The sequence below is a fragment of the Streptomyces sp. SA15 genome (assembly GCF_002291145.1).
Taxonomy (GTDB): Bacteria; Actinomycetota; Actinomycetes; order Streptomycetales; family Streptomycetaceae; genus Streptomyces.
This window is the reverse complement of sequence record NZ_NTGE01000142.1, coordinates 1-57,292: the sequence shown is the minus strand read 5'-3', so window position 1 is coordinate 57,292 and position 57,292 is coordinate 1. Positions and strand designations below refer to the sequence as shown.

Below are 57,292 nucleotides of genomic sequence, written 5' to 3'. Positions count from 1 at the left end.
TGGAAGTTCCTCCGAGCCGCATCGAAGAACCCCGACCTGATCGACCTGCCGGCGAACTCGGTCCAGCCGTCCGGCACGTTGAAGGCGGCCGGTGCGCAGACCGCGGCCGTCGCGATGCAGGGGCCGCGGGAGAACCCCGCGATCCCCAAGGGCGGCGACATGGTGCTGTCCGACATGAAGGGCGAGCTGAAGCTGACGGCACCGGGGCAGGTGACGCTGACGCCGGACGCGTACGACATCAACGTCATGTCGACGGACACGAAGTGTGCGCCCACGGGGGCCGTGCAGCCAGGGGCGACTATCACCGTGACGGCGGGGGACGGGACGGCCACACCGACACCGACACCCACACCCACGTCCACGTCCTCGCCGAGCGAGTCCCCTGATCCGACGGGTACGCCCGGCACGCCAAGCGCGTCGGCGAGTGAGAGCGGGGGAAGCGGGGGCAGCGGAGGCTCGGACACGGGCGGTACCGGAGGCGGGGGTGGGCAGACCGACTTCACCGGCAAGGAGGTCCAGGTGCCGTACGCCTGCAAGACGCCCATCGGGGACAAGAGCGCCACCTCGCCGGTGCAGATCGACGCCAAGAAGAACGGCGGGAGTTTCGATCTCACGGTGCGGTTCGGGGCGTCGGTGATGGACAGCCCGGCCGACATTCCCAAGGGCTCGGTGAAGCCGTCGATGGAGGTCGTCCTGGGCGGCGCCGACAAGGGCACGGTGCATGTGGAGGGCCCGGTGAACGACGAGGACATCAAGTCCGGGCAACCGATCGAGATCCCGGACCTGACGGGTACGTACAAGCCGGGCGCGAGCGGCAAGTCGACGTTGTCGCCGGGCGTCCTGACGGTCAAGGCCCTCGGCACGACCACGACCTGCACTCCGACCAAGTCGGAGGCGTCCCTCACCCTGGATACGACGGAACAGGCGGGCGGAGCGTCCGGCGGCTCGGGCGGCTCGGGCGGCTCGGGCACATCGGGCGGATCGGGAGGCTCATCGACGTCCGGCGGCCTGGCGGCGACCGGCGCCGAGGACGACGGCACCCTGAAGGCCCTGGGCCTGGTGGCCGGGACGGCGGTCCTGCTGGGCGGGGCGGTGTTCGCGTTCATGCCGGGACGGAGGATGCGCTAGCCCCCCGAGTCGCACCAAAAACACGTCGCACCAAAACCACAGAGAGGCCGCTGGAATCCACGTGGATTGCAGCGGCCCCGTCGGCCCAGGGCCAGCGTGAGATGGCCCAGCATGATCACCGCACCGGCCACGGCGACGGTCTTGCGCGGCCCCAAGACCCGGTCGCCGAACCAGCCGCCCGGCATGGCGAGCAGGTACACCAGCGACACGTACACCGAGTAGATCGCGGTCGCCGTGCCCACGCTCAGGTGCAGGCCGCCCGGAGCGACCAGATACAGCGGGAGGAGAGCCCTCATGCGTAGTAGGAGAAGCGCTCCCACATCTCGGTCATGAAGAGAGTGGCCAGTCCGCGGGGGTGGCCGAAGAAGGAGGTCTCGGAACCGGGGGTGTCCGGGGTGACCGAGTCCTTCGTCAGGCTGGACGCCATGGTCGATCCTTGCTGGTCGGGTGGGGGGCCGGCCCGCACGCAAAAGAGACCTTCAGTGGCGGATCGCCATCAAAGGTCCCTGTGGTGTTACAGGCGTTCTTTCACCATACGGCAGAGTAATACCGGAAATGAAAGTACTTGGGGCCTGAATCGCAGGTGGAGAAGGAACCGCGCCCTGCTTTCAAAGGTCCTTCTTGGGATTCCATCGCATAGACATAGGTTCACGCCCGAGTAAGAAAGCCCGCTCGGTCCGGCATGTCCAAAGGTAAGAATCATGCTTCCGGATCACACTCCAGCTCTTGTCATAGGCGGACTACCATCACCTCATGACCCGTGTACTGCTCGCCGAGGACGATGCGTCCATCTCGGAGCCGCTGGCCCGCGCCCTGCGCCGGGAAGGCTACGAGGTCGAGGTGCGTGAGGACGGACCCACCGCGCTCGACGCCGGAATGCAGGGCGGCGTCGACCTGGTCGTGCTCGACCTGGGTCTGCCCGACATGGACGGCCTGGAGGTGGCCCGTCGGCTGCGCGCCGAAGGCCACACCATCCCGATCCTCATCCTGACCGCGCGCGCCGACGAGGTGGACACCGTCGTCGGCCTGGACGCGGGCGCCGACGACTACGTCACCAAGCCCTTCCGGCTCGCCGAACTGCTCGCCCGCGTCCGGGCCCTGCTGCGGCGCGGCGCCGCGGAGCCGGCGCAGCCGCCGGCCACGCACGGCGTGCGGATCGACGTCGAGTCGCATCGGGCGTGGATGGGCGACGAGGAGCTTCAGCTCACCGCCAAGGAGTTCGATCTGCTGCGCGTTCTCGTGCGGGATGCCGGGCGGGTGGTGACGCGGGACCAGCTGATGCGGGAGGTTTGGGACACGACGTGGTGGTCGTCCACCAAGACGCTGGACATGCACATCTCCTGGCTGCGGAAGAAGCTGGGGGACGATGCGGCTAATCCCAGGTATATCGCCACTGTGCGTGGGGTGGGGTTCCGCTTCGAGAAGAGCTAGGCGGGGGTCGCGTTTGCGGGTACGGGCCGTGGGTGCTGGTCGCGCCCACGCGGCGGAGCCGCACATCGATACGGCCCCGCGCCCCTGAAGGGCGTTGGCCCTCAGCACCGCCATAAAGTCACCGCCCGGAGGGCACCGTGCGTCGCCGTCTCATCCAGTCCACCCTCGCTGTCGTGCTCGTGGTCATCGCTGTCTTCGGTGTCTCCCTCGTCATCGTCGAGACCCGCACCATCAGCAACAGCGCCCAGGAACGCGTGGACCTGGAGGCCGCGCGGCTGGCCAGCATCGTGGACAGCCGGCTTCTGGGGGCGGGGACCGTCAACGCGGAGGTCCTCCAGGAGCAGGTCACGGACGAGCGGTTCGCCGTGATCCGGATTCCGGGGGAGCCGGCCATCGAGGTCGGCTCCAGACCCAGTGGTGACGTCATTCGCGGCGAGGCCGAGGGCGAGGAGGGCGAGACGGTCGTCATCGAGGAGCCGCGCTCCTCGGTGACCCGCGAGGTCGGCCGTACGCTGCTGATCATCGGGCTGGTGGCGCTGCTCGCGGTGATCGCCGCGGTGCTGCTCGCGATCCGCCAGGCCAACCGGCTCGCCTCCCCGCTCACCGACCTCGCGGAGACCGCCGAGCGCCTCGGCTCGGGCGACCCGCGCCCCCGGCACAAGCGCTACGGCGTCCCCGAGCTGGACCGGGTCGCCGACGTCCTCGACTCCTCCGCCGAGCGCATCGCCCGCATGCTCACCGCGGAACGCCGGCTCGCCGCCGACGCCTCCCACCAGCTGCGTACGCCGCTGACCGCCTTGTCCATGCGCCTGGAGGAGATCACCCTCACCGACGACCCGGACACGGTGAAGGAGGAGGCGAACGTCGCGCTCACACAGGTGGAGCGCCTCACGGACGTGGTCGAGCGGCTGCTGACGAACTCCCGCGACCCCCGCACCGGCTCCGCCGTCACCTTCGACCTCGACGAGGTCATCCAGCAGCAGCTCGCCGAGTGGCGCCCCGCCTACCGCAACGTGGGCCGGGCCATCGTGAGCTCCGGCAAACGGCACCTCCAGGCGGTCGGCACGCCGGGGGCGGTCGCGCAGGTGCTGGCCGCGCTGATCGAGAACTCCCTCATGCACGGCGGCGGCACGGTCGCGCTGCGCACCCGCGTCACCGGCAACCAGGCCGTCATCGAGGTCACGGACGAGGGGCCCGGCGTCCCCGCCGACCTCGGGGCACGGATCTTCGAGCGCGCGATCAGCGGCCGCAATTCCACGGGCATCGGCCTGGCGGTGGCCCGTGACCTCGCGGAGGCCGACGGGGGACGGCTGGAGATGCTCCAGGCCCAGCCGCCGGTATTCGGACTGTTCCTGTCGCGCACGCCGGTGAAGAAGTCGTCGGTGGACAGCTCGGAGCCGACGGTTCGCTGACCGATCGCTACGGCACGCGCTGCTTCGGGCGCGGCTTCTTCGCCTGCGCCTCCAGGATCGACTCCGCGCTCGCCACCGCCTCCTTGGCCGGCAGCGCGCGGAACACCCACGTGCGGTAGGACCAGAAGCGGAACAGCGTCGCGACGCCGATGCCGACGAACTTGAAGATGTTGCTCTGCAGCGGGCTGTCCCAGCCGAAGCTGTACGTCGCCGTGTAGAGCACGCCGTTCTCGATCACCAGGCCGACCGCGCTGAACAGCAGGAACAGCGTGAGTTCCTTGGTGCGGCCGCTCTTATCGCGGTCACGGTAGGTGAAGTAGCGGAAGCCGAGGTAGTTGAAGACGATCGCGACGATCGTGGCTATGACACTCGCCCGCACCACCTGGAGGTCGGTCACATGCCGTACCAGGTTGAACACGAGGAGATTGACCAGGACACCCGCTCCGCCCACCGCCCCGAACTTGGCGACCTCGCGCGCCAGCCGGTCGAGTCGCTGCCGCGCCGCGCTGCGGGGTGCTCTGGGCCCCGTACGGAGCCCTTTGGAACCATGTTCCATGCCTGTCCAGGCCCCCGTCCGGTCGGTTTCGTCAACCCAGCCATGCTAACCACCCCCTTTCCGTGATCGCCTGTGGGCGGGCTCAAAGGTCCGGAAAGACGGGCCCGCAGCAGGGGAAATCGGCCACCGTGGCGCGGCCGATACCCTAGGAGCGTGACGTTCCCGGTAGTCGGCATGGTCGGCGGGGGGCAGCTCGCTCGTATGACACACGAGGCGGGCATCCCGCTCGGCATCAGGTTCAAGCTCCTCAGTGACACCCCTCAGGATTCCGCGGCGCAGGTGGTGAGCGATGTCGTCATCGGCGACTATCGCGATCTCGGCACGCTGCGCGAGTTCGCGCGGGGCTGTGACGTGATCACCTTCGATCACGAACACGTACCCACCGAGCACCTTCGGGCGCTGGAGGCGGAGGGCATACCCGTCCGCCCCGGCCCGGACGCGCTGGTGCACGCCCAGGACAAGGGCGTGATGCGCGCGAAGCTGGACGCGATCGGGGTGCCGTGCCCGCGGCACCGGATCGTGAGTGACCCGGCCGACGTGGCCGCCTTCGCGGCGGAAGGCCTTCCCGAAGGCGCCGAGGGCGACGGCTTCCCCGTCGTCCTGAAGACCGTCCGCGGCGGCTACGACGGCAAGGGCGTGTGGGTCGTCGGCAACGTGACGGAAGCCGAGGACCCCTTCCGCGCCGGCGTGCCCGTGCTCGCCGAGGAGAAGGTCGACTTCGCCCGGGAGCTGGCCGCCAACGTCGTACGCTCCCCGCACGGCCAGGCCGTCGCCTACCCGGTCGTCGAGTCCCAGCAGGTGGGCGGCGTCTGCGACACGGTCATCGCGCCCGCCCCGGACCTCGACCAGGGCCTGGCGCTCAGGGCCGAGCAGATGGCCCTGACCATCGCCAAGGAGCTGGACGTCGTCGGCCACCTCGCCGTGGAGCTGTTCCAGACCCGCGACGGCCGCATCCTCGTCAACGAGCTCGCGATGCGCCCGCACAACTCCGGCCACTGGACCCAGGACGGCGCGATCACGTCCCAGTTCGCCAACCACGTCCGGGCCGTCCTCGACCTCCCGCTCGGCGACCCGCGCCCGCGCGCGAAGTGGACGGTCATGGTCAACGTCCTCGGCGGCGACTTCCCGGACATGTACTCGGCGTACCTGCATTGCATGGCCCGCGACCCCCAGCTGAAGATCCACATGTACGGCAAGGACGTGAAGCCCGGCCGCAAGGTGGGTCACGTCAACACCTACGGCGACGACCTGGACGACGTGCTGGAGCGCGCCCGTCACGCAGCCGGCTACCTGAGAGGCACGATCACCGAATGAGCCCTGTTGTTGGCATCGTCATGGGTTCGGACTCCGACTGGCCCGTCATGGAGGCCGCCGCCAAGGCCCTCGACGAGTTCGACATCGACTACGAGGTCGACGTCGTCTCCGCGCACCGCATGCCGCGCGAGATGATCACGTACGGCGAGCAGGCCGACGAGCGCGGCCTGAGGGTGATCATCGCGGGTGCGGGCGGCGCCGCCCACCTGCCCGGCATGCTCGCGTCCGTGACCCCGCTGCCGGTGATCGGCGTGCCCGTGCCGCTGAAGCACCTCGACGGCATGGACTCGCTGCTGTCCATCGTGCAGATGCCGGCCGGCGTCCCCGTGGCCACCGTCTCCGTCGCCGGCGCGCGCAACGCGGGCCTGCTCGCGGCCCGGATCCTGGCGGCGGGCGACGACGAACTCCTCGCCCGGATGCGGGAGTTCCAGCAGGAGCTGAACGACCAGGCCACCGAGAAGGGCAAGCGCCTGCGCGCCAAGGCCGAGGGGTCGGGCAACGGCTTCGGCTTCGGGAAGTGACGGCCATGACCTCCGTGGAGGCGGCCCGGGAACTCCTCGCCGAGTTCCCGGTCGTCGACGGCCACAACGACCTCCCCTGGGCGCTGCGCGAACAGGTCCGCTACGACCTCGACGCCCGGGACATCGCCACCGATCAGAGCGCCCATCTGCACACCGACCTGAGGAGGTTGCGCGCGGGCGGCGTCGGCGCGCAGTACTGGTCGGTGTACGTGCGCGCGGATCTGCCGGACGCGGTGCCGGCCACGCTGGAACAGATCGACTGCGTACGGCAGTTGCTGGCACGCCACCCGCGGGACCTGCGCCCCGCGCTGACGGCGGCCGACATGGAGGCGGCGCGCGCGGAGGGCCGTATCGCCTCCTTGATGGGCGCGGAGGGCGGCCACTCCATCGCCAACTCCCTCGCCACACTACGGGCGCTGTACGCCCTCGGCGTCCGCTACATGACCCTCACCCACAACGACAACGTGGCCTGGGCCGACTCCGCGACCGACAAGCCGTGTGTCGGCGGCCTGTCGGCCTTCGGCCGTGAGGTCGTGCGGGAGATGAACCGGGAGGGCATGCTGGTCGATCTCTCGCACGTGGCGGCGACGACGATGCGGGACGCGCTGGACGCCACCTTCGCCCCGGTGATCTTCTCCCACTCCTCCTCGCGGGCCGTCTGCGACCACCCGCGCAACGTCCCGGACGACGTCCTGGAACGCCTCCCCGCGAACGGCGGCGTGGCGATGGTCACCTTCGTCCCGAAGTTCGTGCTCCAGGCGGCGGTCGACTGGACGGCCGCGGCGGACGACAACATGCGCGCGCACGGCTTCCACCACCTCGCCACCACCCCCGAGGCGATGAAGGTGCACCGCGCCTTCGAGGAACGGCACCCGCGTCCGGTCGCGACGGTCTCGACGGTGGCCGACCACCTGGACCACATGCGCGAGGTGGCCGGCATCGACCACCTCGGCATCGGCGGCGACTACGACGGCACCGCCTTCACCCCGGACGGCCTGAACGACGTCTCCGGCTACCCGAACCTGATCGCGGAACTCCTCGACCGCGGCTGGTCCAAGCCAGACCTGGCCAAGCTGACCTGGCAGAACGCGGTACGGGTCCTGGGCGCGGCGGAGGATGTGGCACGTGATCTTCAGGCGCGGCGGGGGCCGTCCAACGCGACGATCGAGTCACTTGACGGCTGAGCCGTAGCGGTACCGGAATCTGGTACCAGGGTGGTACAATGTTCCGGTACCATTTCGGGGTCGCAGGAAGGGGTGGCCGCGCATGACCATAAGCGCCAGCGAAGCACGACGGGACTTGTTCCCCCTCATCAAGCGTGTCAACGACGACCACACCCCGGTCCGCATCAGCTCCAAGGGCGGCGACGCCGTCCTCATGTCCGCGGACGACTACGAGGCCTGGCAGGAGACCATCTACCTCCTTCGCTCGCCCGCGAATGCCCGGCGTCTGATGGAAGCCGTCGCACGTGACAAGGCAAGTGCGGCCACCGTCACCAAGACCGTGGAAGAGCTGCAGGACCTGGCAGGGGACGAGTGAGAAGCGTCCACTTCGATCCGGACGGCTGGGAGGACTTCCTGTTCTGGCTCGGCGCGGACCGCAAAATGGCCCGCCGGATCACCCGTCTGATCGGTGAGATCCAGCGGGACCCTTTCGTCGGCATCGGGAAGCCCGAACCTCTCAAGGGCGACCTGTCCGGCTACTGGTCCCGCCGGATCGATGACGAGCACCGACTGGTTTACCGGGCGGACGACAAGGAAGTGAAGATCCTCAAGGCCCGTTACCACTACCACGACTGAGAGCAGGACAGTCGCCGGGGTCACTGAACCGGCCGACCCCCGAACGCCCCGCCCACCAGGCAAGCCCTCCCGGCCCCGTGCGACGGTGACCGTACTTCGGATCACGACGTACGGAGCCCCGTCATGGCAGATCTCCAGGACGACCTGCACACCACCGCCGAGGCCGACGAGCTCGACGACCTGCCGGAGCCCCTGCCCGCCGACCTCTTCCCCACAGCGCCGGTCGGCGACCCGGACGCCTCCCCACTGGAACGGGCCCGCGCCATCCTGGCCGCCTACCCCGTCGCCGACGGCTACAGCGGACTGCCCTGGGCTCTGCGACACCTGCGCTGGTTCGACCTGGAGCTCGGTGAGAGCGCCGTCGACACGGACGTACCGCGGCTGCGCGAGGGCCACGTCGGTGCGCTGCTGTCGTCGCTGCACCTGCCCGAGGGGCTCGCCGGCGACCAGGCTGTCGGCGCCACCCTCGAGCAGCTGGACCTGGTGAAGACGGTGGTGCGCACCCACCCGGAGGGACTGCGCCTCGCCTACTCCGCCGGCCAGACCATCGACGCACGCAACTGCGGCCGCGTCGCCGTCCTGCTCGGCCCCGCCGGAGCCGCCGCCGTCGGCGACTCCCTCGGCATCCTGCGCTCCCTGCACGCCCTCGGTCTGCGCGTCCTCACGCTGTCGGGCGTGTCCTGGGCGAGCGAGGCAGGACTGACCCGCTTCGGCGAGGAGGTCCTCAGGGAGATGAACCGGCTCGGCGTCCTCGCCGACCTCTCCGGGACCTCCGAGGAGACGATCCGCCGGACGCTCGCGGTCTCCAAGGCGCCCGTGCTGTGCACCCGCTCAGCCGCCCGCGCCCTGCGCCCCCACCCGGCCAACCTCCCCGACGACCTGCTCGCCGAACTGGGCGCCGCCAAGGGTCTGTGCATGGTGCCGCTGACCGCCGAGCAGACCGGCGCGACCGTCCGGGACGTCGCCGACCACCTCGACCACGTACGCGCGGTCGCGGGCCCGGAGAGCGTGGGCCTGTCCGGCACCTACGACGCCGGCACCGCGCACCCCCAGGAGCTCGGCGACGCCTCCTGCTACCCGAACCTGGTCGCCGAGCTGCTGCACCGCGGCTGGACCGACATCGACGTCGCCCAGCTGACCTGGGTCAACGTCCAGCGCGTCCTGCGCGAGGCCGACTTCACCGCCCGCGCGGCCCAGCAGCGCCGGGAGCCGTCCACGGCGAAGATCGCGGACCTCGACGGGTAGGCAGTCCCGAAGGGTCTAGCCCGAAGGGTTTAGATCGGGTCGATAAGGGTCTAAATCGGATCGATCCGGCAGAGGCAGAACGGATGGCCGGCCGGATCGGCGTACACCTGGAAGTCCTTCTTCTCCCGGTCCTCCAGGTCCAGCGGGCGCGCGCCCAGCGCCAGGACCTTCTCGTGGGCCGCGTCGATCTCCTCCCACGTGGTTCCGGCGTCGAAGTCGATGTGGAACTGCTGCGAGTTCCGGTCGGCGCGCGGCCACTGAGGCGGGGTGAAGCCCGGCGCCCGCTGGAAGGCGAGCCGGGGCCCGCCCGGAATCCGCAGGACGACCCAGTCGTCGTCCTCGGCCTCGGGCGTGCCGCCGCCGACCTGCGCGTAGAAGGCGGCGAGTGCGTGCGGGTCGGGACAGTCGACGACGACGGAACGGAAACGTGCGACGGGTGCCATGGGATCCTCCCGGGTCAGCGGACGGTCAGCGGACGGTCAGCGGGCGATCAGCGGACGGTCAGCAGGCACACAGGCAGAACGGGTGCCCCGCCGGGTCCGCGTAAACCCGGAAGGTCCGCGAGCGGTCCTCCGTCTCCAGCGGCTTCGCGCCCAGCGCGAGCACCCCCTTCTCCGCCGCGTCCAGGTCCTCCACGTCCAGGTCCAGATGGAACTGCTGCGAGTGGTCGGGCGCGGGCCACTTCGGCGGTACGAAACCGGGGGCGGCCTGGAAGGCCAACGCCTGGCCGTCGGGCAGCTTCAGGTCCACCCACTCTCCCTGGTCCTCGACGGTGCCGCCCAGCACCTCGGCGTAGAAGCCGGCAAGGGCGTGAGGGTCGGGACAGTCCAGGACGACGACACCCAGCTTGGCGAGAGCCATGACTTCCTCCTCGAAGTCGAAAGTTACCTGCCTTCGGGGTTACCCATAAAGACGGGTAACCGGTAACCGTTACTGCATGCTCCCGCATTGGCGGTAACGTCGCAAGGTAATTCGAGAGGTGGCGCACAGACATGAGCGAGAGATCGCCCGCCCCGGGAGGCCTCGCCCTGGTCGAGTCCCTGGTGAACACGCTGGACATCGAGTCGGGCGCCGACGCGCTCGACACGGCTGACGGCCGGGCGCCCTTCGGGCTGGCTCAGGACGAGGTCCCGGCCGCCCGTGAGCTGCGCGAGTCGCTGCGCGCGACCCTGCTCGCGCACGCGGGCCACCCGCCGCACCGGGCGGTGACCCCGCTGGGGGAGCTGCTGGCGGCGGCTCCGCTGCTGGTGAGGGTCGACGCGGGCGACGGCTCGGCCTCCCTCACCCCCGCCGACGAGGGCCCTCTGCTCTCCCGCGTCGCCGCCGCCGTCGCCGAGGCACTGGTCGCGGGGACCTGGTCACGCCTGAAGGCCTGCGAGGCCGCCGACTGCTACTGGGCGTACTACGACCGCAGCCCGGCCGGCCGCGGCCGCTGGTGCTCGATGCAGGTCTGCGGCGCCCGCGCGAAGATGCGCCGCTACCGGGCGAAGGACTGACCTACGCCTCCTCCTTCCCGCGGGCATTCCCCTGCGCAGTCCCAGGCGCAGTCCCCGGCGCGTTCCCCGGCGCGTTCCCATACGGCGCCGCCGCCCGGGAGCCGACCAGCAGCAGGCACAGCACCGCGACACCGGCGACGATACCGGCCAGGACGAGAAGCGGATCGAGCGGACGGGCCGTGGAGGCGGTGGTCTGCGTCTGGGGCATCTGTGATGCCTGAGGTGCTTGGGATGCCTGCGGCGCCTGCGGTACGGCCGCCGCGGAAGAGGTCGCGGACGGCGACGAGGACGGCACACGCGTCGCCGGTCGCCTGCTGCTCGCTGTGGTGCGGTTCGTGCTCGGCACGGTCGCGTGGTGTCCCGATGAAGAGCCGCTGCCGTGCTCGTGGGTCTCAGGCGCGGCCGGCGTGGTCGCCGGTGCCGCAGCGCGGACCGTGATCCCGGCTGTCATGTCCGGGTGGACGGTGCAGTAGTAGCCGTACGATCCCGCCGCGGTGAACGTGAAGCTCCAGCTCTGCCCCTTGTCGAGCATGGGCGAGTGGATCGAGACCGGGCCGGACGTGGTCTTCACGTCGTGCGGTGCCGTGTCCTGGTTGGTCCAGGTCACCGTGGACCCGACAGGGACGGTCAGGGACGCGGGCGCGAAGGCGTACCCCTTCATCGCCACCCGGTACGTGGCCGCCGACGCCTGCCCGGCCGGCAGCAGCGGCAGGGCGAGCAGTGCGAGGACGGCGGACGCGGCGGCACCCCGGGCCGCCCGCCGTGGCGCCCTCACGCGAACTCCGCCGCGACGAGCAGCCGCAGCCGGGTGGCCGGACGCCGCCAAGGCAGCCGGAACCCGGTGGCGCGGCGCAGCAGCCGGTACGGCAGCCGGGCGGTCCCCACGACGAGCAGCCGGTCGTCGGCACGGTCGACCACGCGCAGCCGCAGCAGGGCCGGGAAGGCGGTGCCGTTCAGGTGGAGGTCGGCGGTGAGCTGGAGACGGCCGCCGGACTCGTCGATGTCGACGCGCTCGGAGCCGAGCACGGCCTTGAGGGGCCTGCCGTCGAACTCGTAGCGGAAGAAGGGCTCTTCGGCGTCGTCGGGCACCGTGAGCCAGGCCCCGGCGAGGCGGACCCGGCGGCGCAGGGTCGGCAACGGGCCGTACCAGGCGGTGAGTTCGACGAGGGAGCGGCCGGGGGCCACGGAGTACCGGCCGGGCAAAAGCAGTTGACCGAGCAAGTCCTGGGACTCGGGCGGGGGCGGGACGGTGGGCAGGGTGACGGTCGTCATCCCGGTCTCCTTGGAAGGGCGGTTCCCGAAGCGTGGCGATGGTGTGGAGAATGGAGCGGGCGCCGCTCCGGCCGGCTGAGCCCCGGCCGGAGCGGCGTCCACCTCTGTGCGCGGGCCGCGTCAGCAGTTGTCGGTGAGGAAGTCCGTGGTGGGCGTGAGCATCTGCCCGGCCCAGACGGTGTGCATCTTCACGTAGCTGTCGACGTTGAGCAGGTCGGTGACCTGCTGTCCGAGCGATTCCTCCAGGTGCGCCTTGTTGACGTGGTTCAGCAGCACGCTGAGGGTGTCGTCGAGCACCGTGCCGCCGCCTTCGATGGCGGGCTTGAGGATGCTCTCGACCCACACCGTGTGCATCTTGATGTACGAGTCGAGCGCGAGCGCGTCCTGCACCTGCTGGCCCGGGGACCGCTCCAGGTGCGCCACGTAGAGGTGCTGGAGGATCGGCAGCAGCACGTTCTTGACGCTGGTGCACTGCTCGTCGTCACCGGAGCCGCCGCCACCACCGGTGCCGCCCGTGGGGGTCGGTGTGGGAGTCGGTGTCGCCGTGGGACCGGGCGTGGGGCCGGTCGTGGGCTCGGACGTGGGTGTCGGAGTGGGAGTCGGCGTGGGCGTCGATCCGCCGCCGTCGCCCTCGACGACCTTCACCGACGCCACCATGTCCGGGTGCACCGCGCAGTAGTACTCGTACGTCCCGGCCTTGGTGAAGGTGTACGACCACGAGTCGCCCTGCTCCAGCGTCCCGGAGTCGAAGTCCTCCGGGGCCTTGGTGGTGGTCACCGTGTGCGGCGCGCTGTCGTGGTTGGTCCACTGGACCGTCTGGCCGACCTCGACGACGAGCTGCTTCCCGTCGCCGAACTGGTTGCCCATGATGTCGACCTGGTAGTCGGCCTCGGCGGCAGCCGCGGGCTGCGCCTCGGCGGCCGCGGGCGCCTGAGCCGCGCCCGCGACCGGCTCCGAGGAGCCGACCTGGCTGGAGCCCGAGGCCGCGCTCAGCAGCCCGAGACTGAGTACGGCGGCCAGGGCCGCACCGAGCCCGGCGACCAGCAGGCCCCGGTTCCCGGCGGGCGCCTTGCGCCGCCGTTCCCCGGTCGCACCGGTCGCACCGGCCTCATCGTTTCGTTTCACTACGACTCCTTTGCGCTTTGGGTAGTTCAACGGCCGGGATCGGCCGTGACCAGCAGACTCGTCACGGCGAGCACGACGAGGACGAGCCCCGTCTCCACCGCGACCGAGTAACCGAAGGGCCGCACGGTGGCGGCGTCGCCGCGCAGCAGCACGGCGAGATCGAGGCGGGTGCGCACCCACTGGCGGCTCGCGTACGCGGCCGGCAGGACGCCCCCGAGGACGGCCGTCTTGATCAGCAGCAGCTGTCCGTACGAGGTGTGCAGCAGGGCGTCGTACGACCCCACCACCTGCCAGGCGAGCACCAGCCCGGCGCCGACGATGCCCGCGACGCTCACCGCCGCGAGCCGCGAGTAGCCCTGCACCACCGCGGCCAGCTCCCCGGCCCGGCGGCGCGGCAGCACGGCCATCGTGAGCATGGCCAGCCCGCCGATCCACAGCGAGACGCCCAGGAGATGCACGAAGTCGGCGACGGCACCCCAAGTCGGCTCGCTGCCCTCGGAGTTGTGGCCCGTCATACCGGTCGTACGCAGCAGCCCGAACGTCACCGCCAGCGCGCCCACCCGCCAGCCGGGGGAGCGGGAGGTGCCCTCCCCGCCCTGCAGCAGCGCGCCCAGCACCACGGCCGCCAGCACCCACAGCAGACCGCGCGAGGCGATCACCACGCCGGGTTCGGTGGCCAGGACGTCGGCGTACGTCGCCGGGCGCAGCGCGTCCCGCAGGCCGCCGAGGGCGGTGTACGCGCCCTGGAGGCCGAGACTCGCGACCGTGGCCAGCAGTCCGACCACCCAGGCGAGCGCGAGCAGCGCCCGGGCCCGCGGCTCGTGCGCGCCGCGCGGCCACAGCAGCGCGACGAAGGCGAGCCCGCCGACGAACACGGCCAGCGCGAGATAGCCGGCCCAGCGGGCGGCTACGAGACCCTTGCGCACCGAGGGGGAGGGTGCGGGAGCGGGGGTCGCGGCCTCGTCGCCGCCGTTCTTGGTGACCGCGGCCGGTGCCGTGTCCCCTTCACCGATGGTGTAGGCGATCCGGCCGGAGGAGGCGTGCCCGTCCTCCTCGTCGACGACCGACCAGACGACGGCCAACTCACCGTGCCCCGGGGCGGCGAGGGCGACGCGCACGGCGTCGGCGCCGCCACCCGGCGCGCGGGAGACGGGGAGCCGGTCGCCGGCGACCGTCAGCACGCGGACGTCCGCGAGGTCGACGGGTTCGTCGAAGGTGAGGGTGAGGTGGTCGGGGGCCCGCTCGAGGTCCGCGCCGTCCTTGGGGGAGGAGGCGACCAGTTCGGTGTGGGCGGAGGCGGCCTGCGGCGCGCCGATCAGGCCGTAGAGGAGCGGGGTGAGGACGAGCAGGAGGAGCGTGCGGCGGACGGTCTGCGTCACGGCGTCGCCTCCGGCTGCGGGGAGGCGGTGCCGCCGAGGAGGCTGCCGACGGGGGCGAGGCCCACGCAGGGGGAGGGCTGCGGTTCGGGTTGCGGGGTGGCATCCGTGCCGTCGGTCCCGGTCGGGTTGAGGAGACCGAACACGGGCTGGGTGAGTGCGGTGAGGAGCGGCCGTACGAGGGTGACCTCGCCGTCCTCGCAGGTGTCGGGGTCGGTCGGCGAAGGGGTGGGGGTGGGGGTGGGCGTCGGGGATGCGGTCCCGCCGGGGGGCGGGGTCTCGTGGCCGGAGTGGCCGCCGGGGCCGGTATCGCCGCCGTGGCCTGTGTGGCCGCCCTGGCCGCCGGTGCCGTACCCGGTGTCCCCGCCGATACCGCCGTACGGCGGCAACCCCCCGCCGGTCACCGGGAATTGCCCCGTCCCCGCTCCCGGATCCCGCGCACCGGCGTCTCCCGGAGCGGCCGGGCTCGCCGGTGCCGTGGCCGCGGGCGGTGCCGTCGGGGGAACGGCGGCCTCGGTGGTGCGGGAGGGGGCGCCGATGCCCGAGGCGTACCCCAGCACGATCACCACGGCGCCGACGAGCGCGCCCGCCACCACTTCGTCGCGGTGGTCCCGCGGCCACTCCGCCCTACGGAACAAGGGCATGATCACTCCTGGCATGGTCAGGTCAACCAAATGGGAAGGTGTGGCGAATGACGACCAGTGGAGTGGAGGGCGGATTCCGCGTGACTACGCGTCGGTTAAACAGCCGTTGCCTACCTCTCTTTCGCAGGGGGGTGGACTGTGAGAACGGTCAATTCCCCATACCGCTCGAATTGAATTCGAACGCGTGTTGATGATTTCAGGGAGGGTAGGCATATGTAGGCGTGCTGGTCCTGGTGCCGCACGCCCATACGCAGCCGGTGAGACCGGCCGTGGCCGTGCAGCCGTACAGGAAATCTCCGTATTCTCGCCTGTTTCTTCACCAAACCGCGCGAGAATTCCCGGAGTTATGCCGAACCCGTCGTTAATTCACGGAAACCCGACCGAATTCCCGGAACTGGCCGCTCTCAGGCGGTCGGCCGCCCCATCGCCCGGTACGTCCATCCGGCCTTCCGCCACAACGCGGGGTCGAGGGCGTTGCGCCCGTCCAGGATCAACCGGGTCGCCGCGACCTCGCCGAGCGCCGCCGGGTCCAGCTCGCGGAACTCCCGCCACTCCGTCAGATGCAGTACGGCGTCCGCGCCCCGCACGGCCTCGACGGCGGTGTCGGCGTACCCGAGCGTCGGGAAGATACGGCGGGCGTTGTCCATGCCCTTCGGGTCGTACACCGTGACCTGGCCGCCCTGGAGATGGATCTGCCCGGCGACATTGAGCGCGGGCGAGTCCCGGACGTCGTCCGAGTCCGGCTTGAAGGTCGCGCCGAGCACGGCGATCCGCTTGCCCAGGAAGGGCCCGCCGCCCAGCGCCTGCCGCGCCAGCTCCACCATCTGCCCGCGCTGGCGCATGTTGATCGAGTCGATCTCGCGCAGAAAGGTCAGCGCTTGGTCGGCACCCAGCTCACCGGCGCGCGCCATGAAGGCGCGGATGTCCTTGGGCAGACAGCCACCCCCGAACCCGATCCCGGCCCGCAGGAACTTCTTCCCGATCCGGTCGTCGTACCCGATGGCCTCGGCCAGCTTGGCGACATCGCCACCGGACGCTTCACACATCTCCGCCATGGCGTTGATGAAGGAAATCTTGGTGGCGAGAAACGAGTTCGCGGAGGTCTTCACCAGCTCGGCGGTCGGAAAGTCGGTGACCACGAACGGAGACCCCTCCGCGATCGGCGTGGCGTACACCTCCCGCAGCAGCTCCTCCGCCCGCTCACTGCGCACCCCCACCACGATCCGGTCCGGATGCAGCGTGTCGTCCACGGCGAAGCCTTCACGCAGGAACTCCGGGTTCCAGGCCAGCTCGGCGCCCTCGCCGGCGGGGGAGTTCTCGACGAGGTAGCGGGCCAGCCGGTCGGCGGAGCCCACCGGGACGGTCGACTTGCCCACGACGAGCGTGGGACCGGTCAGGTGCGGTGCGAGAGAGGCGAGGGCGGAGTCGACGTACGACATGTCGCAGGCGTACTCGCCGTGGCGTTGCGGGGTGGTCACGCACACGAAGTGGATGTCACCGAAGGCGGCGACCTCGGCCCAGTCCATGGTGAACCTCAGGCGCCCGCTGGACCCCTCGATGCCGGCGACGTGCTTGCGCAGCAGATCGTCGAGGCCGGGCTCGTACATGGGAGCCTCGCCGCGCTCCAGCTTCGCGATCTTCTCGGGCACAACATCCAGCCCCAGCACCTCGAACCCGAGCTCGGCCATGGCCGCGGCGTGCGTGGCGCCGAGGTAGCCGGTACCGATCACGGTGATCTTCAGGCTCATGGGGTGCTCCAGGGGACGGCGTGGTGCGGGGTGGTACGCGTGGGGGCGCGCGGGAAGAGCATAGTCGGGGCATGGGAAAGCCCCTTGGCGGGCAACTTTCCCGCTGTCGCCAAGCTCACGTATCACTCCGGTGGGCGGGCCCCTAAAATTTGAGTTACTTAACGGTAATTAGCGCCAGCATCGCAGCGTCTTTGGAGCGTGAGAGACCTTGGCCGGATCGGCTGACTTCGACCTGTACCGCCCGTCCGAGGAGCACGACATGCTCCGCGACGCCATCCGCTCGCTGGCCGAGGCGAAGATCGCGCCGTACGCCGCGGCGGTGGACGAGGAGGCCCGCTTCCCGCAGGAGGCGCTGAACGCCTTGGTGGCGGGCGACCTGCACGCCGTCCACGTCCCCGAGGAGTACGGCGGCGCGGGCGCGGACGCGCTGGCCACGGTGATAGTCATCGAGGAGGTGGCGCGAGTCTGCGCGTCCTCCTCCCTCATCCCCGCGGTGAACAAGCTGGGTTCGTTGCCCGTGATCCTCTCCGGCTCGCAGGACCTGAAGAAGAAGTACATGACCCCGCTCGCCAAGGGCGACGCGATGTTCTCGTACTGCCTCTCCGAGCCGGACGCGGGCTCGGACGCCGCCGGCATGAAGACCAAGGCGGTCCGCGACGGCGACCACTACGTCCTCAACGGCGTGAAGCGCTGGATCACGAACGCGGGCGAGTCGGAGTACTACACGGTGATGGCCGTGACCGACCCCACGAAGCGCTCGAAGGGCATCTCGGCGTTCGTGGTCGAGAAGTCGGACGAGGGTGTCTCCTTCGGCGCCCCGGAGAAGAAGCTGGGCATCAAGGGCTCCCCGACCCGCGAGGTCTACCTGGACAACGTCCGCATCCCCGCGGACCGCATGATCGGCGAGGAGGGCACCGGCTTCGCCACGGCGATGAAGACCCTGGACCACACCCGCATCACGATCGCCGCGCAGGCACTGGGCATCGCGCAGGGCGCCCTGGACTACGCCAAGGGCTACGTCCAGGAGCGCAAGCAGTTCGGCAAGCCGATCGCCGACTTCCAGGGCATCCAGTTCATGCTCGCCGACATGGCCATGAAGATAGAGGCGGCCCGCCAGCTGACGTACGCGGCGGCGGCGAAGTCCGAGCGGGGTGATTCCGACCTCACGTTCCAGGGGGCGGCGGCGAAGTGCTTCGCGTCGGATGTGGCGATGGAGGTGACGGTGGACGCGGTTCAGTTGCTGGGTGGGTACGGGTATACGCGGGATTATCCGGTGGAGCGGATGATGCGGGATGCGAAAATCACACAAATCTACGAGGGTACGAACCAGGTCCAGCGGATCGTGATGGCGCGGAACTTGCCGTAAGCTGCGCCGACTGTTTTCGTCGCCCTCCGCCTGGTCATTGGGCGGAGGGCGACGTGCGTATGCCTCGGGTTGCTGTCACTGGTGCAGCTCGAACCAGGTGACTTTCCCGGCTCCGCTTGGGACGGGACGACTGCCCCAGGCCTGCGCGCACCGACTTACGAGTAAGAGACCACGGCCGCCGTCGAGTTCGATGCCCCCACTGGTCGGACTTGGCAGTACGTCGCTCTCGTCCCGCACGCTGACGTGGAGGGTGCCGTCGTCCCAGTGGACGTGCACGGTCGCGGGACCGGCGGCGTGACGGTACGCGTTGCCGCACAGCTCGGTGGTGAGCAGCTCTGCGCCTGAGAGGGGGAGTCCGTAGTCACCTTGTGTGACATCCAGGATGCGGATGTCTTCCGCGGCTTTGATGTTTCCGGGGATTCCCCAGGCGAACTGGTATCTCTGATAGTCCGTCAACGGCCGCCGCACGACTCGTACGCGCCCGATGGAGCGCCCTGACGTCACATATCCCCGTACCCGCTCATGCCAGCGTGAATTGTGGTCCGCGGGCTTCGGCTCCCCCCCGAAGGAAGCGGGCGACGTTCTCGGCCTCCCTCGGCATCGTGTAGGTGGGCTGGGCCTCGAACCGCCATGCGTCACGTTCGTACGTGTCGAACGTCCGCCGCCACTCGTCACCATCCAAGAGCATGTACGGCCTCCCTGAGTACTGCTTCCGGGATCTCCACCAAGGCCTCGCCTTCCGGTGCTACGAAGGCGTGGGACACGTTCCCTTGAACCACGAGGGAGCCGTTTGCCGTGCGGTAGACGTTCGGGCAGTCGTCGTCATCGCAGTTGGGCCCGTCGAGCTTGCCGGTGAGTCGCGTGAGTCCCTCGCGTGCCATGGCGCCTCCTCTTCTCGGGCCCCGTTCGGCGCCCCCGCAACGACGCTACGGAGGGACATCGCTGCACGTCCATGCGGACTCTGGACTATTCCCGATCTGGAATAAACGATCTAAGAGCTGTCCCGAAAGTCGCCGTTCACGGTTTGCCTGGTCTGGTTGCTTGGAGTCCTCGGGTCAGGCGCGCGAGCGTCTCAGGGACCCTGCGCACGGTCATGCTCTGTTGCAGGAGTTCGAGGTCGGCGCCGCGAGCGCCGAGGTGGGCCAGTAGCGGCTGGTACCGGTCGGAGCGATCGCGTAGGAACTCGGTGGCCAGCCGGAGCTCCAGCCGCACGCATTCGATGCGGTGCCCGCCGCAGTCCACGGTGACGTAGTGCCGCCAGGGGCCGGGTCCCTGGCACTCCCATCCATCCTCGTCGCACGGTACTTCCACTGTGCTGACGCTGAATCCAACGCCGTCCAGGCTGTAGCAGGCGAAGTACTGCCGGGCCGATGCGAGCCATTGCGGAGCGGTCACACACGGAAAGTCCGCCAGCGCTTCGGCAACGGCATCGACGGCGTGGCGTCGGTCGACGAGGATGTCGACATCACCCACGGGCAGGTCGACGCCCTGCAGGCAAGCCGCTGCCGTGCCGACGAGCCGGTAGCGCAGCCCCGGAGCGACAGCCCCGATCAGGTCAAAGCCGGTGCGCAGCACCGCGTCCAGTTCGTGGCGGTCACGCAGCGGCTGAGTTTCGATCCCATCCATGGTCGACAGGGTGCCCGATGGGTCTGACATTGCTCGCTCCCGACGACGGGTCAGGCAGCCCTTGGTCTCCCGGAACGTTCTCAGGTTGAGCTGACGGCCGGGCGCCAGGCCGGGTTTTGGGCGGCAGATCGCGGCAATGCCGGAGGCGTCGGGGTCGGTCAGATGGTGCCGGCGAGGTTGTGGACGCGTCCGCTGCGGAGCTCGCGTCCCTATCCGTTGCAGCCGGCCCGGACGGCGACCGGTTCGCCTGCGCGGATGATCGAGCCGAGCATGGCGTGGGCGGCTTGGAGCTGTTCGATGGAGCGGCTCAGGCGCTCGCGTTCGTGCTTGAGGTCCTGGGCCATTTCCTCGCAGGTTGGCGCCAGGATGGCTCCCTCGTCGGCCATGCAGGGCAGCACCTCCCGGATCAGGTCGGTATTCAGCCCGGCCGCGAGCAGGATCCGGACCCGGCGCACGGTGGCCACATCGGACTCGTCGAACTCGCGGTAGCCGCTGGCTCGCCGCTGCGGTCGCAGCAACCCTTGCTGCTCGTAGTACCGCAGGCTCCTGGTGCTGACGCCGGTGCGCCTCGACAGCTCGCCGATGAACATGTGACTCCCGGCACAGGCGTTTGACTCTGACATTGACGTCAAGGTTTAGCTTAGCCGCCATGGCAACGAACCACAGCACCCAGCAATCTCCAACCATCGATCCGAAGGCCCTGGCGGGTAAGAAGGCCGTGGTCACCGGAGGCACCATCGGCATGGGCCGGGCCATCGTCCAGGCCTTAACCGACCGCGGCGCCGAAGTGATCTACACCGGACGCAGCGACCAGCGACTCGCCGAGGCCCAGGCGGCGCTCGACACCCCACTGGCCCACGCGGTGCGCTCCGACGCCACTGACGCCATCGCCATCGCCACCCTCGGCGATCAGGTCGCCGACCGCCTCGGCCGCATCGACTACCTGTTCGTCAACCAGGGCATCGCCGAGTTCCAGACGCTCGAAGAGGCAACCGAGGAATCGTGGGACCGCATCTTCAACGTCAACGCCAAGGGCGCCTTCTTCACCGTCCAGCGGCTGGCGCCGCTGATGTCCGAGGGCGGCTCGATCGTGTTCACCACCGTCTCCAACGACCAAATCTTCCCAGGTCTCAGCGCCTACTCCGGGGCGAAGGAGGCCGTCGCCGCCTTCGCCAAGGTGCTCGCCGCCGAGCTGCTCCCCCGCAAGGTCCGCGTCAACGCGATCGCCCCCGGGTTCATCCTCACTCCCACCATGGGCGTCGCCGAACTGACCGACGAGCAGCGCGCCGAGTTCATAGAACAGGGCAACGCCTCTACGCCGATGGGCCGGGGAGGCACCGTGGAGGAGATCGCCGCCGCCGCGCTGTACCTGGCCGTCGAGGCCACCTTTACCACCGGCGTGGAACTGCCCGTGGACGGCGGGTTCGGCCAGGGCATCGGCGAATGACAGCCCCCACCCGGTAGGCGGCCCCGGATCGACTCCGCTGCGCCGAAGCGAACGTACGCAGACCGCAACCTGTCCTCCTGCGATCCACTCAGCCGGTCGCAGGAGGACATGAATGCTGCCTGCTCCCGCTGGCGCCCCGAGGCGGCGGAGGAGGAGATCGTGGACGTCACACACTTCGGCGGCGTGGGCAGGAAGCCGTAGGTCGGCCGGCGCACACGAAGCGGATTCCTCCGGTCCGCCCCGTAGCGGGCACGGGCGGACGGGGGTACTACGGAAGGGTGAGGGCCACCCCCCCCGGGCCCTCCCTCTCCAAGGAGGAACCATGCAGCAGCCCGCCGGCACCACACCCATGAGCAAGGAGATGCAGGACTGCGTCGAGGCGTGCATGTCCTGTCACAGCGCGTGCGAGGAGACGATGAGCTCCTGTATGCAGATGGGCGGCCAGGCCCAGATGCAGATCATGCGCGCGCTCATCGACTGTTCCGAGACGACCCGTATGTGTGCGGACATGATGATGCGCCGCTCACCGATGTCGGCCGACATGTGCGCCCTGTGCGCCAAGGCCTGTGACACGTGCGCCGAGGCGTGTATGTCCCTGCCCGACGACCCCCAGATGATGGCCTGCGCCGATGCCTGCCGCCGCTGCGCGCAGACCTGCCGCACGATGGCGGGGGCCACGATGTGACCCTGCCTGCCGAACTTCAAGGGCACCCCTGGGGTGCCCTTGATCGTTTGATCGTTCAGGAGAACAGCGGCTCCAACGCCCGCTCCAGATCCGCCGGTTCGCGGAAGTGGAGCGGGCGCATGCCCAGGGCTGCCGCCGCCTCCACGTTCTCCGCGGTGTCGTCGACGAAGAGGCAGCGGTCGGCCGGTACGCCGGCCCGTTTCGCCGCCAGTTCGTAGATGCGGGGGTCCGGTTTGGCCAGGCCGACGCGGGCGCTGCTCACCACGTCGTCCGCGAGGTCGGCCAGGCCCAGCGAGGCGAGGTCGGCCTCGAGCCTGAGGAACGCGTTCGTGACGAGGACCAGTGGGACGCGAGTGCGGGCGCGGCGCAGCGCGGCCACGACCCGCTCGTCGGCGTGGAAGGGCGAGTCCACGAGCGCCCGGCCGAGTGCGTCGGCCGTCGCCCCCGGCACCTGGCCGGTCAGGGCCCTGGCGATCGATTCCGCCCACTCCTGCGCGGTGATCCGGCCCAGGATCAGCGGCTCGACGCGCTCCGGCGCGAAGGCGACCTTCATGGTGGTGCCCTCGGCCAGTCCCGCCGAGCGTTCCAACGCGGTCAGCGGGGAGTTGTCGTAGTACCGGATCACGTTGTCCACGTCGCAGAGCACCGCGTCGAACGGTGCTCTGCCGACGGGATCACTCACTCGACACCGTGACCTTCTCGTCGTTGTTCAGCTGCTCCACCAGCGTCTTCAGCTTGGTCTTGTCCCAGACGAGGTTGCCGTTGCTGGAGCCGGAGATCGGCATGTTCATCGACTTGCCGTCGCCGCCGTTGACGCTCTTCATCGCCCAGAACATGGAGCCCAGGTCCCACAGACCCATGTCCTTGTCGACGATCAGCGAGTCCAGGCCCGCGCCCATGGTCGGGTAGAGCTTGAAGGGGTTGAGGACCGTGCTCGGGGTGGCGACCTGGTTGGCGAGGGCGTTGAGGAACTTCTGCTGGTTCTTCGTACGGTCCAGGTCGGAGCCCGCCAGCGCGTACCGGGTACGGACGAAGGCCAGGGCCTCGTCGCCGTTCAGGGTCTGCTTGCCCTTCTTGAAGTCCGCGCCGGACTTGGTGTCCTTGATGTCCTGCGGGATGTCCATCTCCACGCCGCCGACCGCGTCCACGATGTTCGCGAAACCGGCGAAGCCGATCTCGACGTAGTGGTCGATGTGCAGGCCGGTGTTGAACTCGACGGTACGGACGAGCAGTTCCGGCCCGTCCTCGGCGTAGGCGGCGTTCAGCTTCACGTGCCGGCCCGTGCCCTGGTAGGTCTTGCCGGAGTCGGAGCCCTTGTACGTAGGGATCTCCACGTCGGAGTCACGGGGCAGGGAGATCAGCGTGTCGCCGTTGCTGCCGACGTGCAGCAGCATCATCGAGTCGGTGCGCTTGCCCTCGGCGGAGCCGGTGTGCAGTTCCTTCTTCTGCTCGTCGGACAGCCCGGCACGGCTGTCGGAGCCGACGATCAGGTAGTTCGTGCCCTCGCCCGCCTCCGGCCGGTCGATGACCTTGGACAGGTCGACCTCGCGGTTGAGCTTGGAGTCGGCCCAGAAGTACGTGCCGACGGTGGTGACGATCAGCACGGTCACCACGGTGATCGTGGTCCACTTGATGCGCCGGCGCCAGTTCGGCGCGGGGCGCGGCGCGCGGTCACCTCTGGGACCGCCGGGGCCACCGCCGCCGTAGACCTGGCCGGTGTTGTAGCCGCTGTCGTATCCGTTGTCGTAGGCGGTGCCACCGCCGCCGTCGACGTACGACGGCTGCTGCGGGACCCCGCCGTACTGCGGGGCCGCGGGGCCGGGACCCCCGTACCCGCCCTGCCCGGGCGGCGCCGCCGGGCCGCGGCGGACCTGCCGCATCACGCGCGCGCCCTCGGGCTGTGCGCTCGCGCTGCCGCGTCCGTACCGGCTGCCGCGGTTGTCGTCGGACCATGCCTCGGGCCAATCGTTCATGCGCCCCAGTGTGCAGGGCAGAGCCGTATGGCTTACAAGGTTCGTCGGAAAATAAGGGCGGTCCTGTTGCGAAGCTGACACAAATTCCCCGGATGTCACCTCAACATAAGGTGGAGGCCATGACAGACCAGGCCCCAGCTGCGGAATCGGGAACTCCGGATATCCCGGGCAAGCCGACCTCGGTCTCCCGGACCACGCTCAGCCACATCATGACCCACGCCGACACGAACCTGTTGGGCACGGTGCACGGCGGCGTGATCATGAAGCTCGTACCTCGTCTTCGCCGCCGTCGACGGTAAACCGCGCCGGTGCCGCCGGTGCTTCCGGAGACCGAACGCGACAAGCGGCGGTATCAGGAGGCGCAGATCCGTCGGACGCATCGGCTGGCTCGGCGGCGGGAGATCATGGAGTTGCGGGAGCGGAGGGTGGTGGAGGGGCTCGAGGACTGAAGGGCGACTCGGGCTCCGCTTTTCCGTGTTCACCCGTCGCTCGCCCAACTTGCCCAATATCCAACGCTGTTCGCGGGCATCCGCCCCTGTCGGACCCGGGTACAGCCGTGCGAACGTCGTGCGCACCCACCGGTGCAAGGAGCCGGTGTCGAGAACGGAAAAGCACATGCACGGCGACACGCACGACAGTTCAGCTCCCGACCACCGCCGGAAGGCGCCGGGCAGGCGACGGTTCCTCGGGCTGGCCGCGGCCGGGACGGCAGCGGTCGGCGCTGCGGGGTTCGGCTGGGCGGCCTTGGCGGACACGAGCCCGCCGCCCCGGACGTTCCGCTCGCAGCGGCGCATCGACCGCCGCAAGCAGGCCATCGCGACGATCCTGAACGCCGCCGACCCGACGGCCCTCGCGGCCTGGATCACCGGCACCGGGTCCGCCCCCGACGCGATCAAGACGGAGATGGACACCCAGGTCAACGGACTGGCCGATGCCGCGGCGGCCGGCACGGACACGGCCCGCGACAAGGTCGTCGTCTCCTGGGTGCGCACCGCGGAGACTCAGCGCTCGATATGGGACCGCAAGTACGAGTTTCTGCGTACCGGTTCGGGTGGCGCCGGGACCTTCGGGATCATCACCGACGAGGTGCGCGCCAAGTACCCCACCCAGCTGGGCTCGGACCCGCAGTGGGACCCGGACAAGGACTCCCACCGCGAGGTGTGGACGTCCCTGACCTCCGACGAACGCCAGAGCGAGATACTCCGCACGTCGACGGTGCCCGGCGTCTCGCGCCACCACCTGGGCTCCGACGCGGACTTCTTCAACACCACGCCACAGGACTGGACGGACAACGGCCCGGAGGCCCCCCACTACACGTGGCTGCGCGCGAACGCGGCCCACTACGGCTTCCTCCAGACGTACACGGCGGAGTCGGCCAAGAACGACCCCGCGATCAGCCAGGAGCGCTGGCACTGGTCGTACGCGCCGGTCTCCGAGGCGGTCCTGGACTACGTCCGCGCCAACCAGGACGTGATCGCCGACGCACTGGACGAGCTGTGGAGCTACGACCCGACGCGCTTCACCTACATCAAGGCGCACTGGCGCGACTACATGTTCTACGTGAACGAGAAGGCGTACTTCGGCTGAGCCGAGAGTGTCCCGCACACGAGTCCTACGAGCACCCCACCTCATCCCCCCGCACCACCCCAGCCTCCCCCCGAGCCGGATCCTCCGCCTTCACCTCCCGTACCTCACGGAAGTCCGCCCCCGCGATCACCTTCAGCGTCGGCCCCATCCCCTTCACCGGCCGCAGCTCGCTCCCGGGAAGTGCCGCCGCCAGGGACTTCGCCGAGCGGTCCCAGCGGGGGTCGTAGGCGACGACCGTGCGTCGTACGGGGCGAGGCGCGTCGACCGGGAGGCGGGTCGTGCGGAAGCCCTTCGCGGCCAGGGCCGTGTCGACGCGCTTGCCGAGGCCGACCGTGGACGTGCCGTTCTCCACCTGGACGTGGATCTGTCGCGGGGCGACCTCCACGGGGACGGCCCTGCTCTTGGGCTGGTGCACGGCGAGGGGTTGGTCGTCGCGGAGGGAGCGGAAGAGGCGTTCGGACTTCGCGGCGTCCCACTTCACCGTGGAACCCACGCCCTTGACGACGTGTCCCAGCTGTTCGATCGGCACGGTCGTGAACTCCGAGGAGGAGGGGGAGAAGTTGCGCATCGCCCGGCCGAGGGCCAGCAACTCGCCGGTGCCGAAGCCCTTGTCGGCCCGGACCGAGCCCAGTACGGCCCGGGTCACGTCCCGGAACTTCATGGGATTCAGGAGGATCCCGGAGGAGGTCGCCCGCTCGATCAGGGCCGCCAGGAAGCGCTGCTGGCGTTGCATGCGGCCCAGGTCGGAGGCGGTGTCGACGTGCCGGGCGCGGACGTACTGGAGGGCCTGGCCGCCCCGCAGCGTGTGTGTGCCGGGTGGCAGGTCCAGGGCGGTGTACTTGTCCTTCAGCGGCTCGGTGGTGCAGATCTTGACGCCGCCGAGCACGTCCACCGTCTTCATGAAGCTGGTGAAGTCGACTTCCAGGTAGTGGTCGATCTTCACGCGGGTCATGTTCTCGACCGTGCGGACGATCAGGTTCGGCCCGCCCTCCGCGTACGCCGCGTTGATCTTGACGGGATGTCCCTCGTGCCGTTGCCCCGTGGTCTGGTCGATGTGCGCGGGTGTCATGGCGTACGAGTCGCGCGGCAGGCTCACCACGCTCGCCCGCTCCCGGTCCTCCGAGATGTGCACGATCATGATCGTGTCCGTGCAGTGGCAGGGCGCCCCGCCCAGGCGGTACTTGCGCCGCTCCCGCTCGGTGACCTTGTCGCGGGAGTCCGTGCCGACCAGGAGGACGTTCATGCCCGTGCCCGCCCTCGGGCGGTTCTTCATGTCCTTGAAGGGGTCGACCCGTGCGATGTCCGCGTCGAGGCTCGTGATCACCGCGTGGCCGATCCCGGCGGAGGCGAGGACCACCACCGACAGGGTGGTCACCGCCCGCATGACCCAGCGGGGTCTCTTCCGCCGTGCGGGCGGTCGCGGCGCGCGGTACTGCTGGGGGCGGCGCTGCGGCCGGGCGGGGGAGCGGGGCGGCGTGGGCAAGGGAGGACACCTCCGCGAGGACGGCCGTACGTGGGATCCGTGAGCACGGTAGGGCCATACGATCTGCTGCCCGGGGCAGCGACCCCGGCGGCGCGCACTGGTGTCCCCCATTCGCGGTAACGTGAGCCCCCTATGAACGCCAAGCCCGACGTGCAGCTCCCCGCCGTATCTGTGATCATGCCCGTCCTCAACGAGGAGCGGCATCTGCGCGGAGCCGTCCAAGCGATCCTCGCGCAGGAGTACGCCGGCGAGATGGAGGTCGTGATCGCCCTCGGTCCGTCCACGGACCGCACGGACGAGATCGCCGCCGAGCTCGTGGCAGAAGACCCTCGCGTCCACACAGTCCCCAATCCCACCGGCCGTACGCCCGCCGCTCTCAACGCCGCGATCAAGGCCTCCCGCCATCCGATCGTCGTGCGCGTCGACGGGCACGGCATGCTCTCGCCGAACTACATCGCGACCGCCGTACGGCTCCTGGAGGAGACCGGCGCGCAGAACGTCGGCGGGATCATGCACGCCGAGGGCGAGAACGACTGGGAGCGCGCGGTCGCCGCCGCCATGACCTCGAAGATCGGCGTGGGCAACGCCGTCTTCCACACCGGTGGCGCGGCCGGTGCCGCCGAGACCGTGTACCTCGGGGTGTTCCGGCGCGAGGCGCTGGAGCAGCAGGGCGGCTACAACGAGGAGTTCATCCGCGCCCAGGACTGGGAGCTCAACTTCCGGATCCGGGAGGCCGGCGGGCTGATCTGGTTCTCGCCGGAGCTGAAGGTGTCGTATCGGCCCCGGCCGAGCGTGCGCGCCCTCGCCAAGCAGTACAAGGACTACGGCCGTTGGCGGCACGTCGTCGCCCGCTACCACGAGGGCTCCATCAACCTGCGCTACCTCGCCCCGCCGGCCGCGGTGTGCGCGATCGCGGCCGGGATCGTGGTGGGCGCGGCCCTGACGCCCTGGGGCTTCGTGATACCCGGCGGGTATCTCGCGGCGATCGTCCTCGGCTCCCTGCCCGCGGGCAGGGGGCTGCCGTTGAAGGCACGGCTGCAGATTCCCGTCGCCCTCGCCACCATGCACATGTCGTGGGGGTGGGGCTTCCTGACCAGTCCGCGCTCGCTGGCGCGCAAGGTGATCGCGAGCCGGCGGCCCGCGGTGCACGCGGACGCGCACTGACCCTCACGACCAGGTGAACGCCGGGTTCACATGCATGCAGGCCTCCTCGTCGGCGCCGTTGAGCGCCTCGGCGGACTCCGGCGTCCTGTCGTCCTCCTGGGGCGCCTCGTACGTCGTGCCCTCGCGCCAGTCCGCTCCCACGACGAGCGTGACTCCGGAGACGTCCGTCGTCCGCTGCACCGAACTCGCCGGAATGCCCAGGGACTTGGCGATGCGCCGGGCGTCGCCCTCCAGTTCGGCGCTCGGGTAGCGGACGACCGTACGGTCCTCGCTCAGGGCCGAGGTGGTGTCCGCCGACGCCTTGGTGAAGCCCTTGTCCTCGAGCAGCCCGGTCACCGTGCTCGCGCGGCCGCTCGCGGCGCGGAGGGTGTCGGTGCGGGTGCCGTTCTGGACGAGGATGCCGATCTCGTCGTCCTCGGCGGCCGGGTCGGACGGTGACTTCTCGGGCTCGGGGGTCTTCTTCGCGTCCCTGCCGTCCAGCGCGATGTCCTCCCGCACCAGGCGGAAGAGCTTCTCGGCGTCCTGCGTCGGTTCCACGCGCGCGCCCACGTACCGGTTGGGCATCGTGGTCATGGTGATGCGTTTCGGCTCCACCTTGCGCAGCTCGTTGCTGAGGTCGTAGAGCTTCTTCACGGTGTCGAGGCCCGGGTCGACCGTGAGGGCCCGGGTGGCCTTCTCGGCGAGCCCGCGCAGCTTCATCGGGCTGCTCAGGGTGGCGTTCTCGCGCAGGGTGCGGACCAGCGAGTTCATGTACATGTGCTGGGCCTTGGCCCGGGCGAGGTCGCTGCCGTCCTCGAAGCCGTACCGGGTGCGCAGCCACTGCAGGGCCTGCTCGCCCTGCACCGGGTGCGTGCCCTTCTCCAGCTTCAGGCCGGAGCCGTGGCCCTGGCTGTCGCGGGAGTGGATGTTGGCGTCCACGCAGACCGGGACCCCGCCGACGGCGTCCGCCATGGACACCACGCCCGCGAAGTCGACCATCATGAAGTGGTCGATGTGGATGCCGGTGAGCTCCTGCCAGGTGGCCACCGTGCAGCCGGGGCCGCCGTGGCCGAGGCTCTGGTTGGTCATCGTCCGCCCGTCGCTCGCCGGGTACACCTTGTCGTCGTCCGGGTCGGTGCACTTCGGGATCTTCACGAGGGTGTCGCGCGGCATGCTGATGACCGACATGTTGGAGCGGTCGGCGGACAGGTGCACCAGCATCTGCACGTCCGCCAGCGGGGTGGAGCCGAACGTCTCGCGGGCGCCGCCGAGCTCCTGGTTCTCCTCGGTGTCCCGGGCGTCGGAGCCGATGAGCAGGATGTTCAGCGGGGTCTGGCCCGCGGCGTTCGGCGTGGGCTCGGCGACCTTGTTGTCGCCCAGGTTGAGCTCGTCCTTCTTGATGTTGCCGTTCAGGTGCCGGTAGTAGAGGTAGCCGGCGGTGGCCGTGCCGAGTATCAGGACGGCGAGGGTCGCCGCGGACCAGCGCAGCAGCCCGCGCCCCCGCGGTGACCGGCGCCCGCTGTGCCGACCGGCGCCGACCCCTTCGGTGGCCGGTTCGGCCTCCCGCACACTGCTCCGCGTCACCTTCGAGTCCTCCCCGACCTTCCGCCCTCGCGCCATGGCGCAAGCCCGCCGTATGTCCTGGAGACATACGACGGGCCCGTCAGGTTGCTCTAATACGTCAACTGGTCAACTGGCCGACTGGTCAAACTCGTCAGTCAAACTCGTCAACTGGCGCACTGGACCTTGTCGGCTGTGGACTTGTCCACGTTCGGCGTGGCCGCCGAGGCGGCGTTGAGCTTCACGCCCGCGCCCTTGAAGTCCTTGCCCAGGGTCAGGGTCATCGTGGGCAGGCCCTGCGCGTTGGTCACGCTCTCGCCCGGCTTCATCGCCGCTCCGGACAGGCCCATGAGGTCGGCCAGTCGGCGCGCCTGGTCGGCCTGGTCGGGCGCGTACTCGAGCGTCGTCCTCGCCACGTCGGCGTCCGCGTTGCCCGCGTTCTCGGACTTGGTGACGCCCGCGCTGTTCTGCAGCCAGTCCAGTTGATTCTGTGCGCTGCCGGCCGGCGCGCCGCCGTTCAGGACCTGCACCCGCACTTCCGAGGCGTCGGCCTTGGCGCCCTTGAGGCGGGCGGCCACGGCGGCCGCCTCCTTCTTCTTCTGCGTCTTGACCTCGGTGAACGAGATGTCGTTCTTGATCATGTCGAAGACCTGGGGCCCCGTCGCCTCGTCGACGACCACCGTCGCCCTGACCGTCTCGGCGGGGTTGTCCCGCACCGGCACCGTGGTGAAGGTGATGTTCTTCGGCGGCACCTTCTTCAGCTCCAGGGCGATGTCCTTGAGGGTGCCGACCTTGCCGATGGCCTTGTCCACGGTCAGCGCCTTGGTCGCGGCCTCCGCCAGCTTCAGCAGCTTCGTGGGACTGGTGAGGGTGTCGCCGGAGGACATCTTGCGCATGAGCGAGCCCAGGAACTGCTGCTGCACCTTGATGCGGTCGAGGTCGCCGCTGTTGCCGAAGCTCTTGCGGGTGCGGAGGAAGGCGAGGGCCTGCTCGCCCTCGACCGTCGACTCGCCCGCGGGCAGCTTGAGCTTCGACTGCTTGTCGTCGACGGCGTTCTCCACGCAGACCTTGACGCCGTCCACCGCCGTGGTCAGCGTCTTGACCGCGTTGAAGTCGGCCATCATGAAATGGTCCATCGGGATGCCGGTGAACTCCTCCACCGTGCGCATGGTGCAGCCCGGGTCCCGGCCGCTCTCGCCGAGGCTCCGGTTGAAGCGGACGTCCTGCTGGGCCGGGACAGTCACTTCAGTGCCGTCGTCCTTCGTGGCCGTGCACTCGGGGATGTCGACGATCAGGTCGCGGGGGATGCTGAGCGCGGTCGCGTTGGTGCGGTCCTTGGCCACGTGCAGCAGGATCGTGGTGTCGGCGTGGCCTACGCTGCCGGCGTCGCCGTAGCTCTCGTTGCCCTCGCCGGTGCGTTTGTCGGTGCCGAGGACGAGGATGTTGAAGGCCTCGTCCTTCTTGAAGCTGCTCGCGCCCGCGTCGCCGATGTCCTTCGTCTTGACGTTGCCTTCGAGGTGCTTGAGGTAGAAGTAGCCGGCGCCCGCGGCGGCGACCATGACGAACGCCATCGTGCCGCCCGTCCACAGCAGCGCCTTCTTCGCCTTCGACTTCTTCTTCTCCGGCCGCCGCCCGCGCCGACCCGGCACGGGTTCGTCGGCCGCGGGGCGGCGCCTGCGCTGGGGCGGGACCTCGCGGCCGGGGGCCGCGGGGGACGTCGTACGGCCGCGGGCCGCATCCGGTCGGTCAGCGGTGGATCTGCGCGGTCCGGGAACGGACGACCGCGGTGGCGACTGCGGTGCGGAAGGGCTCAGTCGCAGTTCGTATTCGCCGGTGTTCGGATTGAGTACCCACTGGTCTGCGGGGTCGACGTTCTCCACCCGCCCACGGCCTTGTGCGTCCAAGGTTGTCCGAATCCTCCGTCAGGGCCCATGCGGCACCACCCCACTGGATCGCTCACACTATCCGCACAGTTGGGCATCGAGTGAACTTTCCTCGGGTTTTGTTTGAAAAGCAGTTCGAGGAAAGGCAGTTGGCCCAGATGGAGGTCTACCAGCGATACGGTTCGTACACGTTCATGCACTGCCCGGTATCGGATCCGTTGATGGCATCGGACGTGCTCGGCAGGTCCCCGGCCTTCGGTGCCGACTGCTTCTGATACGCCGTCCCCGTACGCCAGTCGGCGCCCACGACGACGGTGACGCCGGATACGTCGGTGGACCTCTGGACCGAACTCACGGGAATCCCCAGGGACTTGGCGACCGCCTGCGCGTCGCCCTCCAGTTCGGCGCTCGGATAGCGCACGAGCGTCCTCTCCTCGGAAAGCGCCGCCGAGGTGTCCGGGGCCGCCTTGGTGAAGCCCTCGCCCACGAGTGCCTGAGTGATCGCGCCCGCGCGGCCGCTGACGGGGCCGAGGGTGGAGGACCCGGTGGCGTTCTGCACGAGGACGCCGATCTCGTCGTTCTCCGCGGCGGGGTCCTCGCTGGTCTTCTCGGAACTCGCCGGCCGCTTCGCCTCCGTCTTCGAGCCGTTGGCGTCGAACGGCACGTCGTCGCGGACCATCGCCCACATCTTCTCGGCGTCCGCCCCGTCCGGCAGCAGGTGGTTGGCGTCCTGGGCGTCCTCGACGGTCGGCATCGTCGTCATGGTGATGCGGTCCGTGGGCACGGTCTTGAGCTGCATGCCCAGGTCGTACAGCTTCTTGACCGTGCCGATCTCCTCGGAGACCTTCAGCGACCTGGTGGCCGCCTCGGCCAGGTCCATCAGCCGGCCGCCGCTGGTGAAGACGTTCTGGTCCTTCAGCGTGCGGATCATCGAGTTCATGTACATGTGCTGGGCCCGGGCCCGCAGCGGGTCACTGCCCCAGGCGTGCCGGGTGCGCAGCCACTGCAGGGCCTGCTTGCCCTGGACCTTCTTCTTGCCCGCGGTCATCTTCAGACCGGAACCGCCCGGCACGCCCGGCAACGGACGGTCCCACACGTTCTGGTTGACGCAGACCTCCACCCCGCCGATCGCGTCCGCCATCTTCACCACGCCCGCGAAGTCGATCGTCATCCAGTGGTCGATGTAGACCCCGGTGAGGTTCTCCCAGGTGGCCAGGGTGCAGCCGGGCCCGCCGCGGGCCAGCGAGGTGTTGATGATCTTGTTCGTCGCCGGGTACGTGTCACCGGTCTCCGGGTCCTCGCACGCGGGGATGTCGACACGGGTGTCACGCGGAATGCTCACCACCGCCGCGCTCTTACGGTCGGCGGAGAGGTGGATGAGCATCTGCACATCGCCCAGCGGCGGGTTGCCGCGGCTGTCCCTGCTGCCGCCCAGCGCCACGTTCTCGTCGGAGTTACGGCTGTCGGAGCCGATCAGCAGGATGTTCATCGGCGTCTGCCCGGCGGCGTTCGGCTCCGCCTTACGCGCCTTGGAGTCGCCGCTGCTGCGCTCGCCCTTCTGGATGTTGCCGTTGAGGTGCTGGTAGTAGAGGTAGCCGACGCCGGCCGTGCCGAGTATGAGGACGGCGAGGGTGTTCGCGGACCATCGGAGTGCGCGGTGCTTGCGCCTCGGCTGCCGCCGCCCGCCGTGCCCGCCCCCTGAGCCGCCTCTGCCGGAGCCGTCGCCGCCGTCCTCATGAGCGCGCCGGACACCCCGCCGCGTTCCCTCCCCGTGCGCACCGCTGTGCGTCATCCCCGTCTCCCCACCCTCGCGCCGCCCTCACTCCGCCGAAATGGGCCTGCCGTACGCCCGGTAAGACGTACGGCAGGCCCCTCAGGTCACTTGGCGCACTCGACCTTGTCGGCCGTGGACTGCTGAACCCCCTCCGGCGCCTTCCTCGGAGCGCCGAGCGACGCGCCCGGCCCCTCGAAGTCCTTGCCCAGGGTCAGGGTCATCGCGGGCAGGCCCTGTGAGTTGGTCACGCTCTCGCCCGGCTTCATCGCCGCGCCGGACAGGCCCATGATGTCGGCGAGCCGGCGTGCCTGATCGGCCTGGTCGGGAGCGTACTCGAGGGTGCTCTTGCTCAACTCCTGGTCGGCGTTGCCGCCGTTCTCGGACTTCAGCACGCCCTCGTCGTTCTGCAGCCAGGTGAGGGTCTCCTGCGCGCTGCCGGCCGGGGCACCGCCGTTGAGGACGCGCACCCGCACTTCCGAGGCGTCGGCCTTGGTGCCCTTCAGGCGGGCGGCCACGGCGGCCGCCTCCTTGCTGGCCTTCTCCTTCTTCTGTGCCTCGACCTCGGTGAACGACACATCGTTCTTGATCATGTCGAAGACCTGAGGCGCCGTCGACTCGTTGAGAACCACGGTCGCCTTGACCTTCTCCGCCGGGTTGTCGATCACCGGGACCGTGGTGAACGTCAGGTTCTTGGTGTTGAGCTTGCCCAACTCCAGCCCGAGGTCCTTCAGCTTGGTGATGCTGTCCAGCTGGGAGTCGACGGTCAGCGCCTTCGTGCCCGCCTCGGCCAGCTTGATCATCTTCGACGGGTTGGTCAGTGTGTCGTTCGACTTCAGCTTGCGCATCAACGCGCTGAGGAACTGCTGCTGCAACGTGATCCGGCTCAGGTCACCGCCGAAGCCGACGGCATGCCGGGTGCGGACGAACGCGAGCGCCGTCTCGCCCGAGATGTGCTGCGTCCCCGCCTTCAGGTCGAGATGTGAGTCCGGGTCCTTGATGTCCTTCGCCAGACAGACGTCGACCCCGCCGACCGCCGAGGTCAGCGTCTTGACCGCGTTGAAGTCGGCCACCATGAAGTTGTCGGCCTGGACCCCGGTCAGCTCGGTGACGGTCCGCACGGTGCAGCTGGGCGTACGGCCGTCCTGGCCGAGGCTCGTGTTGAAGCGGACGTCGGTCGTGCCCGGGATGACCTTCTGAGTGCCGTCCTCCTGCGTGGTCGGGCAGTCCGGGACGTCGACGATCAGGTCGCGCGGGATGCTCAGCGCGGTCGCGTTCGAGCGGTCCTTGGAGACGTGCAGCAGGATCGTGGTGTCGGCGTGGCCTACGCTGCCGGCGTCGCCGTAGCCCTCGTTGCCCGCGCCGGTGCGCTTGTCGGTGCCGATCAACAGGATGTTGATCGCCTTGTCCTTCTGGAAACCGCCGGTGCTCGCACCGTCGTCGGCGACGGAGGTGATGTTGCCGTTCAGGTGCTCGATGTAGAGGTACGCGGCCCCCGCCGCGGCCACCAGCACCAACGCCATCGCGCCGCCGGTCCACAGCAGGGCCTTCTTCGCCTTCGACTTCTTCTTCACCGGCCGACGCCCGCGCCGCCCCGGCAACGGCTCCTCCGGCGCACCGCGGCGCCTGCGCTGGGGCGGGACCTCGCGGCCGGGAGCCGCGGGGGACGCCGTACGGCTGCGGGGCGCACGAGGGGTCCCGGGTGCGCCCACCCTGGCGTCGGTGGCTCTGCGGGGTCCCGGAACGGGCGACTGCGGTGCGGAAGGGCTCAGTCGCAGTTCGTATTCGCCGGTGTTCGGATTGAGTACCCACTGGTCTGCGGGGTCGATGTTGTCCGCCCGCCCACGGCTTTGCGCGTCCACGGTTGTCCGAATACCTCCGTCGGGGCCACGGGGCGCCTTCCCCCCTACAAGGCGCTCGGGTCTCGGTCACACAGTGCACGACCCCAGGTCAGACCTCGTGGCCGGGTGCACCGGATCGCTCACACTATCCGCCCTGTTCGGCGTCAAGCGACGCCGGTGACAAATTCCACTTCCCTACAACTGGGCAATCCGCCCATTTGCTCGGACAGTGACTCCCGTGGTTGGTGAACGCTTTACTCGCAGGTGTCCTCGGCGGCCGTGTTCCCGCGGAACGTGGGTGGGGGTGAAACGGTGGTCGCGGGTTGGCGGTTGGAGTCCTGGTGGGGGTACTCGCTGTAGTCATTCGACTGCTCCTCCGTACCGTTGCCTCCTTCCCCATACGGATTTTCGGCGTCTTCGTCTCGCCTCTCCGGCGAATTGCGGCTTTTCTTCGCAGAATCGCGAGGGGTGTTGTGTGTCACTTCCACCGGTGCGTCTGTGCGCAGTTGTTCGAAGAGTCGTTGCGCCTCGGGTTCCACAAGTTGGTCGCGATTGGCGTTGTAGACATACGACTCCCTCGGCACCGTCAGGAATTGCACACGTTCGGTGGGGATGTCGCGCAGCCCGCGAACGAGTTCGTACAAACCACGCAAGCTGGCCAGTTCCGGGTCGGTCGTCAGGGAGGAAGTGGCCGCGTCCAGCACGGGATAGAGCTTGGCCGGATTCAGCAGTACGTCGTTGCTCCGGACCTTGTTGACGAGCGCCCCGAGGAACCGTTGCTGGCGGTGCATGCGGTCGGTGTCGCTGCCGTTGCCGAGGGACTTGCGGGCGCGGACGTATCCGAGGGCCTGCTCGCCGTCGAGTCTCACCCGGCCCGCGGGCAGGGCGAGTTCGGCGGCCTTGTCGCGGATCGGCTCCTTCAGGCACACCTCGACGCCGTCGACCGCGTCGACCATGTCCTTGAAGCCGTGGAAGTCGACGACCACGTGGTGATCCACACGGATGTTCGTGAGCCGCTCCACGGTCCGGATCGTGCAGGCCGAACCGCCCATCTGAAAGGCGTAGTTGAGCATCACGAACGTGGGCTCGGTGCGGGTGCCGTCGGGGCGTGCGCAGCTCGGTACGTCCACCATCAGGTCGCGGGGCAGGGACACGGCGGTGGCGCTGCGCCGTCCTGCGGCCAGGTGCAGCAGGATCGTCGTGTCGGAACGCTCGGTCCCGGGGTCCCGCCCGTAGCGCCGGTTGTCGTCCCCGGAACGCGTGTCCGAACCCATCACCAGGATGTTCCGCGCCCCGCGGACGAGTGCGGTGGGCCGCTCCTTCTCGTACCGGGAGAGTTCGGCGGCGGCCGCCTCGTCGGAGGTGATGTTGCCGTCCAGCTTCGCGTAGACGCCCCAGCCGACCCCCGCCGCCGCGAGCACGACGAGACCGACGGCCAGACCGCCACTGCGCACCCACCGCCGCCGACGCCGCCGTATCAGCCCTCCTCCGGTGGCCGAGGCCCCCAGCCCCGGCCCGAGACCGGCACCGGCACCGGTCCGTCCGGGGGGCACGTGAGGCCCACCTGCGGTGTCGGTCACGGCTGACTCCACCCCTCATGCGTACGAGCGTGTCGTGCGTGCTGCTCTTACGACGATGGCGTGGATGGGGGGTGGGGGGTGGGCGGAGGTGGGCCGAATGGGGGAGGAGCGCAGGGGTGACGCAGCCTGAGGGCAGTCGTGCCGCTGGGGCGGCACTGGGCGCAGGCGGCACCCCGTGGCACCGGGCTGCGCGACCCACCCCCGCCCAGCACCCACGCGGGTCACTGGAAACGCGGGTACCTACCTCGCCGTAGCACTGACCCGCTCACTCTCGATCCGTTTCGCCAAACTCTCTTCGTCCAGGCGCGAAAGATTCCGGCACAACACCACGGACCCCCCGGTCGCCAACGGCCCGTACAACCCGGCGTTGAGCCCCTCCCACGTGTCGTACGGCAACCCGGACAAGAGCCTGGACCCCGGACCCGTGAGCCCCAGCCCCGTGGCCTCCGCCCGAGCCCGCTCGACAACCTCCGCCGCGCTGAACTCCCGCCCGGCCACGATCAACGCCGGATCCTCGGGGTCGACCGGAGCGAACGGCACGAACCGGTCCCCCTGACTCGGCACTTCGACGGCGTAGTCGACGAAGCCCGCCGGCGTCTGCGGAAAGCGCCCACCCAGCGGACGCAGCGCCAACGCGACCCGCTCCCCGGAGCAAGCGCGAGCCGCCTCCAGCGTGTCCGGCCCGCTCACCACGACATCGGCCGCCGCCGGATCACCGTCGACGTCCGCGATCACCCCCACCGACGAACACGCCAGCAACCACACCGCCGTCTGCCAGTGCGCGGGCAGCAACAGCGCGACCCGGTCACCCGGCCCCGCGGCGAGGTCGCCCTGAAGGAGGTTCGAGGTCTTGGCCACCCAATTGGCGAAGGTGGCCACGGACAATTCGACGCGTTCGCCCGTGGCGTCGTCGTAGAAGGTCACCAGCGGGCGTCCGGGATCCGCGGCAAGCGCGGAACGCAGCAGGTCGGCAGGGGTGCGATCGGTGGCGTTCACCCGCAAAAGCGTACGCGGGCGCACGGCCGCGCACCGGTCGGTCGGGCCGTCGGATCGCCACCGGTTCGGCGGAACGATGCCCGACGGCCCGTCAACTCCCCAATGGACAGATATGTATGATTATGTCCAAGATCGGGGGCATGCGTAGATTCCTTGTTTCCTCGATCGGTGTCACTTGCACGGCGGCCCTCGCCCTCCCCCTGCTCGCGCCGACGGCCTCGGCGAGCGTTCCGGCCACGACGGCCGCTAAACCGTGGTCGTCCGCGGAAGCCCCCGGCAGCACCCAGTCGCTGCCCCTCGCCCCCCTGAGCCGTGACCGCGTCGGCGGCGCCCCCGCCGAACAGGGCCTGCCCCGCCGGGACGTACGACGCTTCTCACTCGTCGGTGTCGTCTGGGACAGCCCCGAGACGGAACTCCACGGCCGCGTCCAGGTCCGTACGCGCGCCGCCGGCTCGGACACCTGGTCCGGCTGGCAGGACATCGAGACGCACAACGCCGACCACGCGGCCGACCCGGAGACGCCCGAGCGCACCTCCGGCCGGGTACGCGGCGCCACCGCCCCGCTGTGGGTGGGCGACTCGGACGGCGTGGAGGTACGCGTCAAGGCGGACGCCGAGCACAGGCTCGAGGAGACCGCCGAAGGCACCCGCACCACCACGGTCGTCTCCCCCCTTCCCTCCGGCCTCCGCCTCGAACTGATCGACCCGGGCGAGGAACCGCCACCGGCGCAGCAGGCCCCGGCCGCCTCTCCCCATGGCGAACCGGCCGAGGACCCGGCCGTCGAGGACCCAGGCGCCGAGGACCCAGGCGCCGAGGACCCGGCCGTCGAGGACCCAGGTGCCGAGGAACCCGCGGTCGAGGATCCCGTAGCGGAGGACCCCGTCGCCGAGGATCCCGTAGCGGAGGACCCCGTCGCCGAGGACGCCTCCGTCGAGGACGCCTCCGTCGCCAACACCGACCTCGTCCCCCTCGGTGCCACCGAGATCCCGGAGTTGAGCCGGCACGAGACGGAGCAGGAGCTGTTCACCCTGAAGTACGGCGAGCTGACGCAGGAGCAGCTGGCGAAGCCGTACATCGGTCCGCGTCCGCGCATCGTCACCCGGCGCGGCTGGGGGGCGGACGAGAAGCTGCGGGAGAGGCAGTTCATCTACACGAAGAAGATCAAGGCTGCCTTCGTGCACCACACGGCGTCCGGCAACGCGTACACCTGCGCGCAGGCGCCCTCCGTCATTCGCGGTATCTACCGCTACCACGTCAAGAGCATGGGCTGGCGCGACATCGGCTACAACTTCCTCGTCGACAAGTGCGGAAACATCTACGAGGGGCGTGCCGGGGGCGTGGCGAAGCCGGTCATGGGCGCACACACGCTCGGGTTCAACAGCAACAGCATGGGCGTCGCCGTCCTCGGCAGCTACGGCTCCACCAAGCCGTCCGCCGACGCGGTGAACGGCATCGCCCGGCTCACCGCGTGGAAGCTGGGCCTGCACGGCGCCAATCCGCGCGGAAAGACATACCTGAAGTCCGCGGGTGGCAATCTCTACCCAAAGGGAAAGAACGTGCGATTGAATGTGATCTCCGGACACCGGGACGGCTTCGCAACGTCCTGCCCTGGTGGGCAGCTCTACCGCAAGCTGGGCACGGCACGCGCGGACTCGGCCCGCTACCAAGGACGTTAGGACGCGGGTCCGGGCCATCAGGACCCGGATCGGGGCCCAGGGGGGTCTGGGAACCGTCCGGGTGGCCCGGGAACCACCCGGGCCACCAGGCAGTCTGTCCGGTTGTCCAGTCTGTCCGGTCGTCCGCCGGTCCGGAGGACACATTCACCGCCGTCGGGGGGCAAGAGCGGAATGCCGCACGACCGTCGAAGGCGCCGCACAACGGTCTGCATACACTGGCCGGCCGAAAGACAGTTCGGCCGGTCCCGGCAGGAAGCAGAGACGACAGGTGACAGAAGCGATCCTCCTGGTCGGCGGCAAGGGAACACGGCTGCGCCCGCTCACGGTGCACACGCCCAAGCCCATGGTCCGCGCGGCCGGGGTCCCCTTCCTCACGCATCAGCTGGCGAGAGCGAGAGCGGCGGGCGTCGACCACATCGTGCTCGCCACCTCCTACCTGGCCGAGGTCTTCGAACCGTACTTCGGCGACGGCTCCTCGCTGGGTCTGCACATCGAGTACGTGACGGAGGAGGAGCCCCTGGGCACGGGCGGCGCGATCCGCAACGTGGCATCCCGTCTGCACTCGGGCCCCGACGACCCGGTCCTGATCTTCAACGGTGACATCCTCACGGGCCTGGACATCAAGGCGCTCGTGCGCACGCACGAGACGACGGGCGCGGACGTGTCGCTGCACCTCACGAAGGTGACGGACCCGCGCGCCTACGGCCTCGTCCCCACGGACGACACGGGCAAGGTCCTGGCCTTCCTGGAGAAACCGCAGACCCCCGAGGAGATCGTCACCGACCAGATCAACGCGGGGGCGTACGTCTTTCGCCGCTCGGTCATCGACACGATCCCGCAGGGCCGCCCGGTCTCCGTCGAGCGCGAGACCTTCCCGGACCTCCTGTCCGCCGGAGCCCACCTCCAGGGCATGGTCGACTCCACGTACTGGCTGGACCTCGGCACCCCGGCGGCCTTCGTCCGCGGCTCCGCCGACCTCGTCCTGGGCCGCGCCCCGTCCCCCGCGGTTCCCGGCCGCTGCGGTGACCGCCTGATCCTGCCGACGGCAAGGGTGGCCCCCGACGCCAAGCTGACGGGCGGCACGGTGGTGGGAGAGGGCGCGTTCGTGGCGGAAGGCGCCCGGGTGTTCGGCAGCACGATCCTCCCCGGCGCCGTCATCGAGCCCGGCGCGGTCATCACCGACTCCCTGATCGGCACCCGAGCCCGAGTGGGCGAACGCTCGATCCTCACCGGCACCGTCATAGGCGACGGCGCGGTCATAGGCCGCGACAACGAACTCCGCGACGGCATGCGCGTGTGGTGCGACGCGCAAATCCCGCCGGGAGCGGTCCGCTTCTCATCGGACCAGTAGCCACCAAGGACGCCGGCCGGGCATCTCGGCCCGTCCGGCGTTTGCGGGGGAGGGGGCGCTGTCTTGAATGGTGAGTGTGTGTCAGCGCCGGTCAGCTGCATCCAGCCCGTCCGGCGTTCGAGGACGAGGAGTTGCCGTCCCGATCCCCCACCCACCCGTGCGGGCGAAGCCATGTCAGCGCCGGTCAGCTGTATCCAGCCCGTCCGGCGTTTGAGGACGAGGCCCGTTCAGGGCCGACAGCGGGGGTCTGGGGGCGGCAGCCCCCAGGGACGGGAAGGGTAGGGGCGGCGGGGGCGAAAACACCCCGACATCAACCACAACGCCGCGCACCTCACAACAGCCCGATATCCCCCCGAGGCATCCGCGGCGCCCGCCGAGCCGGCCCCCTCCCACTCAACAAAATCAACCGAGCCGCCCGATGCCGCTGCCCCGCATACGGCTCCAACAACTCCAACATCACCGCGTCATCGGCATACCGATCCCCCGCCAACGCCCACCCCACGATCCCCGGCAGATGCAGATCCCCCACGGTCACCGCATCCGGCGCCCCATGACTACGCTGCACCACCTCCGCCGACGTCCACGGCCCCACCCCCGGCACCACCTCCAACCGAGCCCGCGCCACCGCCGGAGGCATCCGCACCGCCTCCTCCAACCGCGCAGCAACCCGCACAGCCCGAAGAATCGTCGACGCCCGCTTGTTGTCGACCCCCGCCCGATGCCACTCCCACGACGGAATCAACGCCCACGTCCGAGGCGCAGGCATCACATACATCCGCCCCGGCGCGGGCCCAGGCGCCGGCTCCCCGAACTTCCGTACCAGCGACCGCCACGCCCGATACGCCTCATCCGTCGTGACCTTCTGCTCCAGAATCGACGGAATCAACGACTCCAGCACCAGCCCGGTCCGCGTCAGCCGCAGCCCCGGCCGCCGATGCCGCGCCACCGCCACCACCCGATGCCGAGGCGCGAACACGGACGGATCGTCGGTGGCCCCCAGCAGCTCCGGCAACTGCTCCAACAGCCACTCGGCCCCGGGCCCCCACGCCTCCCCGCGCACCTCACCGCCGTACACAGCCACCCGCAGCGTCCCGGGCCCGGCAGGCGTAAGCGTGGCCCGCCACACGGACCCGTCCGGCATCGCCCGGAACGTCGGATCCCCGGGCCCACGCCTCAGCGGCCCGACCACGAGCCCGAGGTCGAACGGTCCCTCCGGCACCCACGTCCGTACGCGCCCCGGAACCACGCGCGACGCCTCCCGCGCCGCGGGCACGACGACTTCACCACCGCGCACGGTCGTACGCGTGGGCCGGGGAGCGAACCGTCCTGCCACGAATGAGATCCCGGAGAAGTAGGAGGGGTGTCTGAAGTAGGAGGAGTGTCTTCGGAGGCGTCCGAGGTACCTGGCTGCCCTACGAGACTAGGCGTCCGTACGACGAGCAGCGGCCGTACGTCCCATCTCACCGCACTTCGATGAACGCCCCCGCATCCCGCTCTGCCCGAGGCCGAGGCGCCTCAGCCGGATGCCCCACCGCCACGGCCCCCATCGGATCCCACTCCTCCGGCAGCCCGAGCGCCTCCCGCACGACATCCCGGCAGAACATCGTCGAGGACACCCACGCCGACCCCAGCCGCTCCCCGGCCAGCGCGACCAGGAAGTTCTGCACGCCGGCCCCGGCGGCGACCACGAACATCTCCCGCTCGGCCCCGTCCCGCCGCGCGTCGCCGTACGTGTGCGACCCGTCCATGACGAGACACGGCACGACGAGATACGGCGCCTTGCGCAGCACGTCCCCCCGCCGCACCCGCTTGGCTATGGACTCCTCCGACTTCCCGTCCCGCCGCAGATCCGTGACCCACGCGTCGCGCATGGCGTCCAGCAGCTCGGTCCGCGCGGCCTGAGACTCCAGCAGCACGAACCGCCACGGCGTCGTGTGGTGTGGCGCCGGCGCCGTCACGGCCGCGGCCACGGCCCGCCGTACGGCTTCCGGGTCGACGGGCTCGTCGGTGAAGGCCCGTACCGTACGCCGCTGGGTCACCGCCTCCCGGACCGCCTCGGACGTCCCCAGCCGGAACATGTCGTCACGCGCGCTGCGCACCATGACCCGCGCCCCCTCACCGTGCTCCTCACGGTCCTCGGCCACCACATGCGGCAGCCCGCGCAGTACCGCGACGGGCAGCCCGGCCGCCTTGCCCTTCGCCAGATCGCCGGCCGCGGCCAGTTCGTCCGCCGTCGCCACGACCGTCGCGCTGAGCGGATTGCCGTACGCGTCCGTACCCCCGCGCAGATCGTCCAGCACCCGCACGCCGGCGGCGCCGATGGCGACATCCGTGAGCCCCGCGCGCCACGGTCGCCCGAACGTGTCCGTCACGACGACCCCGACATTGACACCGAGGGCGTCCCGCAGCCCGTCCCGGATCGCCCGCGCGGACGCGTCCGGGTCCTCGGGCAGCAACAGCACCGTGCCGGAGGGCGTGTTGGAAGCGTCGACGCCGGCGGCGGCCATCACGAGCCCCTGCCGGTTCTCGACGATACGCAGCGGCCCGCGCCGCGCCACGACCCGTACGGTCTCGGCGTCGATCGCGGCCTCCCGGTCGACCGCCTCGACGACCCGCCCCTCCGCCTTGGACACGATCTTGGAGGTGACCAGCAGCACGTCCCCGTCCACCAGCCCGGGCTCGGCGGCGGCGATCAGCTTGGCGAGGTCGTCACCCTGCCGCACCTCGGGGAGGCCGGGCACGGCCCACACCCGGTAACCGTCGTAGTCGTCGACAGATACGCCGCTCAAGCCGCCCGCACCTCCTCCGCCAGCGCCAACGCCTCCCGGGCCATCTGCGCGGCCGCCTCGAGGTCGGTCATCATCAGCGGCACGGCCCGGCACCGGATCCCGGCGCTCTCGACCCGCTCCACCACGCCGGCGTCCACGGTGTCGACGAGCCAGCCGTCCAGCAGTCCCGAGCCGTAGTGCTCGGCGACCGCCGCGGCCGTCGACTCCACGCCGACCGCCGCGAGCACCTTGTCGGCCATCCCGCGCACGGGCGCGTCCCCGACGATCGGCGACAGGCCCACCACCGGCACCCCGGCGTCGGCGATCGCCTCCCGGATGCCGGGCACGGCGAGGATCGTGCCGATGGAGACGACCGGGTTCGACGGCGGGAACAGCACGACGTCCGCCTCCGCGATGGCCTCCAGGACGCCGGGCGCGGGCTTGGCCTGCTCCGCCCCGACCGGCACGACCGCCTCGGCCGGCACCGAGGCCCGCAGCCGCACCCAGTACTCCTGGAAGTGGACCGCCTTGCGCTCACCGTCCAGCTCGACGGCGACATGCGTCTCGACGCGGTCGTCGGTCATCGGGATCAGCCGCACCCCCGGCTTCCACCGGTCGCACAACGCCTCCGTCACCGCGCTCAGCGGATACCCGGCGCTGATCATCTGCGTCCGCACGATGTGCGTGGCGAAATCCCGGTCGCCGAGCCCGAACCACTCGGGCCCGATGCCGTACGCCGCGAGCTCCTCCTTGAGATGGAAGGTCTCCTCGGCCCGTCCCCAGCCCTGCTCCTCGTTGATGCCGCCGCCGAGCGTGTACATCACCGTGTCGAGGTCCGGGCAGACCTTCAGCCCGAAGAGGTGGATGTCGTCCCCGGTGTTGCCGATGACGGTGACGTCCGCGTCCGGCACGGCCCGCCTCAGACCGCGCAGGAACCGGGCACCACCGATGCCGCCTGCCAGAACCACAATGCGCATGGGAGCAAGTCTTGCAGGCGGGTACGACAACGCGTCACGCGGTTACGGCGTCCACCTCGTCGCGAGCGGCCGGGGCGGAGCATGCGGTGTGCACGGGCATCTCCGTCAAGCCGGGGTAGTAGACGTGCAGGCTCACCGCCGGCTCCAGCGCGTCGTTCACCACCTCGTGCACGTACCCCGGCGCGAACACCCGCTGTGCCCCGGACCCCAACGCGCGCGTGCCGCGCGCCGTGCGCTCGGTGAGTGCGCCGTCCAGGACGGTCAGCACACCGGAGGAGCAGCCGTGGTCGTGCAGCCCGCTGCCCTGCCCGGGCACCCAGGACAGCAGCCACACCTCGTAGCCGGGGCCGGTGCGCAGCCGGTGGTACCAGCGCGTGGTCGCGTCGTACTGGACGAGGTGCTCCCACTGGGAGCGGTCGGCGGCGATGGAGCGGGCCAGGCCGACGAACTCGGCGACGGTGGCCGGGTGCTCGCGCGGTGCCTGGAGCAGGTGCGGGACTTCGAGGATGTCGCCGGCGATCTGGAGGTCGCTGTCGCTGTTCATGGGTGCGGTGGTTCCTCGGCGGAAGAGTGGGGGCTGGCTGGGTGTCGCGTACCGTCCGCCCGGGTCACGGGGGACAGAGGTGCCCTGGTCCGGGCGTGGGGAACAAGCAGCCGAGTCGCGGTGGACTCAGAGGCAGCCGGAGCGCGTTGGGCTCAACAGCTGGAACAGCAACAACAGCTACAGCGAGCGCGGGCAGCACCGAGGGACCCCGCGGAGCGGGTCGAGGTGAGTGCCAAGTTCGCGAGCATGCCCACAAGAACATCGGTTCATACCTGCACTGTCAACTCGACGCCCGGCATGTGGGACATGTTTCACCTCATTCGGTTCATCTATGAGGTGAAAGGTTTGTTCAGGTGTCAGTCGGGACACATGGCGCACATCCGGAAGCACAAGCCTCGTTGCGATCCCGTGATCCGACTGTGATCCGGTTCGCTTCGACGCACGCGTCGGAACGAGATCGAACTTCTGGGCGTCCTTCTCCATACAGGTCCGGAAAGGCATGGCGTGGCGTCGGAGGCCCCCTCGGGTCTTGTCCGCTTGTCAAGGTTTATGCCGATTTGAACACTTTCTGCTAGGCCTTGGTTCCGCAGAGTGAATAAGGGACCCAATAGCAGATCTCGGCTTGACTCGCCCGGAGCAGCACACTTGTAATTTCACTCGTGTCGTTCAGCCGGAATCGGTAACGACCACATCACGGGGACGCGAAAGTACAGACGAGGGGCGCACATGACCGAGCTGGTGCAGCAACTGCTGGTCGACGACGCGGACGAGGAACTCGGCTGGCAGGAGCGCGCGCTGTGCGCCCAGACCGACCCCGAGTCCTTCTTTCCCGAGAAGGGCGGCTCCACCCGCGAGGCCAAGAAGGTCTGCCTGGCCTGTGAGGTCCGCTCCGAGTGCCTCGAATACGCCCTCGCCAACGACGAGCGCTTCGGCATCTGGGGCGGCCTGTCCGAACGCGAGCGCCGCCGGCTGAAGAAGGCCGCCGTCTGACCAGGGGCACCCGCCTCACGTACGCACAGACACCCGCCACACGTACGCACAGACATACGTCACGAGCGGCCCGTCGCAGGTGGGTTATCCACAGGCGGCGGGCCGCCGCCATGCCCAGCCGATAGTGTGGCTGCTCGTCCGAGACGCCCCGCTGCCCCCTCGGGGCACAGGCGTCCACCGCAGTCCACCGAACCGGGGCCCGTACCTCGATGTCCGTGCACAGCCACACGGCAGCCCAGCAGGATCCAGCTGCCACACCTGAGTTTCCGCGTCATGTGGTGACCGCGGTCCTCGTCTCCCACGACGGCGCCCGCTGGCTGCCCGACGCGCTCGCCGGGCTGCTCGGCCAGGAGCGCCCCGTGCAGTACGCGATGGGGGCCGACACCGGCAGCGCGGACGCCTCCGCGCAGCTGGTCACCGACGCCCTCGGCGCCGACCGGGTGCTGCACCTCGCCCGGCGCACCGGTTTCGGCCAGGCCGTCGAGGAGGCGGGCCGCATGGCTCCCGTCCTCACCCCGGACGACCTGCCGTACCTGAAGCGGCCCAGCGGCTGGGACCCCGTCACGCGCTCGTGGCGCGACGACGCCTACGACCTGCCCGAGCTCCCGCACGGAGAACCGGTGCAGTGGCTGTGGCTGCTGCACGACGACTGCGCCCCCGAACCCGACGCGCTCGCCCAGCTGCTGCGGGTCGTGGAGAACGAGTACGAACTGGGCCGGGACGACGTGGCCGTCGTAGGCCCCAAGCTGCGCGGCTGGTACGACCGCAGGCAGCTCCTCGAGGTCGGCGTCACCATCGCCAACTCCGGCCGCCGCTGGACCGGCCTGGACCGCCGCGAACAGGACCAGGGCCAGCACGACCACGTCCGGCCCGTCCTGTCCGTGTCCACCGCCGGCATGCTGATCCGGCGCGACGTCTTCGAGCAGCTCGGCGGTTTCGACCGCCGGCTGCCCCTGATGCGCGACGACGTCGACCTGTGCTGGCGCGCCCACGCCGCCGGCCACCGCGTCCTGGTCGCCCCCGAGGCCGTCGTACGACACGCCGAGGCCGCCTCGCGGGAGCGCCGCACCGTCGACTGCGCGGGCCGCACCGCCGCCTCCCCGCACAAGGTCGACAAGGCCGGTGCCGTCTACACCCTGCTCGTCAACGCACGCACGGCCGTGCTGCCCTGGGTGCTGCTGCGCCTGATCCTCGGCACCCTGCTGCGGACCGTCGCCTACCTCGTCGGCAAGGTCCCCGGACAGGCCCTCGACGAGATCCGCGGCCTGCTGGGCACCCTGCTGCGGCCCGAGCGGATCCTCGCCGGGCGGCGCAGGCGCGGCCGTCCGGCCGTCGACAAGGACGAGCTGCGGCCGCTGTTCCCGCCGCCCGGCGCGACCGTCCGCGCCACCGTCGAGCAGGTCGCGGGCAACCTCTTCGCCGACTCCGACCCCGAGATCACCTCCGGAGCCGGACGGCACGGCGGCGGGATCGAGTCCGGGCCCGGCGGCGACGACGCCGACTTCCTGGAGATCGAGCAGTTCGCCCGCCTCAAGCGCATCGCCCGCAAGCCCGGGCCGGTGCTGTTCCTGGTGCTGCTGCTCGTGTCCCTGCTCGCCTGCCGCGCCCTCCTCGGCGGCGGCGCGCTCGCGGGCGGCGCCCTGTTGCCCGCCCCGGCCGACTCCTCCGAGCTGTGGTCGCGCTACCTCGACTCCTGGCACGCGGTGGGCGCCGGCGGCACCCCGTCCGCACCGCCGTACCTCGCGCTCGTCGCGATGCTCGCCTCCGTGCTGTTCGGCTCGACCGGCCTCGCGGTCACGCTCCTGCTGGTCTGCTCGGTGCCGCTGGCCGGCCTCGCCGCGTACTTCGCCTCCCGCCCACTGGTCGAGTCACGCCTGCTGCGCGCCTGGGCGGCCGTCGTCTACGCCTTCCTGCCCGCCGCCACCGGAGCCCTCGCCGGCGGCCGCCTCGGCACCGCCGTCCTCGCCGTCCTGCTGCCCCTCATCGCGCGCGCGGGCGTCGCCGCCAGCGGCCTGGCGAATGCCTCTGACGCGCGCGGCAGTTGGCGCGCCACCTGGGCGTACGCGCTGCTGCTGACGATCACCACCGCGTTCACGCCGATCGTGTGGCCCATCGCACTGGTCCTCGGCATCGCCCTGCTGGCCGTGCGCCGTGCCGAGATCACCGCCTACGGCCCGCGTGTCCTGGCCCAGCTCGGCACGCCCCTGCTGATCCTCGCGCCCTGGTCGCTGTCCCTGCTGCCGTTCGGCTTCTTCCAGGAAGCCGGTCTGGAGTACGGCTCCTCGGCGGCCTCCGCCCTCGACCTGCTCGGCGCCAGCCCCGGCGGGCCCGGCACGGTCAGCGGGCTGATGCTCATCGGGATCGTCCTGGCCGCGCTGGCCGCCCTGCTGCGCTCCGAGCGACAGTTCGGCATCTGGACGGCCTGGGCGGCCGCCCTGGTGGGCCTCGTCTTCGCGGTCCTGTCCAACGGCTCCACCTGGGCCGGCCCCGCGACCCTCGTCTACGGCCTCGCGCTGCTGGCCGCCGCCGTCCTCGGCGCCGACGGGGCACGCTCGCGCGTCGCCGAGCAGAGCTTCGGCTGGCGCCAGCCCGTCGCCGTCCTGATCGCCTTCGCCTCGGCCGCGGGCCCGCTGCTCGTCGCCGCCGGCTGGATGATCGGCGGCGCGGACGGTCCGCTGGAGCGGCGGGACCCCGTGCAGGTGCCCGCGTTCGTCGCCGAGGAGAGCGGCTTCCGCGACCAGGCCCGCACCCTCGTCCTCGACAGCGACTCCGCCGCCCACGTCGGCTACGTGCTGGTGCGCGGCTCCGGTGCCCGCCTCGGTGACGCCGAGGTCGCCGCGGCCGACGGCGAGAACAGTGACCTCGACAAGGTCGTCGCCAACCTCGTCGCCGGTTCCGGCGCCGACCAGGCCGACCAGCTCGGCAAGTTCGCCGTGCGCTACGTCCTCGTCCACCAGGGCGCCCCGCGCGAGGTCACCCGGGTCCTGGACGCCACGCCCGGCCTGAGCCGGCTCAGCCAGCAGGACGGCAGCGGGCTGTGGCAGGTCGACCAGGAGGTCGCACGCGCCACCGTCGTCCCCAAGACCGGGAGCCCGCAGCCCGTCGCCGCCGGACCCGTCGACATCCACACCACGATCCCGGCCGGAGGCGACGGCCGGATCCTGCGCCTGGCCGACACCGCCGCCGAGGGCTGGACCGCCACCCTGGACGGCCGACCGCTCACCCGCACCACGGTCGACGGCTGGGCCCAGGGTTTCGAACTGCCCGCCTCCGGCGGCAAGCTGGACGTCACCTTCGACGACCCGATCACCCACACCGCCTGGCTGTGGGCCCAGGGCGCCCTCGCCGTCGTCCTCGTCGTCCTGGCTCTGCCCGGCCGACGCCGCCACGTCGACGACGACCTGCCCGACGAGCCGGCCGTTCCCGCCCAGGCCGCGGCCGGCGAGGGCCGCCGCGCCCGCCGCCTGCGCGCCCAGGCGGAGGCCGAAGAGGAGGGCCGGACCGGGGAGTTCCCGCCTCCTGGGCAGGACGCCCCCGCCGTCGTCCCGCAGCAGCAGTCCTACGGCGAGTGGGACACGCCGAGCTACGCGGGCGCCGAGTACGGCGGCGGCTACGGCGACCAGCAGTACCAGGGCGCCCAGCAGTACCCCGCGGGCGCGTACGACCAGTCGTACCAGGCGGACCCGTACCAGGGCGGCCAGTACGACCCGTACGCGTACGGCGGCCAGTCCCCGCCGGCGTCGTACGACCCGGCCTACGGCCAGCAGTACCCGCAGCAGGGTTACGACCAGGGATACGACCCGACGTACGACCCGGCGCAGCAGCCGCACCCGCAGGACACCGGCAGTGAGCAGCGCCCCGACGGGAGTCAGCAGTGAACCGCACCACCCTCTCCCTGATCGCCGGCGCCACAGCGCTCGCCGCCGTCACCGGATTCGCCGTGCTCGACACGCCGGACGCCGCCGGACCGGACACCGCCAAGGCGGCCGCCGAACTGCCCGTGGAGCGTACGAGCCTGCTGTGCCCGGCCCCCAGCATCTCCGACCTCGCCGAGACGTCGTACACGTCCTTCACGCCGGTCACGAAGGGCACGGGGAGCGAGGGCAAGGCCGAACTGCAGCCCGCCACACAGCAGTCGGCGGACGGCACGGGCGACAAGGGCGGCAAGAAGAAGGCGGAGAAGCCGGTCCTGGAAGCGAAGGAACCCGGCAAGCCGGTCACCGGGGACGCCTCCGGAGCCGACTCGCCCGCGCTCGTCGGCACCGCCGAGGGGAAGTTCGCGCCCGGCTGGACCGTCCAGGAGACCACCGAGGTCGCCGCGGGCACGGGCCGCGGACTCCAGGGCGTCAACTGCACGGAGCCGGACACGGACTTCTGGTTCCCGGGCGCCAGCACCGCCGCCGACCGCACCGACTACGTGCACCTGACCAACCCCGACGACTCCGCCGCCGTCGTCGACATCGAGCTCTACGGCAAGGACGGCGCCCTGCAGTCCACGGTGGGGGAGGGCATCACGGTCCAGCCGCACTCCAGCGAGCCGATACTGCTGTCCACGCTCACGGACGAGAAGCAGGAGAACCTCACCGTGCACGTGAACGTCCGCAGCGGGCGTGTGGGCGCGGCCGTGCAGGCCCTGGACGACCGGCTCGGCGGCGACTGGCTGGCAGCGTCCACGGATCCGGCCGCGAGCCTCGTCCTGCCGGGCATACCGAAGGACGCCACGGCCGTGCGCCTGGTCGCCTTCACGCCCGGCGACTCCGACGCCGATCTGAAGGTGCGGCTCCTGTCGCCGTCCGGGGCGATCACCCCCGCCGGGAACGAGACGCTGCACGTCAAGGCGGGCATGACCACCGCCGTCGACCTCGGCGACGTCACCCGCGGCGAGGCCGGCTCCCTGATCCTCACGCCGACCGACCAGTCCGTTCCGGTGGTCGCCGCCCTGCGTGTCGTACGCGGCAAGGGGAACGACCAGGAGACGGCGTTCATCCCCGCCACCAGCCCGGTCGGCACGCGCGCGACGTCCGCCGACAACAGCGCCAAGGGCACCACGCTCTCCCTGACGGCCCCCGGCCGTGCCGCCGAGGTCAAGGTCACCGCGTCGGCGGGCAGCGAAGGCGGTACGGCGGCGTCGAAGACGTACACGATCAAGGCGGGCACGACCCAGAACGTGGACGCGCCGGTCCCGAGCGGCCTGAAGGGCACGTACGCGCTGACGGTCGAGCCGGTGTCGGGCGGCCCGGTCTACGCGGCCCGCACCCTGGCGGCAACAGAGGACGGAGTCCCGGGCTTCACCATCCAGACCCTCCCGGACGACCGGGGAATGGTGGCAGTACCGGAGGCGGACGAGGACTTGTCGGTGTTGCAGAAGTAAGGCGAGCAGCCGGCTCCGTCTGATGGCTGTGACGATCGAGACGGTGCGGGGAGCCGGCTGGAGATCACCGTCCAGCTGCCCGCCGGCTCCCGCATCGAGGCCAAGGCCGCCGGCGCCGAGCTCCGCGGCGTCGGACGCCTCGGCGATGTCGTCTTCGAAGGCGCGTACCGCCAGATCAAGATCGACGAGGCCGCGAGCGTCCGCCTCACCGCGACCGACGGCGACGTCGAGGTCGGTCGGCTGGGCGGCCCCGCGGAGATCAGCACCGCAAGGGGCGACATCCGGATCACCGAGGCCGTGCGCGGCACGGTCGTGCTCCGCACCCAGTCCGGCGACATTTCGGTCGGCGCAGCCGCCGGCGTCTCGGCCGCCCTGGACGCCGGCACCGGCTACGGCCGCGTCAGCAACGCCCTCAAGAACGATGGCACCGCCGAACTCGACATCCGCGCCACCACCTCCCACGGCGACATCACCGCCCGCAGCCTCTGAAGGGCGAACAGCAACATCGAGCTCGGCAGACTCTCCCGTGAGCGCGAGCTGGGCCCCCGTACTGGGGAAGGGGCACACCCAGGCTCAGTCCTCCCCGTACCGAGGATCCACAGTCTCCGGAGTCAGCCCCAACAACTCGGCCACCTGTTCCACGACAACCTCGTGCACCAGCGCCGCCCGCTCGTCCCGCCCCTTCGTACGAATCTCCACCGGCCGCCGATAAACGATCACCCGAGCCGGCCGCCCTTCCCGAGACGGCACCGTTCCACCCAACGGCACGGCCTCGTCGTTCCACACCTGCCCAGGCCCGTCCAACCGCGGCACCTCGAGCACCAGGAAATCGATGTCGGCAAGCTGCGGCCACCGCCGCTCCAGGCGCTCCACGGAGTCCTGCACCAGGTCCGCGAACGCCTCGGCACGGCTCGCCGCCAGCGGCACCTGCGGCGGCGCGATCGGCCCGCGCATGCCCCTGCCGTGGCGATCACGACGGCGGGGCCCGGGGCCGGCGGCACGGGGCGGTACGGGGTTGTCCATCACTGGTGAAGCGTAGTCCTCGCTTGAGCCATACGCCCGGCCCCCACGCGGCACCCCGGACGACGCCCGTCCACCCCGCACGGCATGTCAGCAGTTGACCATTCCAGCCAAGGTTGGGCTCGATTCCGTATCTCTCCGAGACCGTCGATCTCAAGGCAATTGACGGGGTTTGTATCGAGTGGTGACCGGGTTCAGGACCGTTCGACCCCTCGGAAGCGGGTGTCCACCCAGGTCAGCGAGGTGAGCAAGGGGAGGTGTGTGGGGCGATTCACAGCACGACACGGTGGAGTGACCTGGGGGAGAGTCGTCGCGGCCCGCTCAAGAGTGCGGTACCGTCCAACGTCGTGAGCCCTGTACGTCGCTGTTCGCGCACCGCTTGCGGCCGTCCCGCCGTCGCGACGCTGACGTACGTCTACGCCGACTCGACCGCGGTCCTCGGCCCGCTCGCCACCTACGCCGAACCCCACTGCTACGACCTGTGCGCCGAGCACTCCGAGCGCCTCACCGCCCCGCGCGGCTGGGAGGTCGTCCGCCTCCTCGACGGCTCGGCTCCGGCCCGGCCCAGCGGCGACGATCTGGAAGCGCTTGCCAACGCCGTGCGCGAGGCGGCCCGCCCCCAGGAGCGGGCGGCCCAGGCCGGCGGTGGCGGGGGTCGGGCGGCGGACCCGATGGAGGTCGCGCGCCGCGGCCACCTGCGGGTTCTGCGCTCGCCGGACAACTGATCCAACTCTCCCTTCGAATCTCTGCGAAATCTCTTCGAATGCGCCTCTTTTGAACGCGCGTTGCGCCGAGTCGTGCACACCCATTGACGCGTAGTTGGCGCGGACACGACCATTCCGTTTGATGCTGCGAGAAATCGCTTCCGCATGGCGGAAAAGCCGTCGGAAACACGGTCGACAACACGGCGGAGACCGGGGAGGCACCCGTGTACGTCCAGGAACTGGAACCCGTCGCCGGCTCACTCGGCCTGTCCGCGCTCGTGGCGGCCTCACCCCTCGTGATCGTCCTCGTCCTGCTCGGCGGCGTCCGCGTCAAGGCGCACCTGGCGGGCCTCACGGGCCTCCTGGCGGCCGTTCTGGTCGCCTGGCTCGCGTACGGCATGCCGCTGGACCAGACGCTCTCCAGCGCCGCCCAGGGAGCCGTCTTCGGCCTCTTTCCCATCCTGTGGATCGTCGTCAACGCCCTGTGGGTGTACCGGATGACCGTCCGCACCCGGCACTTCGACATCCTGCGCCGCTCCTTCGGGCGGCTCTCCGCCGACCCGCGCATCCAGGCCCTCGTGGTCGCCTTCTGCTTCGGCGCCCTCCTGGAGGCCCTCGCCGGCTTCGGCGCGCCTGTCGCGATCTGCTCGGTCATGCTCGTCGCCCTCGGGTTCGAGCCGGTGCGCGCGGCGGTCGTCGCGCTGGTCGCCAACACCGCGCCGGTCGCCTTCGGGGCGATGGGCACGCCGGTCGTGACCCTCGCCCAGGTCACCGAACTGCCCCTGGACACCGTGGCCTCCGTGGTGGGCCGTCAGACACCGCTACTGGCCCTGGTGGTCCCGCTGGTGCTGGTCGGACTGGTCGACGGCCGCAGGGGCCTGCGCGAGACCTGGGTGCCCGCCCTGGCATGCGGAGTCGCCTTCGCCGTCGCCCAGTTCGCCGCCTCCAACTACGTCTCCGCGCAACTCGCCGACATCGGCGCCGCCTTGGCCGGCGCGGGCGCCCTGGTCGCCGTACCGCAGGCGCGCAGGCCCGCCGCCGAGCCCGTACGCGCCGCCGTGCTGACCGGCACACGCAGCGAAGAGCTGGACGAGGCCGACCCGCGCGGTGAAATCGTGCGCGCCTACGCCCCGTACGCACTGATCGTGGCGATCTTCTCCATCGCCCAGATCCCGGCGGTCAAGGACTGGCTGGCCGAAGCGACCCAGACCTACGACTGGCCCTTCCTCAATGTCGTCGACACCGACGGGGAGCCCGTCGGCGGGAACGTCTTCAGCTGGCCCATCGTGTCCACCGGCGGCACGCTCGTGCTGCTGGCGGGGGTGTGCACGGCGGTCGTCCTCGGGGTGCACGCGCGCGTGGCGGTCAGGGAATGGGCCGCCACGGTGTACGAGTTGAGGTTCGCGATCCTGACCGTGACCTCCGTACTGGGCCTCGCCTACGTCATGAACCTCTCCGGACAGGCCGCCACGATCGGCCACTTCGTGGCGGCGGCGGGCGCGGGGCTCGCCTTCCTGTCACCGGTCCTCGGCTGGTTCGGCGTGGCCGTCTCCGGTTCGGACACCTCGGCCAACGCGCTGTTCGGGGCGCTGCAGGTGACCGCCGCCCGCGAGTCGGGCCTGTCGCCCGAACTCCTCGCCGCCGCCAACAGCTCGGGCGGTGTCCTCGGCAAGATGATCTCGCCGCAGAACCTCACCATCGCCTGCGCGGCGGTGGGGCTGGCGGGCCGCGAGGGGGACCTGCTGCGCAAGGTGCTGCCCTGGAGCATCGGGCTGCTGCTGGTGATGTGCCTGATCGTCGTCGGGCAGAGTTCGCCCGTGCTGGACTGGATGCTGCCCTGACCTGAGATAACGGCTGGGCGTCCACATGGTCCACGCACAGCGCAATGTCAGCGGGTACGGGTAGTTTGGGGTGACCGACAGGACTTTCAGGAGGGTTGGCCGTGGCTGCTGATCTGTCACAGCTCGTAAAGGCTTACGACGTGCGCGGTGTCGTCCCGGACCAGTGGGACGAGTCGCTGGCCGAGCTCTTCGGGGCCGCCTTCGTCCAGGTGACCGGCGCGGAGGCGATCGTGATCGGCCACGACATGCGGCCGTCCTCCCCGGGTCTGTCCCGTGCCTTCGCGCGCGGAGCGGCCGCACGCGGCGTGGACGTCACCGAGATCGGCCTGTGCTCGACCGACCAGCTGTACTACGCCTCGGGTGCGCTGAACCTGCCCGGCGCGATGTTCACGGCCTCGCACAACCCGGCCCAGTACAACGGCATCAAGATGTGCCGCGCGGGCGCGGCCCCCGTCGGACAGGACACGGGCCTGGCGCAGATCCGCGAACTGGTCGAGCAGTGGAGCGAGTCGGGCGCGCCGGACCCGGGCGCGTCGACGGGGACGATCACGCAGCGCGACACGTTGGAGGACTACGCGGCCCACCTCCGCTCCCTCGTCGACCTGACCTCCATCCGCCCCCTGAAGGTCGTCGTCGACGCGGGCAACGGCATGGGCGGACACACCGTCCCGACGGTCTTCGACGGCCTGCCGCTGACCCTGGTCCCCATGTACTTCGAACTGGACGGCACGTTCCCCAACCACGAGGCCAACCCCCTCGACCCGGCGAACATCGTCGACCTGCAGAAGCGGGTGCGCGAGGAGGGCGCCGACCTCGGCATCGCCTTCGACGGCGACGCCGACCGCTGCTTCGTCGTCGACGAGCACGGCGATCCCGTCTCCCCGTCCGCCATCACCGCCCTGGTGGCCTCCCGCGAGCTTGCCAAGCACGGCGGCAAGGGCACGATCATCCACAACCTGATCACGTCCTGGTCGGTGCCGGAGGTGGTCAAGGAGAACGGCGGCACGCCGGTACGCACGCGCGTGGGCCACTCCTTCATCAAGGCCGAGATGGCGAGGACCGGCGCCATCTTCGGCGGCGAGCACTCCGCCCACTACTACTTCAGCGACTTCTGGAACGCCGACACGGGCATGCTGGCCGCGCTGCACGTCCTGGCGGCCCTGGGCGGCCAGGAAGGCACGCTGTCGGCCCTGGTGGCGCAGTACGACCGCTACGCCGCCTCCGGCGAGATCAACTCCACGGTCGACGACCAGACGGCCCGCCTGGCGGCCATCAAGGCCGCGTACGAGGGCCGGGAGGGCGTCGAACTGGACGAGCTGGACGGCCTGACGATCACCTCCGCCGACTGGTGGTTCAACGTCCGCCCGTCCAACACGGAACCGCTCCTGCGCCTGAACGCGGAGGCGAGGGACGAGACGACGGTGGCGAAGGTACGCGACGAGGTACTGGGGATCATCAGGGGCTGAGGCATGCTCGGTGCCGCTGTAGCCGTCCGCCGCAGCTGCGGGCAGTCGTGCCGCTGGGCGGCTGCCGACCCAAAGACAGCGGCACCCCGTAGCGCCGGGCCGCGCGACCCACCCCGCCCCGCACCCACACCGGTCACGCAACAAGACCGGCACCCACTCCCACCCGGCGGTACCCTGACCAGCACATCCCCACACGCACACGTACCGCCCGCCCCGAAGGGAACCCCCATGCCGCTCGAAGCCGGCCTCCTGGAGATCCTCGCCTGCCCGGCCTGCCACGCCCCCCTCAAGGAGCAGGACACCGAGCTGATCTGCACCGGCCAGGACTGCGGCCTGGCGTACCCCGTCCGCGACGGCATCCCCGTCCTCCTCGTCGACGAGGCCCGCCGCCCCGCGTAACGACGGGCCCGCCGCCCGAGCACCAGGACACCCGGCCACCGGAGGCTGCCGCCCATGCTCGACGAATCGCTGCTCGACACCCCCGACGCGCTCTCGGAGGCCGACCACCGCGGCCTGCTCCGCGGCGCCGCCGAAGCGGGCGCCCGCGTCCGCACGGCCGCCCGGCACGCCGCCGAG

Annotated in this window: 50 protein-coding genes and 4 pseudogenes (1 of these 54 cut by a window edge); 26 read left to right on the top strand and 28 right to left on the bottom strand. The window is 70.4% G+C overall.

Features of this window, described 5'->3' with window-relative positions; genetic code table 11:
- On the top strand, positions 1-1,128 hold the 3' portion of the coding sequence (locus CLM62_RS32850) for a hypothetical protein (RefSeq protein WP_095753534.1). The gene continues 183 nt to the left of window position 1, outside the view; only the last 1,128 of its 1,311 coding nucleotides appear in the window; its start codon lies off the left edge, out of view; the stop codon is at positions 1,126-1,128.
- A gap of 74 nt (positions 1,129-1,202) precedes the next feature.
- Here CLM62_RS32850 and CLM62_RS32845 read toward each other — a convergent pair.
- A pseudogene (locus CLM62_RS32845) lies at positions 1,203-1,555 on the bottom strand (oligopeptide:H+ symporter); the annotation flags it as partial.
- Positions 1,556-1,881: 326 nt separating this feature from the next.
- On the opposite strand from CLM62_RS32845, the gene CLM62_RS32840 reads away from it, so the two are divergent.
- Both CLM62_RS32840 and CLM62_RS32835 read left to right on the top strand, forming a co-directional pair.
- Positions 1,882-2,559 (top strand): response regulator transcription factor, encoded by a 678-nt coding sequence (locus CLM62_RS32840; protein ID WP_095753533.1) that lies wholly within the window; start codon positions 1,882-1,884, stop codon positions 2,557-2,559.
- Between the two features lie 137 nt (positions 2,560-2,696).
- Complete coding sequence (locus tag CLM62_RS32835) at positions 2,697-3,971, top strand: ATP-binding protein (RefSeq protein ID WP_095753532.1); 1,275 nt, start codon at positions 2,697-2,699, stop codon at positions 3,969-3,971.
- 7 nt (positions 3,972-3,978) lie between these two features.
- Here the strand turns inward: CLM62_RS32835 and CLM62_RS32830 are convergent, their stop codons facing one another.
- Positions 3,979-4,527: a GtrA family protein gene (locus tag CLM62_RS32830; RefSeq protein ID WP_095753531.1), complete on the bottom strand. Its 549-nt coding sequence runs from the start codon at positions 4,525-4,527 to the stop codon at positions 3,979-3,981.
- Positions 4,528-4,680: 153 nt separating this feature from the next.
- Here CLM62_RS32830 and CLM62_RS32825 point away from each other — a divergent pair, with 153 nt between their 5' ends.
- The 6 genes from CLM62_RS32825 (at position 4,681) to CLM62_RS32800 (ending at position 9,406) form a co-directional block, all read left to right on the top strand.
- Complete coding sequence (locus tag CLM62_RS32825; protein ID WP_179382321.1) at positions 4,681-5,841, top strand: 5-(carboxyamino)imidazole ribonucleotide synthase; 1,161 nt, start codon at positions 4,681-4,683, stop codon at positions 5,839-5,841.
- Positions 5,838-6,362 carry a 5-(carboxyamino)imidazole ribonucleotide mutase gene (gene purE / locus CLM62_RS32820; protein ID WP_095753529.1) on the top strand — a complete coding sequence of 175 codons (525 nt, stop codon included), beginning with the start codon at positions 5,838-5,840 and terminating at the stop codon, positions 6,360-6,362. The genes CLM62_RS32825 and purE overlap by 4 nt, the downstream gene beginning before the upstream one ends.
- 5 nt (positions 6,363-6,367) lie before the next feature.
- Positions 6,368-7,546, top strand: a complete 1,179-nt coding sequence (locus CLM62_RS32815) for a dipeptidase (RefSeq protein ID WP_095753528.1) — start codon at positions 6,368-6,370, stop codon at positions 7,544-7,546.
- A gap of 82 nt (positions 7,547-7,628) precedes the next feature.
- Positions 7,629-7,901 carry a type II toxin-antitoxin system Phd/YefM family antitoxin gene (locus tag CLM62_RS32810; protein WP_095753527.1) on the top strand — a complete coding sequence of 91 codons (273 nt, stop codon included), beginning with the start codon at positions 7,629-7,631 and terminating at the stop codon, positions 7,899-7,901.
- Positions 7,898-8,161, top strand: a complete 264-nt coding sequence (locus tag CLM62_RS32805) for a Txe/YoeB family addiction module toxin (RefSeq protein ID WP_095753526.1) — start codon at positions 7,898-7,900, stop codon at positions 8,159-8,161. Before CLM62_RS32810 ends, CLM62_RS32805 begins: the two co-directional genes overlap by 4 nt.
- Positions 8,162-8,284: 123 nt before the next feature.
- Positions 8,285-9,406, top strand: coding sequence for a dipeptidase (locus tag CLM62_RS32800; protein WP_095753525.1), 1,122 nt, complete (start codon positions 8,285-8,287; stop codon positions 9,404-9,406).
- 50 nt (positions 9,407-9,456) lie between these two features.
- On the opposite strand, the gene CLM62_RS32795 is transcribed toward CLM62_RS32800, so the two are convergent.
- Together CLM62_RS32795 and CLM62_RS32790 are read right to left on the bottom strand one after the other, a co-directional pair.
- The gene (locus tag CLM62_RS32795) at positions 9,457-9,849 is read right to left on the bottom strand and encodes a VOC family protein (RefSeq protein ID WP_095753524.1); all 393 of its coding nucleotides are present in this window, start codon (positions 9,847-9,849) and stop codon (positions 9,457-9,459) included.
- 58 nt (positions 9,850-9,907) lie between these two features.
- The gene (locus CLM62_RS32790; RefSeq protein ID WP_095753523.1) at positions 9,908-10,267 is read right to left on the bottom strand and encodes a VOC family protein; all 360 of its coding nucleotides are present in this window, start codon (positions 10,265-10,267) and stop codon (positions 9,908-9,910) included.
- 131 nt (positions 10,268-10,398) lie between these two features.
- Between CLM62_RS32790 and CLM62_RS32785 the strand changes: the two genes are divergently transcribed.
- A complete protein-coding gene (locus CLM62_RS32785; protein WP_095753522.1) occupies positions 10,399-10,902 on the top strand; it encodes a CGNR zinc finger domain-containing protein in 504 nt (167 codons plus the stop codon).
- Position 10,903: 1 nt separating this feature from the next.
- On the opposite strand, the gene CLM62_RS32780 is transcribed toward CLM62_RS32785, so the two are convergent.
- The 6 genes from CLM62_RS32780 to CLM62_RS32755 all read right to left on the bottom strand — a co-directional run bounded on the left by CLM62_RS32780 (position 10,904) and on the right by CLM62_RS32755 (position 17,067).
- On the bottom strand, positions 10,904-11,677 hold the full coding sequence (locus tag CLM62_RS32780) for a cupredoxin family copper-binding protein (RefSeq protein WP_095753521.1): 774 nt from the start codon (positions 11,675-11,677) through the stop codon (positions 10,904-10,906).
- Positions 11,674-12,174, bottom strand: coding sequence for a hypothetical protein (locus CLM62_RS32775; protein WP_095753520.1), 501 nt, complete (start codon positions 12,172-12,174; stop codon positions 11,674-11,676). The genes CLM62_RS32780 and CLM62_RS32775 overlap by 4 nt, the downstream gene beginning before the upstream one ends.
- 120 nt (positions 12,175-12,294) lie before the next feature.
- Positions 12,295-13,299 carry a plastocyanin/azurin family copper-binding protein gene (locus CLM62_RS32770; protein WP_095753519.1) on the bottom strand — a complete coding sequence of 335 codons (1,005 nt, stop codon included), beginning with the start codon at positions 13,297-13,299 and terminating at the stop codon, positions 12,295-12,297.
- A 26-nt stretch (positions 13,300-13,325) separates the two neighbouring features.
- Positions 13,326-14,678 (bottom strand): copper resistance CopC/CopD family protein, encoded by a 1,353-nt coding sequence (locus CLM62_RS32765; protein WP_095753518.1) that lies wholly within the window; start codon positions 14,676-14,678, stop codon positions 13,326-13,328.
- The gene (locus tag CLM62_RS32760) at positions 14,675-15,319 is read right to left on the bottom strand and encodes a hypothetical protein (RefSeq protein ID WP_095753517.1); all 645 of its coding nucleotides are present in this window, start codon (positions 15,317-15,319) and stop codon (positions 14,675-14,677) included. Before CLM62_RS32760 ends, CLM62_RS32765 begins: the two co-directional genes overlap by 4 nt.
- A gap of 404 nt (positions 15,320-15,723) precedes the next feature.
- Positions 15,724-17,067, bottom strand: coding sequence for a UDP-glucose/GDP-mannose dehydrogenase family protein (locus tag CLM62_RS32755; protein WP_095753516.1), 1,344 nt, complete (start codon positions 17,065-17,067; stop codon positions 15,724-15,726).
- Positions 17,068-17,275: 208 nt separating this feature from the next.
- Here CLM62_RS32755 and CLM62_RS32750 point away from each other — a divergent pair, with 208 nt between their 5' ends.
- On the top strand, positions 17,276-18,433 hold the full coding sequence (locus tag CLM62_RS32750) for an acyl-CoA dehydrogenase (RefSeq protein ID WP_095753515.1): 1,158 nt from the start codon (positions 17,276-17,278) through the stop codon (positions 18,431-18,433).
- Between the two features lie 333 nt (positions 18,434-18,766).
- On the opposite strand, the pseudogene CLM62_RS32745 reads toward CLM62_RS32750, so the two are convergent.
- From CLM62_RS32745 to CLM62_RS32730, 4 genes and pseudogenes are all read right to left on the bottom strand, one after another.
- Positions 18,767-19,121, bottom strand: a pseudogene (locus CLM62_RS32745) (DUF6879 family protein); the annotation flags it as partial.
- Entirely contained in the window at positions 19,105-19,314 is a 210-nt protein-coding gene (locus CLM62_RS32740; RefSeq protein WP_095753514.1) for a hypothetical protein, read from the bottom strand. The pseudogene CLM62_RS32745 and the gene CLM62_RS32740, both read right to left, overlap by 17 nt.
- Positions 19,315-19,450: 136 nt before the next feature.
- Positions 19,451-20,059 carry a hypothetical protein gene (locus CLM62_RS32735; protein WP_143659192.1) on the bottom strand — a complete coding sequence of 203 codons (609 nt, stop codon included), beginning with the start codon at positions 20,057-20,059 and terminating at the stop codon, positions 19,451-19,453.
- Between the two features lie 209 nt (positions 20,060-20,268).
- Entirely contained in the window at positions 20,269-20,649 is a 381-nt protein-coding gene (locus CLM62_RS32730; protein ID WP_095753512.1) for a MerR family transcriptional regulator, read from the bottom strand.
- Between the two features lie 59 nt (positions 20,650-20,708).
- On the opposite strand from CLM62_RS32730, the gene CLM62_RS32725 reads away from it, so the two are divergent.
- Together CLM62_RS32725 and CLM62_RS32720 are read left to right on the top strand one after the other, a co-directional pair.
- On the top strand, positions 20,709-21,506 hold the full coding sequence (locus CLM62_RS32725) for an SDR family NAD(P)-dependent oxidoreductase (protein WP_095753511.1): 798 nt from the start codon (positions 20,709-20,711) through the stop codon (positions 21,504-21,506).
- Between the two features lie 322 nt (positions 21,507-21,828).
- Positions 21,829-22,191 carry a four-helix bundle copper-binding protein gene (locus tag CLM62_RS32720; RefSeq protein ID WP_095753510.1) on the top strand — a complete coding sequence of 121 codons (363 nt, stop codon included), beginning with the start codon at positions 21,829-21,831 and terminating at the stop codon, positions 22,189-22,191.
- A gap of 55 nt (positions 22,192-22,246) precedes the next feature.
- On the opposite strand, the gene CLM62_RS32715 is transcribed toward CLM62_RS32720, so the two are convergent.
- On the bottom strand, positions 22,247-22,873 hold the full coding sequence (locus CLM62_RS32715) for an HAD family hydrolase (RefSeq protein WP_095753509.1): 627 nt from the start codon (positions 22,871-22,873) through the stop codon (positions 22,247-22,249).
- On the bottom strand, positions 22,866-24,164 hold the full coding sequence (locus CLM62_RS32710; RefSeq protein WP_095753508.1) for an LCP family protein: 1,299 nt from the start codon (positions 24,162-24,164) through the stop codon (positions 22,866-22,868). Before CLM62_RS32710 ends, CLM62_RS32715 begins: the two co-directional genes overlap by 8 nt.
- Positions 24,165-24,283: 119 nt before the next feature.
- On the opposite strand from CLM62_RS32710, the pseudogene CLM62_RS32705 reads away from it, so the two are divergent.
- Together CLM62_RS32705 and CLM62_RS32700 are read left to right on the top strand one after the other, a co-directional pair.
- Positions 24,284-24,613: pseudogene (locus tag CLM62_RS32705) on the top strand (hypothetical protein).
- A gap of 145 nt (positions 24,614-24,758) precedes the next feature.
- Positions 24,759-25,751, top strand: a complete 993-nt coding sequence (locus CLM62_RS32700) for a D-alanyl-D-alanine carboxypeptidase family protein (protein WP_143659191.1) — start codon at positions 24,759-24,761, stop codon at positions 25,749-25,751.
- A 25-nt stretch (positions 25,752-25,776) separates the two neighbouring features.
- Here CLM62_RS32700 and CLM62_RS32695 read toward each other — a convergent pair whose 3' ends face one another.
- Positions 25,777-27,135: an LCP family protein gene (locus CLM62_RS32695; RefSeq protein ID WP_373559211.1), complete on the bottom strand. Its 1,359-nt coding sequence runs from the start codon at positions 27,133-27,135 to the stop codon at positions 25,777-25,779.
- Between the two features lie 231 nt (positions 27,136-27,366).
- Between CLM62_RS32695 and CLM62_RS32690 the strand changes: the two genes are divergently transcribed.
- A complete protein-coding gene (locus CLM62_RS32690) occupies positions 27,367-28,398 on the top strand; it encodes a glycosyltransferase family 2 protein (RefSeq protein ID WP_095753505.1) in 1,032 nt (343 codons plus the stop codon).
- 3 nt (positions 28,399-28,401) lie between these two features.
- On the opposite strand, the gene CLM62_RS32685 is transcribed toward CLM62_RS32690, so the two are convergent.
- The 6 genes from CLM62_RS32685 to CLM62_RS32660 form a co-directional block, all read right to left on the bottom strand.
- Positions 28,402-29,946, bottom strand: coding sequence for an LCP family protein (locus CLM62_RS32685; protein WP_095753591.1), 1,545 nt, complete (start codon positions 29,944-29,946; stop codon positions 28,402-28,404).
- A 158-nt stretch (positions 29,947-30,104) separates the two neighbouring features.
- Positions 30,105-31,841, bottom strand: coding sequence for an LCP family protein (locus CLM62_RS32680; protein WP_095753504.1), 1,737 nt, complete (start codon positions 31,839-31,841; stop codon positions 30,105-30,107).
- Positions 31,842-31,986: 145 nt separating this feature from the next.
- A complete protein-coding gene (locus tag CLM62_RS32675) occupies positions 31,987-33,612 on the bottom strand; it encodes an LCP family protein (protein ID WP_095753503.1) in 1,626 nt (541 codons plus the stop codon).
- 86 nt (positions 33,613-33,698) lie between these two features.
- On the bottom strand, positions 33,699-35,453 hold the full coding sequence (locus tag CLM62_RS32670) for an LCP family protein (RefSeq protein ID WP_095753502.1): 1,755 nt from the start codon (positions 35,451-35,453) through the stop codon (positions 33,699-33,701).
- A 233-nt stretch (positions 35,454-35,686) separates the two neighbouring features.
- A complete protein-coding gene (locus tag CLM62_RS32665) occupies positions 35,687-37,012 on the bottom strand; it encodes an LCP family protein (RefSeq protein ID WP_373559210.1) in 1,326 nt (441 codons plus the stop codon).
- Positions 37,013-37,252: 240 nt separating this feature from the next.
- Positions 37,253-38,008, bottom strand: a complete 756-nt coding sequence (locus tag CLM62_RS32660; protein ID WP_095753500.1) for a TIGR03089 family protein — start codon at positions 38,006-38,008, stop codon at positions 37,253-37,255.
- A gap of 140 nt (positions 38,009-38,148) precedes the next feature.
- Between CLM62_RS32660 and CLM62_RS32655 the strand changes: the two genes are divergently transcribed.
- Positions 38,149-39,684 (top strand): N-acetylmuramoyl-L-alanine amidase, encoded by a 1,536-nt coding sequence (locus tag CLM62_RS32655; protein ID WP_095753590.1) that lies wholly within the window; start codon positions 38,149-38,151, stop codon positions 39,682-39,684.
- Positions 39,685-39,952: 268 nt separating this feature from the next.
- A complete protein-coding gene (locus CLM62_RS32650; RefSeq protein WP_095753499.1) occupies positions 39,953-41,035 on the top strand; it encodes an NDP-sugar synthase in 1,083 nt (360 codons plus the stop codon).
- 331 nt (positions 41,036-41,366) lie between these two features.
- Here CLM62_RS32650 and CLM62_RS32645 read toward each other — a convergent pair whose 3' ends face one another.
- From CLM62_RS32645 to CLM62_RS32630, 4 genes are all read right to left on the bottom strand, one after another.
- A complete protein-coding gene (locus CLM62_RS32645; RefSeq protein ID WP_095753498.1) occupies positions 41,367-42,368 on the bottom strand; it encodes a DNA-3-methyladenine glycosylase in 1,002 nt (333 codons plus the stop codon).
- A gap of 127 nt (positions 42,369-42,495) precedes the next feature.
- On the bottom strand, positions 42,496-43,824 hold the full coding sequence (locus tag CLM62_RS32640; protein ID WP_095753497.1) for a coenzyme F420-0:L-glutamate ligase: 1,329 nt from the start codon (positions 43,822-43,824) through the stop codon (positions 42,496-42,498).
- Positions 43,821-44,780, bottom strand: coding sequence for a 2-phospho-L-lactate transferase (gene cofD, locus CLM62_RS32635; protein WP_095753496.1), 960 nt, complete (start codon positions 44,778-44,780; stop codon positions 43,821-43,823). The genes CLM62_RS32640 and cofD overlap by 4 nt, the downstream gene beginning before the upstream one ends.
- A 34-nt stretch (positions 44,781-44,814) precedes the next feature.
- The gene (locus CLM62_RS32630) at positions 44,815-45,324 is read right to left on the bottom strand and encodes a cysteine dioxygenase family protein (protein ID WP_095753495.1); all 510 of its coding nucleotides are present in this window, start codon (positions 45,322-45,324) and stop codon (positions 44,815-44,817) included.
- A 726-nt stretch (positions 45,325-46,050) separates the two neighbouring features.
- Between CLM62_RS32630 and CLM62_RS32620 the strand changes: the two genes are divergently transcribed.
- The 4 genes and pseudogenes from CLM62_RS32620 to CLM62_RS32605 form a co-directional block, all read left to right on the top strand.
- Complete coding sequence (locus CLM62_RS32620; RefSeq protein ID WP_003975777.1) at positions 46,051-46,314, top strand: WhiB family transcriptional regulator; 264 nt, start codon at positions 46,051-46,053, stop codon at positions 46,312-46,314.
- Positions 46,315-46,523: 209 nt separating this feature from the next.
- On the top strand, positions 46,524-50,192 hold the full coding sequence (locus tag CLM62_RS32615; RefSeq protein WP_095753493.1) for a glycosyltransferase: 3,669 nt from the start codon (positions 46,524-46,526) through the stop codon (positions 50,190-50,192).
- Positions 50,189-51,685 (top strand): DUF5719 family protein, encoded by a 1,497-nt coding sequence (locus CLM62_RS32610; RefSeq protein WP_095753492.1) that lies wholly within the window; start codon positions 50,189-50,191, stop codon positions 51,683-51,685. The genes CLM62_RS32615 and CLM62_RS32610 overlap by 4 nt, the downstream gene beginning before the upstream one ends.
- A 57-nt stretch (positions 51,686-51,742) precedes the next feature.
- Positions 51,743-52,174, top strand: a pseudogene (locus CLM62_RS32605) (DUF4097 family beta strand repeat-containing protein); the annotation flags it as partial.
- A gap of 84 nt (positions 52,175-52,258) precedes the next feature.
- Here the strand turns inward: CLM62_RS32605 and CLM62_RS32600 are convergent.
- Positions 52,259-52,708 carry a metallopeptidase family protein gene (locus CLM62_RS32600; RefSeq protein WP_179382329.1) on the bottom strand — a complete coding sequence of 150 codons (450 nt, stop codon included), beginning with the start codon at positions 52,706-52,708 and terminating at the stop codon, positions 52,259-52,261.
- 344 nt (positions 52,709-53,052) lie between these two features.
- Between CLM62_RS32600 and CLM62_RS32595 the strand changes: the two genes are divergently transcribed.
- From CLM62_RS32595 to CLM62_RS32580, 4 genes are all read left to right on the top strand, one after another.
- The gene (locus CLM62_RS32595) at positions 53,053-53,430 is read left to right on the top strand and encodes a DUF3499 domain-containing protein (RefSeq protein WP_373559209.1); all 378 of its coding nucleotides are present in this window, start codon (positions 53,053-53,055) and stop codon (positions 53,428-53,430) included.
- Between the two features lie 203 nt (positions 53,431-53,633).
- Positions 53,634-55,250 (top strand): L-lactate permease, encoded by a 1,617-nt coding sequence (locus CLM62_RS32590; RefSeq protein ID WP_095753490.1) that lies wholly within the window; start codon positions 53,634-53,636, stop codon positions 55,248-55,250.
- Positions 55,251-55,351: 101 nt separating this feature from the next.
- A complete protein-coding gene (locus CLM62_RS32585; RefSeq protein WP_095753489.1) occupies positions 55,352-56,716 on the top strand; it encodes a phosphomannomutase/phosphoglucomutase in 1,365 nt (454 codons plus the stop codon).
- A 228-nt stretch (positions 56,717-56,944) separates the two neighbouring features.
- Positions 56,945-57,115 carry a Trm112 family protein gene (locus CLM62_RS32580; protein ID WP_007382472.1) on the top strand — a complete coding sequence of 57 codons (171 nt, stop codon included), beginning with the start codon at positions 56,945-56,947 and terminating at the stop codon, positions 57,113-57,115.
- Positions 57,116-57,292 lie beyond the last annotated feature (177 nt).

Coding starts and splice junctions, on each gene's coding strand:
- CLM62_RS32840 (WP_095753533.1), top strand. CDS start 1,882: ATGACCCGTGTACTGCTCGCCGAGGACGATGCGTCCATCTCGGAGCCG.
- CLM62_RS32830 (WP_095753531.1), bottom strand. CDS start 4,527: ATGGAACATGGTTCCAAAGGGCTCCGTACGGGGCCCAGAGCACCCCGC.
- purE (WP_095753529.1), top strand. CDS start 5,838: ATGAGCCCTGTTGTTGGCATCGTCATGGGTTCGGACTCCGACTGGCCC.
- CLM62_RS32815 (WP_095753528.1), top strand. CDS start 6,368: ATGACCTCCGTGGAGGCGGCCCGGGAACTCCTCGCCGAGTTCCCGGTC.
- CLM62_RS32810 (WP_095753527.1), top strand. CDS start 7,629: ATGACCATAAGCGCCAGCGAAGCACGACGGGACTTGTTCCCCCTCATC.
- CLM62_RS32800 (WP_095753525.1), top strand. CDS start 8,285: ATGGCAGATCTCCAGGACGACCTGCACACCACCGCCGAGGCCGACGAG.
- CLM62_RS32795 (WP_095753524.1), bottom strand. CDS start 9,849: ATGGCACCCGTCGCACGTTTCCGTTCCGTCGTCGTCGACTGTCCCGAC.
- CLM62_RS32790 (WP_095753523.1), bottom strand. CDS start 10,267: ATGGCTCTCGCCAAGCTGGGTGTCGTCGTCCTGGACTGTCCCGACCCT.
- CLM62_RS32785 (WP_095753522.1), top strand. CDS start 10,399: ATGAGCGAGAGATCGCCCGCCCCGGGAGGCCTCGCCCTGGTCGAGTCC.
- CLM62_RS32775 (WP_095753520.1), bottom strand. CDS start 12,174: ATGACGACCGTCACCCTGCCCACCGTCCCGCCCCCGCCCGAGTCCCAG.
- CLM62_RS32760 (WP_095753517.1), bottom strand. CDS start 15,319: ATGCCCTTGTTCCGTAGGGCGGAGTGGCCGCGGGACCACCGCGACGAA.
- CLM62_RS32755 (WP_095753516.1), bottom strand. CDS start 17,067: ATGAGCCTGAAGATCACCGTGATCGGTACCGGCTACCTCGGCGCCACG.
- CLM62_RS32740 (WP_095753514.1), bottom strand. CDS start 19,314: ATGGCACGCGAGGGACTCACGCGACTCACCGGCAAGCTCGACGGGCCC.
- CLM62_RS32735 (WP_143659192.1), bottom strand. CDS start 20,059: ATGGATGGGATCGAAACTCAGCCGCTGCGTGACCGCCACGAACTGGAC.
- CLM62_RS32730 (WP_095753512.1), bottom strand. CDS start 20,649: ATGTTCATCGGCGAGCTGTCGAGGCGCACCGGCGTCAGCACCAGGAGC.
- CLM62_RS32725 (WP_095753511.1), top strand. CDS start 20,709: ATGGCAACGAACCACAGCACCCAGCAATCTCCAACCATCGATCCGAAG.
- CLM62_RS32720 (WP_095753510.1), top strand. CDS start 21,829: ATGCAGCAGCCCGCCGGCACCACACCCATGAGCAAGGAGATGCAGGAC.
- CLM62_RS32710 (WP_095753508.1), bottom strand. CDS start 24,164: ATGAACGATTGGCCCGAGGCATGGTCCGACGACAACCGCGGCAGCCGG.
- CLM62_RS32695 (WP_373559211.1), bottom strand. CDS start 27,135: ATGCGGGCGGTGACCACCCTGTCGGTGGTGGTCCTCGCCTCCGCCGGG.
- CLM62_RS32690 (WP_095753505.1), top strand. CDS start 27,367: ATGAACGCCAAGCCCGACGTGCAGCTCCCCGCCGTATCTGTGATCATG.
- CLM62_RS32675 (WP_095753503.1), bottom strand. CDS start 33,612: ATGACGCACAGCGGTGCGCACGGGGAGGGAACGCGGCGGGGTGTCCGG.
- CLM62_RS32655 (WP_095753590.1), top strand. CDS start 38,149: ATGCGTAGATTCCTTGTTTCCTCGATCGGTGTCACTTGCACGGCGGCC.
- cofD (WP_095753496.1), bottom strand. CDS start 44,780: ATGCGCATTGTGGTTCTGGCAGGCGGCATCGGTGGTGCCCGGTTCCTG.
- CLM62_RS32630 (WP_095753495.1), bottom strand. CDS start 45,324: ATGAACAGCGACAGCGACCTCCAGATCGCCGGCGACATCCTCGAAGTC.
- CLM62_RS32620 (WP_003975777.1), top strand. CDS start 46,051: ATGACCGAGCTGGTGCAGCAACTGCTGGTCGACGACGCGGACGAGGAA.
- CLM62_RS32615 (WP_095753493.1), top strand. CDS start 46,524: ATGTCCGTGCACAGCCACACGGCAGCCCAGCAGGATCCAGCTGCCACA.
- CLM62_RS32600 (WP_179382329.1), bottom strand. CDS start 52,708: ATGGACAACCCCGTACCGCCCCGTGCCGCCGGCCCCGGGCCCCGCCGT.
- CLM62_RS32580 (WP_007382472.1), top strand. CDS start 56,945: ATGCCGCTCGAAGCCGGCCTCCTGGAGATCCTCGCCTGCCCGGCCTGC.